Genomic DNA, 57671 nt, shown 5'->3' with positions numbered 1-57671 from the left:
GGGCGAGGTTGCCGCGCGAGCCGGCATGTCAACTGCCCACCTACGGCGCATCCGTGGCGGCGAGGCGAACCTCACCCCCCTCATGGAGGCCGGCCTAGAAGAGGCGCTCCAATGGGCACCTGGCAGCATCCGGCACATCCTGGCGGGACGGGATCCCGTCGAGACCGCAAATGTCTCCAGCACGGCAAGCCTTGCTCTGTCAGCTACAGCCACCGCGAGACCAGCCAAGCCGGAAGCGGTTGAGCGTCGCTACGAGGACGATGCAGAGCAGAAGATTTGGGAGATCACCGAGCTAGAGCCCGTGATCCGCAAGCAGTTGATCGCCCTGGTGCGGGTGACCCGTGAGGCGATGGCGGAAGAGGATCGACGTCCCGACGCGGATGTCCGGGAGTTTCGGCCTCGGGGCTGACCGTCGGGCAAGTTCTCTGGAGTAATTGAGCCCAGCCTTCGGAAGTTTTCAGGCACGAGCAAAACCTGCTCACATTCCCAGCATTCCTCTAGGAAAACACTGCTCAGCCGTCTGCCAGGGCATGCCCTGGTGTGCCCTGGATTCTCATGTCACGATACGATTACGGCCCCTTACCTAGGGTGGACTTCTGGGCGGTACCGGACGTGAAATGACCAATACAGCTTTTTGGGGCGGGGGACCACGCAACAACACTTCTGCGCGTAATGCGCGCCTGGGGGTGCAAAAACTTGATCGCCGACGCGAACCCGACTGATTCAGAGCGGGTCCTGATCGACCATGTCCTCACCATGATCAAGGAGCGCCTCGACCGGGCCACGGAGATCTCCGCAGCACAGCTTCGCGATGACAAGTTCACACGAGCCCGCTTCGCCGACATGGCGAACCAACTCGATCTTGCCTATGTCACGATCCAGAAGCTCAACGACAAGCTCAACGCTCTCGCTGCGGATCCACCGCCCGTCGAGGTTGCCCACGTTCTGAGCAGTACAGGCGGACCACAACCAGTGCGACTGGACCTCGGAGGCAAAGCGCACACGTTCCTTGTCCCAGCCCTGGGAATGGAGGACCCGATCGACCAAGCACGCTGGTGGCGGCGCATCAAGGAGCAGTACGGAGGTGCCTGATCGTGTTATGGCCCGAGATCCGCGAAGTGAAGGATCCGCCCCTCTCCGCCCATGCCTTCACCGAGAACGGCCGCACCGTCATCGAGGTGGACGAGAAGCTGAAAGGCAGGGAACGCTCCAAGGCCATCCTTGCCGCGTGGCGTGAGCATGAGCGTGGCTTGGCCGCGCTCGTCGCCATGCCGGTCCTGGCCTACCTCTGGGATCCGTTCAAGCGCTGGGCTGCGCAGCACCCTCTTGCTGCCATGGCCGTCGGGATCACCTATGGGGGTGCTCTGGTGTTGGCAGTCACAACGGTCATCGAGCAGGACAGACCGGTCGTCGCGCCACAACCGGCGACAGAATCGCCTTGGACCACTGTCATGTCCCCCAGCTACATATGGTCGCCGACGCGGACGCAGCACGTAAAGCCGACGCGGACTCCGCATGCTCCACCGATGGCAACGGAGCATCGTCCAGCACCCGCCCCGCGGCCCACGCGAGACAGGCAGCGCCCTGCCTCCACGCATCGACCACCGACGAAACGGCCAACGCCCAAGGGTGCCGCCTCCGCTCCTGAGCATCGACCATCCGAGGCGCCCGGCCCGTCTGTGACAACGAACGCTACGGATCGGCCCGCGCCTGAGCCGGCGGCTTCGCCTCGCCCTCCGGATGGCATCGCCTCGCCCCAGCCGACTACATCGCCGAGCAGGGACTGTGTGCTGGAAGTCGACGTGGATCCGCTGCTGCACGTGTGTGCGCTCTGATCGATCGCCCAGTGCCGTTCCAGGCCCGTGTGCTTCACTAGCCAGCGACCCCCATCCCTCATCTCCCACGGGGACCCTCATGGCCTACGCGGAAAAGCGCGGCAACTACTGGCGCGCTCGTTACAAGAGAGCCGACGGCACCTGGGCATCCGCCCCCTACGGCGACGACGGTAAGCGCTTCGAGAACGCGCGAGACGCCAAGGCGTACGGCGAGGAACAAGAGGCCGACATTCGCCGCAACCTGTGGCGCGACCCGCGAGCTGGCGACATGCTCCTCGCCGACTGGGTCAACAGATGGTTCCCCGCCCAGCACCTCGAAGAGACCACCCTTGAGGGATATCGCTGGCACATCGAGGTGCACATCCTGCCGTACTTCGGAGAGCACGCCCTCCGGACGCTCAACGCTCTGGACATCGCCGCGTGGGAGCTCGCCTTGTTCCGTCCTAACGCGGCGGGGAAACGGGTGTGCGGAGAGGCGTCAGCTGCGTCCGCACGGACCCTCCTGCATACGATCCTGTCCGACGCGGTCGGGGCTGGGCTCATCCCAGCCAATCCAGCAGTGAGGCAACGCAACCGCGGCCGGAAGAACGGGAGGAGTATCCGCGGCCCCGAGGAAGTTTGGGCGACGCCGCTGGAGGCACTCCTGGTAGCCGAGCGGGCGTCTCTCCTGTCCGGACGCCCCGATGAATTCGTGCACCTGGTGACGATCGCCTACACCGGAATGCGATGGGCGGAAACGATCGGTCTCGAACGCCAGTACCTGCGCCTGTCCAAGATCCGGATCGAGCAGCAGGTGTACGAGCACAAGGGCCGCTGGATCAAGAAGGCACCCAAGGACGACTCCTACAGGGACATCCACTTGCCGCCATTCCTCGCAGACTTGCTGTCTCAGCAAATTCAGCGGCACGGCAACGGCGCGTGTCCGTGCAAGGGACAGCGGGGGTGCGGTGGGGGGCGGTACGTTTTCCGTCCAGAGGACGGCGACCATGAGCGGCGCAGCAACTTCGGGCGTCGCCGCTTCCGCCCTGCGGTCGATGGCCGGCACGGCGACGCTAAGGACAGGCCAGGCTACCCAGTGCTGGCGGACGTCGCCGACGCGCCGTGGCCTGGCATGGTTCGCCGCTCGTGGCCCGCCGCTGTGCCTGATCAGGAGTTCACCCCTCCCAGCGCGCGCGGCTTCTGGAAATACGACCCTGAGCGGCATGCGGTGATGTCGTGGCTCCCGATCAAGCCAGGGTTGAAGGTGCACGGCCTGAGACACAGTCACAAGGTGTGGATGATCGAGGATGACATCCCGGAGGTAGCGTCAGAGGAACGAATGGGCCACGGCGTGCCCGGCGTCCGCGGCGTCTACAGCCACACATCCCCGGAGATGATGAAACGAATCGTCGCGGCGCTGCAGCGGCGGTGGGAGAACTCCCTTCGGGAGCGGGCCTCCCTGTACGGCGGGCGGTCGCCGGTGCCGCTTCTGGACGAGTTGCTGAGGCCCTTCCGGGAGAGCGCCAAGGGAGTTGATCTCCCAAATCTCTCCCACTCGCCTGTTTCGGATCTTCGTGCCAGACCTAAAAAGGTGGTCTGACCTGGGTGGGCGGTACTGGGTTCGAACCAGTGACCCCTCGCTTGTAAGGCGAGTGCTCTACCGCTGAGCTAACCGCCCCCTGATCGGCACTAACCTTACGACACCAGAGGGGCCGATCGCACATTCACCGTCCAGCCGGGGCCCAGTTCGGGGCGGCCGGCGGCGCGCCAGCCCAGCAGGGCGGCGCCCAGCATGCCGGCGTCGACGCCCAGCGCGGCCGGGACGAGCGGGGGCGCGTCGCGGAAGGCCAGGCGCTTGACCAGGCGGGTACGTACGGGATCGAAGAGGGCGGGGCCGGCCTCGGCCAGGCCGCCGCCGAGGACGATCACCGAGGGGTCCAGCAGCAGCGTGTACGTCGCCAGAGCGAGCGACAGGGTTTCCACGGCCTCGTCCCACACCTCGATGGCGATGGGGTCGTCGGAGGCGACCACCTGCTCGGCGCGCACGCCCTCCACGCCCGCGCGCTGGCTGTAGCGGCGGCCGACCGAGGCCGCCGAGGCGTACGTCTCCAGGCAGCCGAACTGGCCGCACGCGCACTGTTCACCGTCGGGGAAGACGGGGGTGTGGCCGATCTCGCCGGCCCAGCCGGAGGAGCCGCCGTACGGGTCGCCGTTGATGATCGAGGCTCCGGCGATACCGGTGCCGATCGGGAGGAAGAGGAAGTCGGAGACGCCTCTTCCGGCGCCGAGGATGCTCTCGGCCAGACCGCCCGTGCGGACGTCGTGGCCCAGCATGACGGGGATGTCCAGGGTGGTGAAGTTCGAGGCGGGGACGTCACGCCAGCCCAGGTTCGCCGCATAGAGAGCCGCGTTCTCGGACACCAGCCCGGGGACGGCCAGACCGACGCCTGCGGGTTCGCCGTCGCCGGAGGAGGCCAGGTGGCCGATGAAGTCTGAAATGGCGGACACGACCGCCTCAGGGCCCTCCGCGCGAGGAGTGTGGCGCCGCTCGCTCAGCAACACCTCACCGGACTCGCTGACCAGGCCGCCCTTCATGGACGTGCCACCGACGTCGAGCGCGACGACGAACGAACTCATAGCGGACACGAAAGGAGACGATAGCGCAGGTCAGCAAATGTCTGAAAAGGCGCTTGAGAATCTCTCAGGCGGAAGGGGGGCGCGGCGTCGCGGTCGAAGCCGGCGGCACCAGGGCCCTGAACTGGGAGACCGACCGCACGGCGCCAGAGCGTTGGGCCCAAGATCACCCGGGCGGTCAGGCCCTGCCCAGCACCCGGTTGAGCGCCGCCTCGACCTCCGCCGACAGCCCCGGCGGAGCCCCGGACCCCACGTACGCGCCCTGCTCCTCGAACCCCTTCGGCGCCCGGGCCTGCCGGACGGCGCCGCAGCCGCGGCACTCGATCTCCCCCAGCCGGCAGATGAGCGCGGTGGACCCGCAGGTGGCGCAGGAGTCGAGATCGAGGTCGTGCAGCCGTTGACAGTCCGGGCAGATCAGCACCTGGGACTCGTTGCGCACCCCGCGCTGCCACGGGCTGGCGCCACGGACCGGGTCGGTCTGCCGGGCCCCGCATCGGTAGCAGGGCATCGTTCCCTCCGAGGTCAGGAAATGTCGGCGAGTGCCTTGACGTAGTCGGCGACGTCACGTGCCGAGGAGATCGGACTGATCACCGACCACCGGATCACGCCCTCGCCGTCGATGACGAAGGTCCCCCGACGTGCGAGCCCCTTCGCCTCATCGAACACACCGTACGCCTGGGCGACCTGTCCATGTGGCCAGAAATCGGAGAGCAGGGCGAATTCGTAACCTTCTCGATCGGACCAGGCACGCAGGGCGAACACGGAGTCGACCGACACGGCGAGCACCCGCGCGTCGAGAGGCTGGTCGCGCAGCGCGGTGAGCTCGCCCTCGCAGATCCCGCTGAAGGCAAGCGGATAGAAGACCAGCACGACCTTCTCGCCCCGGAACATGGACAGTCGCACCGGGGCGCCGTGCTGGTCCTGCAGCTCGAAATCCGGAGCTGGTGCGCCGACCTCGGCAGGATGTGCGTTCACAGCCATCATCCTGCCGTATCGGCCGGCCTCGGAGTTTCCTAACGTCGGCCCTTCGGTGCGACGAGCCTGGTCCCGGACCAGTCGGGTGCGGCTGAGATGCTGCTGGTCTGCGAGAGACCCGCGGTAGCGGCATCCTCCCCGATGTCGCTCGGCTCCACGTGGCCATCGCGCCCGGCCTTGGGAGTCAGCAGCCAGATCTGGCCGGCTTCGGCGAGTGCTCGCATGGCGTCGCTGAGGGCGTCGAAGAGGTCCCCGTCGCCGTCGCGCCACCACAGCAGCACCACGTCGACGACGTCGTCACTCTCCTCGTCCAGCAGCTCGTTGCCGGTCAGGTCCTCGATGGAGTCGCGAAGCTCGTCGTCGACGTCCTCGTCCCAACCGATCTCCTGCACCACCTGACCCGGCTTGAGGCCGAGTCGTTCGGCCAGGCCGCGCTCGCCCTGCGCCTGACCCGCGGTCGCGCTCACGTTTATCCCTCCTGCTTGAGTGGCCCCGCTCTATGCGGTTTATCGCTTCGGCACAGTCCACACGCTGTGACCCTCAGTCGTCAACGGTCGCCACGGGTACGGCCGTAGTCGGCCAGAATCAATCTGACAAAAACGACAGGCGAACCTGGCGTTGCGTGTTGTCGACATTGAGGTCGACCAGCGCGACGGACTGCCATGTGCCCAACGCCATTCTCCCGCCCAGCACGGGGATCGTGGCGTACGGCGGGATCAGCGCGGGCATGACGTGTGACCTGCCGTGACCGCGCGAACCGTGGGCATGACGCCAGCGGTCGTCGGCCGGGAGCAGGTCACGCAGCGCGGCGAGCAGGTCGTCGTCGCTGCCGGAGCCGAGCTCCAGCAGCGCCACGCCCGCGGTCGCGTGCGGCACGAAAACGTGCAACAGGCCGTCTTCTCCCTGCGCGCGCACGAATTCAGCGCATTCAGCGGTGATGTCGTGCACGGTCTCGCGTGAACCCGTGGCCACGGAGATGATTTCTGATCTCACAGGGAAATCCTACTGAGGCACAACGACCGCATCAGGGCCGGGAAAGACCAGCCCGGTGTGGCCGTCGTCGAACCGCACGATGTACGGAGGCCCGCCGTCCGGGCCGTGGACCTCGGTGATGACGCCGCTTCGCTCCCTTTCGCCGACGGTGTTGCCGTGCATCAGGAGCCGGTCTCCTGCCGTCGCATTCATACCTTCCACATTGGTACGGCGGACGGCCCAGGAAAAGGGCGGAGGCCGATGACGGCGATTTTTTGCCCGGTCTTCATAGGGGCCGAAAATGATGACCGAAATGTTACGCGCCACGGGCGCCGCGTTTCGTGCGCCGCGGCCGGGCCATGGTCATCGGATCACCTGACCACTACGGCGTCAGGGCTGGTCAGAGGCAGGACGGCGGGGTCGCGTCCGGCTCTGTCGCCTGATGGTTCCGATATGGCCTCATTTCGGCAGCGGCCCGGCCGAGAGCCGCTTGCGGACGCCGGCGGAGGCAGCCGCTGGGGACGCACGACAGAGGGCCGGCCCGGCAAGAGACACAAGGAGAGAGACGCCCAGGCATCCGGACACAGGAACTTCGGGGGGCCGACAGGATGCGGGACCCGGCTTCGCGACGGCCCGCCGGCTCCCCGAGTTCCCTGAGGCCGCTGTGCGGACACCTCGGCGGCAGGCGCGGATGTGCGGCCTGTCCTGAATGCGGCCCGTCTCGGGTACGACCGGCCTCGGGTACGACCGGCCACGGGTACGCCCCGCCTCGGGTCCACGCCGTGAAGGTGCGGCGGCTCCGGAGCGCGTACAGAAACAAGGAGAAGAGGTGTGTGCCGCACCCCTCCCAAGCGGACGCGCCGCCCCGCCCGGCCCCGCCGCGAAGACGGTGGCTAGACTCGCGCGGCGCGGCGCGGCCGCCCCGTCCGGGTGAGGACCGCCCCGTTCGGGGGAGGGTTGAGGGCGGAGGCCGACCCACCGGGCCAGCCCCCTAGGATTGGGGGGAAATTTCGTCCGTTTTCTAGTCTTGTTAAATTGCTCCACCGATGTAACCTTTGGTGGCGATTCGTCCTACCATCGGTGGTCTAGGCCACCAACATGGCCCTGCCAGCAGGGACGCTCTGGTTACCCGTCAGTAGAGATGCGTTTTCTACGACTAGCGACCAGGATGGAAGGCGACCCAGACCAGACTTCAGTCATTCTCGGAAGGCGAGACCCAGTGGCTTCCGGACGCCAGCGATTCTCGATCATCAGCGACGGCCTACCCAGCCAGCTGCCTGATGTCGACCCCAGTGAGACCAACGAGTGGCTCGAGTCTCTCGACAATGTCGTCAAGACCGAAGGCCGCACCAGAGCCCGCTACCTCATGCTCCGCATGCTGGAACGGGCCCGCGAGCACCAGGTCGGCGTGCCGGGCCTGCGCAGCACCGACTACATCAACACGATCCCGCCGGAGCGCGAGCCCTGGTTCCCGGGCGACGAGCACGTCGAGCGGCGCATCCGCGCCTACATCCGGTGGAACGCCGCGGTCATGGTGTCGCGGGCCAACGCCCGTACGAACGTGGGCGGCCACATCGCCACCTACGCCTCGGCGGCCTCGCTCTACGAGGTGGGCTTCAACCACTTCTTCCGTGGCAAGGACCACGGCGAGTCGGGCGACCAGGTGTTCTTCCAGGGCCACGCCGCGCCGGGCATCTACGCCCGCGCCTTCCTGGAGGGCCGGCTCAACGAGGCCCAGCTCGACGCGTTCCGCCAGGAGCTGTCGCACGGCTTCCGCGGCCTGCCCTCCTACCCGCACCCGCGGCTCATGCCCGACTTCTGGGAGTTCCCGACGGTCTCCATGGGCCTCGGCCCGATCGGCGCGATCTACCAGGCGCGGTTCAACCGCTACCTGCTCAACCGCCAGCTCAAGGACACCTCGCGCAGCCACGTGTGGGCCTTCCTCGGCGACGGCGAGATGGACGAGCCCGAGTCGCTCGGCGCGATCGGCCTGGCCGCCCGCGAGGAGCTGGACAACCTCACGTTCGTCATCAACTGCAACCTGCAGCGGCTCGACGGCCCGGTACGCGGCAACGGCAAGATCATCCAGGAGCTGGAGTCGTACTTCCGCGGCGCCGGCTGGAACGTGATCAAGGTCGTGTGGGGCCGCGACTGGGACCCGCTGCTCGCGGCCGACGTCGACGGCGTGCTGGTCAACCAGATGAACACCACGCCCGACGGCCAGTTCCAGACCTACTCGGTGGAGACCGGCGGCTACATCCGCGACCACTTCTTCGGCGGCGACCCGCGCCTGCGCAAGATGGTCGAGCACCTGTCCGACGACGACATCCGCAAGCTGTCGCGCGGCGGCCACGACTACCGCAAGGTCTACGCGGCCTTCAAGGCGGCCCGCGAGCACGTCGGCCAGCCGACGGTGATCCTCGCCCAGACCATCAAGGGCTGGACGCTGGGCAAGGACTTCGAGGCGCGCAACGCCACCCACCAGATGAAGAAGCTCACCAAGGCCGAGCTGAAGGAGTTCCGCGACCGGCTCTACCTGCCGATCCCGGACTCGGCCCTGGAGGGCGAGCTGCCCCCGTACTTCCACCCGGGCGAGAACGACCCCGAGATCCAGTACATGAAGGAGCGCCGCGCGGCGCTCGGCGGTGTGCTGCCCAAGCGGGTCGTGCGCGCCAAGCCGGTCAAGCTGCCCGGTGACGACGTCTACAGCCAGTTCGGCAAGGGCTCGGGCAAGCAGCAGGTCGCCACGACCATGGCGTTCGTGCGCCTGCTGAAGGACCTCATGCGCGACAAGGAGATCGGCCACCGGTTCGTGCCGATCATCCCCGACGAGGCCCGCACGTTCGGTCTCGACGCCATGTTCCCGACGGCCAAGATCTACTCGCCCCACGGGCAGACGTACGAGGCGGTCGACAGGGAGCTGCTGCTGTCGTACAAGGAGGCCGTGCAGGGGCAGATCCTGCACGAGGGCATCAGCGAGTCGGGCTCGATGGCCTCGACCATCGCGGCCGGCACCTCCTACGCCACGCACGGCGAGCACATGATCCCGGTCTACATCTTCTACTCGATGTTCGGGTGGCAGCGCACCGGCGACCAGATGTGGCAGATGGGCGACCAGATGGGCCGCGGCTTCCTGCTCGGCGCCACCGCCGGCCGCACCACGCTCAACGGCGAGGGCCTGCAGCACGAAGACGGTCACACGCCGCTCATCGCCTCGACGAACCCGGCCGCGGTCTCCTACGACCCGTCCTGGGCCTTCGAGGTCGCCCACATCGTCAAGGACGGCCTGCGCCGCATGTACGGCGAGCAGCCGGAAGACGTCTTCTACTACCTGACCGTCTACAACGAGCCCTACCTGCAGCCCGCGCAGCCGGCCAACCTCGACGTCGAGGGCCTGCTCAAGGGCCTGTACAAGTTCGCCGAGGGCCCGCAGACGCAGGGGCCGAAGGCCAACATCCTGGCCTCCGGCGTGGCCGGTCCGTGGGCCATGGAGGCCCAGCGCCTGCTGGCCGAGGAGTGGGGCGTGTCCGCCGACGTGTGGTCGGCGACGTCGTGGTCCGAGCTGCGGCGCGACGCGCTGGCGTGCGAGGAGCACAACCTGCTCAACCCCGACGCCGAGCAGCGCGTCCCGTACGTGACGCAGGCGCTCTCGCAGGCCAGCGGCCCGTTCGTGGGCGTCAGCGACTACATGAAGGCGGTCCAGGACCAGATCGCGCAGTGGGTGCCGGGTGACTGGTCCTCGCTGGGCACCGACGGGTTCGGCCTGTCCGACACCCGCTCGGCGCTGCGTCGCCACTTCCACGTGGACGCCGCCTCGATCACGCTGGCCGTGCTCACCCGGCTGGTCAAGCGGGGCGAGCTCGACGGCGAGGTGCTGCGCGAGGCCATCGCCCGCTACCACCTGAAGAACGGCGTCACCGAAGCCGGCGGCGCGGAGAGCAACGACACCCAGTCGATGGGCGTCTGAGTCATCCGGAAGGCGCGCTCCCGCGAACTGTTTCTCGCGGGAGCGCCGTCATGTCCGGGCCTCCGCTCCGTTTGACGGATGAGGCGGCACGTCCAGGAGGGGTACGTGCCGCCTCACCCAGGTTCGACGCGAGGTCCCGTATCGTGGGCACTGCTTCCCCCGAAGACACGAAGGGGAATGTTCGTATGCGACGCGTCCTAGCCGCCGCCCTGCTCGTAACGGCCGCGGGCTGCGCGAGTGCACCCGCAGAGCCCGCCACCGACGGGCCCGCCGCCGACACCGACACGATCGCGTGGGGGCCGTGCACCGACATCAAGCGCCCGGACGGCGAGCCACCGGCACAGCAGGACGCCTCGGTGCGCTGCGGGAAGCTGGCGGTGCCCCTCGACTACTCCCGCCCCGACGGCGACAAGCTGGAGCTGGCGCTCATCAAGCTGTCAGCCACCGATCCGAAGAAGCGGCTCGGCTCGATGGTGTTCAACTTCGGCGGGCCGGGCGCCTCCGGCGTGGACACCCTCGACCAGGCCGCCAAGGCGCTCACCTCCCTGCGCGCCCACTACGACCTGGTCAGCTTCGACCCGCGCGGCGTCGAGCGCAGCGCGGGCGTACGCTGCGGCGACAGCGCGCAGATGGACCGGTTCGTCTCGCTGAACACGCTGCCCACCAACGCGCAGACCCGCCAGGAGAGCCTGGACGCCAACAAGGAGTTCGCCCAGCTCTGCCAGCAGCACTCCGGCAAGGTCCTGCCCTACGTCGGCACCGTCAACGCCGCCCGTGACATGGACCGCATCCGCGCCGCCGTCGGCGACCCCAAGCTCAACTACGTCGGCATGTCGTACGGCACCCAGCTCGGCGCCGTCTACGCCACCCAGTTCCCCAAGAACGTGGGCCGCATGCTGCTCGACGCGCCGCTCGACCCGACGGTCACCTTCGAGCAGCGCACGCTCACCCAGACCCGCGGCTTCCAGCAGGCGTACGAGAGCTTCCTGCGCAGCTGTGTCAAGGGCGGCTGCGAGGTCGGCAAGGACGTGACCGCCGCCAACGCCAACGTCGAGAACCTGATGAACCAGCTCGCCGCCAAGCCGCTGAAGGTGGACGGCCGGCAGCTCACCCAGGGCCTGGCCTCCACCGGCGTGGCCGCCGCCCTGTACTCCGAACTGACCTGGCCGTTCCTGGAGAAGGCGCTCGGCGAGGCGCTGAAGGGCCACGGCGAGGCGCTGCTGTACCTGGCCGACTCCTACACCGGACGCTCGGAGGACGGCACCTACTCCACGCAGATGACCAGCTTCCCGGCCATCACCTGCGTGGACACCGCCGAACGGCCCAGCGAGGCCGAGCTGCGGCGCACCGAGGCGGCGGCGCTGCGGATCTCGCCGCTGTTCGGCAGCGAGGGCTCGGGCGGGTTGTGCCGGGTGTGGCCGGCCAAGGGCAGCAACGAGGCGCGGCACGTCAACGCCACCGGGTCGGCGCCGATCCTGGTCGTGGGCGGCAAGGGCGACCCCGCCACGCCGTACCAGTGGGCGCCGCGGCTGACGGCCCAGCTCAGGACCGCGCGGCTGGTGACGTACGAGGGCGAGGGGCACGGGGCGTACCTGTCGGGCAGCAAGTGCGTGCAGGGGCTGGTGGACGCGTACCTGGTGGAGGGCAAGCTGCCCGCCAAGGGCGCGACCTGCCCGGCGGCCTAGTGTGTGACGGGTGACCGACAACGACACCTTCATCGCCCGGATCGAGGGCGAAGCCGCGCGGCTGGCGGCGCTGGCGACCGATCTGTCCGTCCCGGTGCCGACGTGCCCGGGATGGACGATCGGCGACCTCGTCACGCATGTCGGCCGGACCCATCGCTGGGCGGCGCACGTGCTGCGCAACCGGGTCCAGCAGCGCGTCTGGTCGCGCGACGTGCCCAGCGGCCTGCCCGAGGGCGCGCACGGCGACGCCGCCTGGCTCATGGAGGGCGCCGCCGCCCTCCTGGACGTGCTGCGCACCACCGACCCGGACCTCGCGGTGTGGACGTGGGGCCCCGACCTGCGGGCCGGATGGTGGGCGCCCAGGATGCTCTTCGAGCTGGTGATCCACCGGGTAGACGCCGAGCTCGCACTCGGCCTCGACCCGGAGATCCCGGCGGCGACCGCCGTGGACGGCATCGAGGAGTTCCTGCACAACCTGCCGTACGCGACCTGGGTGACCAGGTCGCTGGCCGGGCTCGGCGCGGAGGGGGCCACGATCCACCTCCACGCGACCGACCTCGACGGCGAGTGGACCATCACGCAGGGCGCCGACGGGGCGGTCAGCTGCGAACGCGGCCACACCAAGGGCGACGCCGCCGTACGCGGCCCGGCGAGCGAGCTGCTCCTGGTGCTCTACGGTCGGCGGCCCCCGCGGTCGTCGGCCGTCTTCGGCGACCACGACCTGCTGACCCGCTGGCTGGCGGCCGCCGCCTTCTGAACCGGGCCCCCTGACGGGGGGAAGGGGCCCTGGACGCGCCGCCGCTCGGCGATCGGCGGCGTGTCCAGGGCGGGTGAACCGCTCCAGGCGGGACGGCCCGCGTCGCGCGGCCCCGGTTCGGCGGGGAAGGTGCTTCCCCGGGGGCGCGATCGCGGCGAGGTCCCGCGAGCTCCGGCGGCAGTCCGCCGCCGGAGGGCTCACCTGCGGTGGAAGACTCCGAACAGGCTCCCCGAGGCGTCGCGCAGATAGGCGAAGTCGGTGCCGGCGCCGTCGTCGATCACCTTCATCTCGACCTTGCCGCCGAGCGACTCGCTCTTGGCGCACGCTGCCTCGACGTCGGCGACCTGCACGTGGAAGACCGCGTGGGCGGGGAAGTCGCCCTTGGTGTTGAACAGGCCGCCGCCGGGCCGCTCGCCACCCGGGTAGCCGATCATGCGGTAGTCGAGCGGGCCGTCGTCGTCGCGGGTGAACGACCAGCCGAACAGCTCGCCGTAGAAACGTTCGGCGCCTTCGGGGTCGTCGGTCGCGATCTCGAACCAGGTCACCGTGTTGTCCATCATCGTCTCCTCGTCTTTCGAACAAGACAACGATGTATCGCTATGGCGACAACCCTATGTCGGTGTTTTCGCATGATTAATCGAGCATGGTTCCGCGTACCACCATCTCCGGCACGTCGGGGGCGAACCCTTCGAGCGGCCGCTCGGGGCAGCGCTCGACGGTGACGACGGCCGCGGCGATGCGGTCGAGCCGGAAGACGCGGACGTCCTCCCGCAACCGGCACCACGCCACGAGGTACCAGAAACCGCCGCGCCCGCCCAGGAACACCCCCGGCTCGACGTCGCGCGAGGTGAGCGCGCCCTTGGCGTCGGCGTAGTCGAGCCTGAGCACGCGCCGCCGCAGCAGCGCCTCCTCGATGGCCCTGGAGATGCCCTCGGCGCCGAGCGGCCGGCGCGGAGTGCCCGGCTCGGGCGGCTCGCTGACGAGCTGCACCCGCCGCGCCAGCTCCCTGGCCAGCTCGCCCTCGGGCCCCGGCATGGCCGAGACCACCTTGCGTAACGCGCTGCGGGCCTGGCGGCCGAACGGCTGGTCGCCGGCCTGGCTGAGGGCCACGGCGATGGCCACCGCCTCGGCCGGGGTGAAGTTGAGCGGAGGCAGCGACATCTTCTTGTCGAGGGCGTAGCCGCCCCTGCGACCGGGCTCGGCGTAGATCGGCACCCCGGACCCCTGCAACGCGGTGATGTCGCGCTCGATGGTGCGCACGCTGACCTCGAACCTCTCGGCGAGCTCGCGGGCGGAGCGGCAGCGTGGCGCGATGGCGCGCAGGTCCTCGACGAGCGCATAGAGCCGGTCGGTACGGTTCACAGCCGGAACGCTACGCGCCGCCACCGACAATCACCGGCCCCGCGCGGCCCCCGCGACAACGACCTGACTCCGCCGCCACCCAAGGCTCACTCCGCCGTCCACTCCAGCAGCCGGTCCAGGGGCCAGGTGTTGACGATCCGTCCGGCCTCGATCCCGCACCGGGCCGCCCGCTCGCAGCCGAAGCGCTGCCAGTCGAGCTGCCCAGGCGCGTGCGCGTCGGAGTCGATCGAGAACAGGCACCCCGTCTCGTAGGCCAGCCGCATGAGCCGCTTGGGCGGGTCGAGCCGGTCGGGCCTGGAGTTGATCTCCACGGCGACCCCGAACCGCCGGCACGCCTCGAAGACCAGCTCGGCGTCGAAATCCGACTCCGGCCTCTTGACCCCGCGCTCGCCGCCCGCCCGCACGACCCGCCCGGTGCAGTGGCCGAGGACGTCGACCAGGGGGTTGGCGACGGCGGTGACCATGCGGCGGGTCATCTCCTCGCGGTCCATGCGCAGCTTGGAGTGGACGCTGGCCACGACCACGTCGAGCCGTTCGAGCAGCGCCGGGTCCTGGTCGAGGGAGCCGTCGAGGTGGACGTCGACCTCGATGCCGGTCAGGATCCGGAAGGGCGCCAGCCGCTCGTTGAGCCCGGCCACCACGTCGAGCTGCCGCTCCAGCCGCTCGGCCGACAGCCCCTTGGCCACGGTCAGGCGCGGCGAGTGGTCGGTCAGCGCCCAGTACTCGTGCCCGAGCCCCCGGGCGGCCTCGGCCATCTCCTCGATCGGCGAGCCGCCGTCGGACCAGTCGGAGTGGCTGTGCAGGTCGCCCTTCAGCGCCGCGCGCAGGGCCGCGGTCTCGGCGTCGAGCTCGACGCCCTCGGTGGCCCGCAACCTACGCAAATACGTCGGAACCTGACCGTCGAGCGCCTCGTTGATCACAAGGGCGGTGACCTTGCCGATGCCGGGGAGGTCGCCCAGCCCGCCGGCTCCGGCCAGCCGCGCGAGCTCCCCTTCCGGCAGGTCGTCCACGACCGCGGCCGCGCGGCGGAACGCGCGGACCCGATAGGTGGGCTCACCTGCGCGTTCGAGCAGGAAGGCGATCTCGCGCAGGGCCTGGACCGGTTCCATGAGTCATTCATACCCGAGCGGACGACCACCGGCATTGAACATGGGCGAAGCGCACCGATAGGCTGATTCGCCCAGGAAAGCAGGAAGTACATGGCACACCCGCCGCGCAAGCCGGCTCCCCCGCCCCCGCGCAAATCGTCCAAGGCCGTCCCACTGACCATTCTCGGGGTCCTGTCGGTGATGCTGGTGGGCTACTGCGCGGCGACCCAGGACGACGACGACGTCACCGCCGACTGCGTGGTGCAGCTGGAGGACGGCACGTACGAGGTCGTCGACGACGACTACTGCGACGACGACGGCGGCAGCGGCGGCGGCGGCGGCGGGTCCCACTACTACGCCGGTTCGCGCGGCGCGTACATGTGGTACTACGGCGGCCACCGGGTCGGCAACCGCATGCAGGGCGGCACCACGTACCGGCCGTCCGACGTGAACATCTCCAGCCGCAACGGCAAGTCGATCCAGCGCGGCGGCTTCGGCAACAGCTGGGGCGGCGGGAGCTGACGTGCGCCGCGAGCATGGCATCGCCCGTCCCGGCTGGGAGAAGACGATCGAGAGCCAGGGCCTGGCCTACCACCGGGCGGCCCACCCCGAGGGCCTGAGCAGGCCCTACTGGGACGAGTCAGTCCATTACGTCCTGTCCCTGGAGGAGGTGGAGTCGCTGGAGGAGCAGGTCGAGGAGCTGCACGGCATGTGCCTGCGGGCCGTCGAGCACGTCGTCTCGACCGGCCGTTACGCCGACTTCGCCGTCCCCGAGTGGGCCAGGGACGCCGTGGCCCGCTCCTGGGAGCGCCGCGACCCCCACCTGTACGGCCGCTTCGACCTGCGCTACGACGGCACCGGCCCGGCCCGGCTGCTGGAGTACAACGCCGACACGCCGACGTCGCTGGTGGAGTCGTCGGTGATCCAGTGGTTCTGGCTGCAGGACGCCCACCCCGGCGACGACCAGTGGAACTCCCTGCACGAGCGGCTCATCGAGCGCTGGCGCGAGCTGCCGCTGCCGCCCGGCCCCACGCACTTCGCCTTCACCAACGCCGACGAGACGGGCGAGGAGGCCATGACGGTCGCCTACCTGCAGGAGACCGCCGAGCAGGCGGGCCGCCGGACGGTCGCCGTCGCCATGGAGGACATCGGCTGGGACGAGCTCAACCGCCGTTTCGTCGACGCCGGGGACGAGATGATCCGCTCGGCGTTCAAGCTCTACCCCTGGGAGTGGATGCTCGCCGACGACTTCGGCCGGCACGCGGTGCGCCACTCCACCTGGATCGAGCCGCTGTGGAAGACGCTGCTGTCGAACAAGGCGCTGCTCGCCGTGTTGTGGGAGCTCTACCCGGGCCATCCCAACCTGCTGCCCGCCTACCTCGACGGGCCGCGCGAGCTGACCTCCTACATCGCCAAGCCGCTGCTGGGCAGGGAGGGCGCCTCGATGCGCATCGTCACCCCCGAGGGCACCCAGGAGACCCCCGGCCGTTACGGCCGGGAAGGGTACGTCTTCCAGGGGTTCGAGGCCCTGCCCGCGTTCGAGGGCCAGCGGCCGGTGCTCGGCGCCTGGGTGGTCGCCGACGAGGCCGCCGGGCTCGGCATCAGGGAGACCACCGGCCTGATCACCGACGACACCTCCTCCTTCGTCCCCCATCGCATCGCGAACTGAAGCACCCCCGTGATTGGAAATGACGTGACCCTTCTCGAAGTCCTGGCCCGCGGCGCCGGCGCGATCGCCGCGTACGCCGCCGTCGGCGTGATCCTGCTGATCGTCGGCTTCTACGTGATCGACTGGGCCACGCCCGGCAAGCTGAGCGAGATCATCCGCACCCAGCGCAACGCCAACGCCACGCTGCTCACCACGTCCGCGCTGGCGGCGATCGGGCTCATCGTGGCCGCGTCCATCTGGTCCTCCGGCGGCCGGCTGGCCGAAGGGCTCGCGGGCACGGCCGTGTTCGGCCTGGTCGGCATCGTGGTGCAGACGGTGGCGATGCTGGTGTTCGACAAGGTCGTCGGGATCTCCGTACGCGAGCTGGTGAAGGAGCCGGAGCTGCAGCCCGGCGCGCGCCTGCTGGCGGTCACCCACGTGGCGATCGGCCTGATCACGGCGGTTGCGGTCATCTGAAACACCACCGTTCCGGTCATCGGAACCGACCTGGCACTCTAGGAGGCGTGACAGACCGGACCCGGGAGGACACCACGCGAAGGCTCGAGCGCGCCATGGGCGCGCTCGGCACGGCGGCGATGGCCCGCATGGACGACCAGCTCCCCTGGTTCCGGGCGCTCAGCGCCGAGGACCGCTCGTGGGTGGGCCTGGTGGCCCAGGCCGGCATCGCCGCGTTCGTGGAGTGGTTCCAGCACGCCGGCGAGAACCGGCCGACGCCCAGCATCGAGTTCTTCGGCACGGCCCCGCGCGAGCTCAAGCGCTCGATCTCGCTCCAGCAGACGGTCGACATCGTCCGGGTCGTGGTCGAGGTGGTCGAGGCCCAGACCGACGAGCTGGCCGCGCCGGGCGGCGAGGACCAGCTCCAGCAGGCCATGCTCCGCTACACCCGCGACGTCGCCTTCGCCGCCGCGCACGTCTACGCCCGCGAGGCCGAGGCCCGCGGCTCCTGGGACGCCAGGCTGGAGGCGCTGATCGTCGACGCGCTGGTGCGCGGCGAGGTCGACGACGGCCTCCACTCCTGGGCCGCCGCACTCGGCTGGACCTCCTCCCCCGTCGTCGTGATCGCCGGGCACGCCCCCGACGACGACCCGCGCGCGGTCATCGACGCCCTGCGCGACAAGGGCCGCCGCATCGGCATGGACCTGCTGGCCGGCGTGCAGGCCGACCGGCTGATCGTGATCGTGGGCGGCGCCGACAGCGTCCACGACGCGGCCCGGCAGGTCGTGGCGCGCTTCGGCGTGGGCCCGATCGTCATCGGTCCCGAGGTGCCCGACCTGCACGCCGCCGCGCGGTCGGCGCGGGCCGCGCTGGCCGGGCTGAAGGCGTCCGCGGGCTGGCCGGACGCCCCCAGGCCGGTGCACGCCGAGGACCTGCTGGCCGAACGCGCCCTCGACGGCGACGCCGACGCCAGGGAGCAGCTCATCGAGAACGTCTACCTGCCGTTGGCCGGCACTCCCCTGCTCGATACGCTGGCCACCTACCTCGAACAGGGCACCTCCCTGGAGGCGACGGCACGGCTGCTGTTCGTGCACCCGAACACGGTCCGCTACCGTCTGAAGAAGATCACCGAGCTCACGGGCTACCAGCCCACCGAGGGCAGGTCGGCCTTCACGCTGCAGGTCGGTCTCATCCTGGGCCGGCTTTCCGAAGGCGCCGCGGCATGGCGAACGTAACATTCCCGAAATCTTCACTGTAGGGTTCCTACAAAACACCCGGGACAAAGTTCGTACGGATCTCCATCCGCGTGTCGAAGTTCTACAGGGCATGGTGGTTTTTGTGCTTGTACTCGTCGCTCCGGGCCAAGGCGCCCAAACCCCAGGCTTCCTGACCCCCTGGCTAGAGTTGCCCGGTCTGGCCGACAGACTCGGCGCCTGGTCGGAGGTCGCCGGGATCGACCTGGTCGCCTACGGCACCACCGCCGACGCCGACGAGATCCGCGACACCGCCGTGGCCCAGCCGCTGCTGGTGGCCGCCGCGCTGGCCGCCGCCGAGGCGCTGGGGGCCTCCCCCGACGTGCTGGCCGGCCACAGCGTGGGCGAGTTCGCCGCGGCCGCGCTGGCCGGGGTGCTCACCGCCGAGCAGGCCCTGGGCCTGGTCCGCGAGCGCGCCCAGGCGATGGCCAAGGCCGCCGCCGTCACCGAGACCGGCATGACCGCCGTGCTCGGCGGCGTGGAGGCCGACGTGCTGGCCGCGATCGAGCGCCACGGGCTGACCCCGGCCAACATCAACGGCGCGGGCCAGATCGTGGCGGGCGGCACGCTGGAGCAGCTCGCCGCCTTCAAGGACGACGCGCCCGCCCGTGCCAGGCTCATCCCGCTCAAGGTGGCCGGCGCGTTCCACACCGGTCACATGGCCCCCGCCGTCGACGCCCTGCGCGAGGCGGCCTGGAACGTCGTGCCCGGCGACCCGCAGGTCACGCTGCTGTCCAACGCCGACGGCCGGCCCGCCGCCACCGGCGCCGAGTTCGTCCAGCGGCTCATCTCGCAGATCAGCAGCCCGGTCCGCTGGGACCTGTGCATGGCGACGATGGCCGAGCTGGGCGTCACCAAGATGATCGAGCTGCTGCCCGGCGGCACGCTGACGGGGCTCGCCAAGCGCGGCCTGCGCGGCGTCGAGACCGTGGCGCTGAAGACACCCGACGACCTCGACGCGGCCAGGGAGCTGATCAAGTGAGGATCCCCGACATCGCCCCCGGCGCCCGGATTCTGGCCCTCGGCCATTACCAGCCGGACAACGTCGTCACCAACGACGATCTGGCCAAGACCATGGACACCAACGACGAGTGGATCCAGTCCCGCGTCGGGATCAAGGAGCGCCGGGTCGCCTCGGCCGCCGAGTCCGTCGAGGACATGGCGGTCCAGGCCGGCGGCAAGGCGCTGGCCGCCAGCGGCCTGACCCCCGACGAGATCGACCTGGTGATCGTGGCCACCTGCACGCTGGAGACCCAGATCCCCAACGCCGCGGCCGTCGTGGCCCACCGGCTGGGCATCCAGTCCCCGGGCGCCTTCGACGTCAACGCCGCCTGCGCGGGCTTCTGCTACGCGCTGGCCACCGCCAGCGCCGCCGTCCGCGGCGGCGCGGCCAGGAACGTGCTGGTCATCGGCTCGGAGAAGCTGTCGCAGTGGGTCGACTGGACCGACCGGTCCACGGCCGTGATCTTCGCCGACGGCGCCGGCGCCGCGGTGGTCGGCCCGACCGACACGCCCGGCATCGGCCCGGTCGTCTGGGGCAGCGCCGGCGACAAGTCCGAGGCCATCTCCATCGCCGACCGCACGAAGTTCCTCTCCCAGGAGGGCCAGACGGTCTTCCGCTGGGCCACCGCGCTGCACCCGGTGGCCCTGGAGGCGTGCGCCCGCGCCGGGGTCGAACCCTCGGAGCTGGCGGCGTTCGTCCCCCACCAGGCCAACCTGCGCATCATCGAGGCCATCGCGCGCAAGCTCGGTGCCGACAAGGCCGTCATCGGCCGCGACATCGTCACCGCGGGCAACACGTCGGCGGCCTCCATCCCGCTCGCGCTCTCGCGCATGCTGGAGCGCGGCGAGGTCCGCTCAGGCGACCTCGCGCTCATCCTCGGCTTCGGCGCCGGTCTGACCTATGCGGGCCAAGTGATCGAGATTCCGTAGGATCCGGTACGGCTCCCGCCGTGCCTCAGCTCGTACGGCGGACGCCGTACAGAAACCAGAAAATGAAGGAGAAGTAGCGACATGGCTGCCACCGAGCAGGAGATCCTCGCGGGCCTCGGCAAGATCATCAACGAGATCACCGGCATTCCGGCCGGCGAGGTGACCCCCGAGAAGAGCTTCGTCGACGACCTCGACATCGACTCCCTGTCCATGGTCGAGATCGCCGTGGCCGCTCAGGACGAGTTCGGCGTCGAGATCCCCGACGACCAGCTGAAGAACCTGAAGACGGTCAAGGACGTCCTCAACTTCATCCAGGCCTGACACCCAGCAGTTCTGACCAGTAAGGAGCGCGAAAACGTGAGTGCGAACCGGGTACGTGTCGTCGTCACCGGGCTCGGCGCGACGACGCCCGTCGGTGGAGACGTCACCTCGACCTGGACGGCGCTCCTCGCCGGTCAGTCGGGTGTGGAGACCCTCACCACGGAGTGGATCGACTCCGTCCCCGTGCGGTTCGCGGGGACGGCGGCGGTCGACCCCACCGAGGTGCTGCCCCGCCCCGAGTCCCGCCGTCTCGACCGCAGCGAGCAGTTCGCCCTGGTCGCCGCCAGGGAGGCCTGGCAGGACGCCGGCGCCCCCACGGTGGCCCCCGAGCGGCTGGGCGTCGTGGTCTCCAGCGGCATCGGCGGCATCAGCACCACCCTGAGCGCCTACGACACGTGGAAGGAGCGCGGCTGGAACCGGCTGTCGCCCTTCACCGTGCCGATGCTCATGCCCAACGGCCCGGCCGCCTGGATCGGCATCGACCTGGGCGCCCAGGCGGGCGTGCACGCCACCGTCTCCGCCTGCGCCTCCGGCGCCGAGGCGATCGGCTACGCCATGGACATGATCCGGCTCGGCCGCGCCGACGTGGTGGTCGCCGGCGGCACCGAGGCCGCCATCCACGGCCTCAACATCGCCGCCTTCGCCGCCGCGCGGGCGATGTCCACGCGCAACGACGACCCGCAGGGCGCCTCCCGGCCGTGGGACCGCGACCGTGACGGGTTCGTGCTCGGCGAGGGGGCCGGCATCGTGGTGCTGGAGTCCGAGGAGCACGCCAAGGCGCGCGGCGCGCGCATCTACGCCTACGCCGCCGGCGTCGGCTACTCGGCCGACGCCCACCACATCACCCAGCCCGAGCCCGAGGGCCGCGGCATCATCATGGCGATGACGCAGGCGCTGACCGACGCCGAGATCACCGGCCTCGACGTCAAGCACGTCAACGCGCACGCCACCTCCACCCCGGCGGGCGACGTCGGCGAGGTGCAGGCCGTGGCCAAGGCCATCGGCACCCACCCGCTGGTCACCTCGACCAAGTCCATGACCGGTCACCTGCTCGGCGGCGCCGGCGGCATCGAGTCCGTCTTCACGATCAAGGCGCTGCAGGAGCGGATCGTCCCGGCCACCATCAACCTCGACAACCTCGACGACGGCATCGAGGTCGACATCGTCCACGGCGCGAACCGCTCGCTGCCGCAGGGCGACATCGCCGCCGTCAACAACTCCTTCGGGTTCGGCGGGCACAACGTGACCGTCGTCTTCAAGGGGGCTTGATGACCGTACTGGACAGCCGGGTGGTGGGCGAGGGCTCCGGCCAGGAGCCCGCCGACCCCCGCGATCCAGTCGTCCGCCTGGCAGCGCTGCTCGACGAGGGCTCGCTGCGGCTCATCACCCCGCAGGACAACAGCGGCGTCCTGGCCGCCATGGGCAGGATCGAGGGCGTGCCCGTCGCCGCCTTCTGCAGCGACGCGCGCTTCCAGGGCGGCGCGATGGGCAGCGAGGGCTGCGAGCACATCGTGCACGCCTACGACGTGGCCGTGCGCGAGCGGGTGCCGGTCATCGGCGTCTGGCACTCCGGCGGCGCCCGGCTCGCCGAGGGCGTCGAGTCGCTGCACGCCGTCGGCCGGGTGTTCGCGGCCATGACCAAGGCGTCGGGCGTCGTGCCGCAGATCTCGGTGGTCGTCGGCCCGGCGGCCGGCGGCGCCGCCTACGGCCCCGCGCTCACCGACCTGGTGATCCTGGCCGACACCGGCCGCATCTTCGTGACCGGCCCCGACGTCGTGCGCAGCGTCACCGGCGAGAACGTCGACAGCGAGGCGCTGGGCGGCCCCGAGCCGCACAGCAGGCGCAGCGGCGTCGTGCACGTCGTCACGAAGACCGAGGCCGATGCCTACCTCCAGGCGCGCCGGCTCGCCACGCTGCTCGGCCACCAGGGCAGGGTGCGGCCGGGCGCGGTCGAGGAGGTCGACTTCTCCTCGCTGCTGCCCGAGTCCGCGCGCCGGGCCTACGACGTCAAGCCGCTGGTCAACGGCCTGCTCGACGAGGCCGGCGTCGAACTGCACGCCAAATGGGCGCCCAACGTCGTCACGTCGCTGGGCCGTCTCGGCGGCCGGACGGTCGGCGTCGTCGCCAACAACCCGCTGCGGCTGGGCGGCTGTCTCGACGCCACGTCCGCCGAGAAAGCCGCTCGCTTCGTACGTATGTGTGACGCCTTCGGAGTGCCATTGGTTGTCCTCGTGGACGTGCCCGGCTACCTGCCGGGCGTCGGCCAGGAGCACGACGGCGTCGTCCGGCGTGGCGCCAAGCTGCTGCACGCCTTCGCCGAGGCGTCGGTGCCCCGGGTCACCGTGGTCACGCGCAAGGCGTACGGCGGGGCGTACATCGCGATGAACTCGCGGGCGCTGGGCGCCACCAAGGTGTTCGCCTGGCCGACCACCCAGGTGGCGGTCATGGGAGCCGTGGCGGCGGTACGCGTGCTCAAGCGGCGCGAGCTCGCCGCCGCGCCCGAGGAGGAGCGTGCGGCGCTGGAGCAGCGGCTCGCCGAGGAGCACGAGAAGCTCGCCGGCGGCCTGGCCCGCGCCCAGGAGCTGGGCGTCATCGACGAGGTGATCAAGCCCGCCGAGACGCGCGGCGCCATCGCCAAGGTGCTCGCCCAGGCCACCCCGGCCAGGGGCGCCCACGGCAACATCCCGCTGTAGAGGCCCGTTCCACGCGGAAGGCCCCGCACCGAGAGGTGAAGTCAAGGGGTCGTCGCAACACTGATTGATCAACTGGCTGTTGCCAGGAGCTTGGTGAGACGCTCGGCTGGGGTTTCCCAGCCGAGCGTTTTGCGTGGCCGGCCGTTCAACCGGGCAGCGACGGCGGCGAGATGGTCGCTGCTGTGCACGGACAGGTCGGTCCCCTTGGGGAAGTATTGGCGGAGCAGGCCGTTGGTGTTCTCGTTACTGCCGCGCTGCCAGGGAGAGTGCGGGTCGCAGAAGTAGACCGGCAGGTCGGCGGCGATGGAGAACTGGTGGTGTAGGCCCATCTCGCTGCCTTGGTCCCATGTCAGCGAGCGCTTCAGTTCGTCTGGCAGGGTGGCCATCGTGGCGGCCAGGGCGTCCCGGACGGTCTCGGCGGTGCGGTCGTGCGGGAGGTGGACGAGCAGAACGTAGCGGGTGCTGCGCTCGACCAACGTCCCGATCTGGGACTTCTGGTCCTTGCCGATGATCAGATCGCCTTCCCAGTGGCCGGGCACGGCTCGATCCTCGGCCTCGGCGGGGCGGTCGCTGATCATCACCATCGGCGCGACGAACCGAGGGTGGCGCTGGTCGGGACGGCGCTGCGGTCTGCGGAGGGTGCGGCCGGTGCGCAGCGCCCGGGTGAGCTCGCGGCGCAGTTCCCCGCGTCCTTGAACGTAGAGCGCCTGATAGATCGTCTCGTGCGACACCTGCATCTCCGGCCGGTCGGGATACCGGACGCGCAGGGTGTGCGCGATCTGCTCGGGGCTCCATTCCAGCTCCAGCCAGGATTGGACGGCCTGGCGCAGTTCCGGGTTGGCTCCTATCTTTCCCGTTTTCGGTCGTGGACGCCGGGCCTCGGCGCGGGCCTGGGCCGCGTGAGGCCGGTAGTGCCATTGGCCTCGGGTTCCGTCGGTGCGGTTACGGGCGATCTCCCGGCTCACCGTGGAGGGGCTGCGGCCCAGTTCGGCGGCGATGGCTCGGATGGAGGCCTTCTCCCGCAGCCGGTCAGCGATATGGATGCGCTCGTCCTCACGCAGGTAGCGGGAAGCCGCCTGGGCGGGCCGGGCCACCCGCTCGGGTCGAGCGGGCAGCCGCAGCTGGCCGGGGCTGAAACGCCCGTTACGCCACTCACGGCCGGTCCGCTCATTGACACCGACCAGCCGTGAGGCTTCCTTGTTGCCGTAGCCCTGAGCCATGAGCCGAAAGTATTCCTGCCGCTCAGCCCGGAGCTTCTTCGCCCCCTGCGCCTTGCGCACCTTGCGGATCTCGAAGTCCATCGCATCCCCTGAAGTGGGGTGTTGCAACGAACCCTAGAACCCAAGAGACCCGGTGCGGGGCCTTTCCGTCGTCCGGGAAGCTGGCCGGCCCCAGGGCATGACGTGCGTGCCGCGGGGCGCCCCCGGCAGGCGCTGGGCGGGAGGTGGAGCGGGTCAGACGGCGGCGTGCAGCCAGCGGACGGGAGCACCGTCGCCGGCGTACCTGAAGGGCTCCAGCTCTTCGTCCCACGGCCGGCCGAGCAGCTTGTCGAGCTCGTCCTCCAGCACGCACCGGCCCTGGGCGGCCATCATCATGGCGGCACGCAGCCGGTCTTCGGGGATCATGATGTCCCCGGCCGCGCCGATGACCGCCGTGAAGGCGCCGAGCGTCGGCGTGTAGGCGTGTCTGGAGCCGTCGACGCCGGGCGAGGGATCCTCGGTGATCTCGAATCTCAGGCGCTGCCAGCCCATGAGGGAGGAGGCGATGGCCGCCGCGATGCCGGCGCGGCCCTCCCACTCCGCCTGCGCGCGCACGACGTTCGGCGCCGCTGGTTGGGGTGTCCACGTCAGATCAACGGGCACGCCGAGGACACCCGCGACTGCCCATTCGATGTGAGGGCACAGCGCGGGCTGAGCCGAGTGGACGTAAAGCACGCCACGAGCAGACACCGGACCTCCCGTTTCGGTACGAGGTGCGCCTTCCCCAACGGCCTCGCCCCGGGATGATCACAAGTGACTAGGGAGAGACTACCGTCGGTCGCCATCGGACACCAGAGGGGGGCCATACCAAGTTGGTGCGGGCGTGTCACGTGACAGTTGTGGCGGGCGGGGAAACAACCGCCTCATGGACATGCAATCTGTCGGCGAGGCGTTCATCCGGCCAGGTCAGGTGCTGGTCGACCGGGGCGCGGTGTCGGCCGCCGCCCGCTGGACGCAGGCGGTCTCCGAGGCCGACGGGGTCACCGTCCTGCACCTGTCGGCGGGGGTGGACCCGTGCGAGATCACCGCCGAGCTGCGCGACCGGGGCTTTCGGGCCTCGCCCAACCACGTGCTCACCGGCCAGCCGCTGTTCTTCGGCGGGCCGGCGTCCCGGCCGTTCCCCACGCCGCCCGTCGCCTTCAGGCCGGCCAGGTCGCGTTCGGAGGTGGTCGTGGCCCTGCTCGACACCGGCGTGGCCAAGCACCCGTGGTGGTCGGGCAGCGACTGGTACGCCCGGCTCGGCCCGGAGAGCGCCGACGCGGCCCAGGGGGCGCAGGCCGGGCACGGCACGTTCGTCGCCGGCCTGCTGGCCCGCCGGGCGCCGGGCGCCAGGCTGCGGGTCCGCCGGGTGCTCGACGGCGACGGCCTGGGCGACGAGGCGACCGTGGTGCGCACCCTCCACCGCATGCGCGAGGACCCGCCCCAGGTGCTCAACCTCTCCTTCGGCTGCCACTCCTTCGACGACCGGCCGCCGCCCCTGCTGGCCGACGCCATCGGCGCGCTGAAGGACACGGTGACGGTGGCCTGCGCCGGCAACACCGCCTCCGACCGGCCGTTCTGGCCCGCCGCCCTGCCGTGCGCGGTGGGCGTGGCGGCCCTCGACGCCGCCCAGGAGCGCCGCGCGCCCTTCTCCGGGTACGGCACCTGGGTCGACGCCTGCGCCCGAGGCGACTGGCTGACCAGCAGCTTCCTGGACGTCGGCGAGTTCGCCGGCTACGCGGCCTGGAGCGGCACGTCGTTCGCCACCGCGCTGGTGTCGGGGGCCGTGGCCGACGCCGCCCGGCGCGAACCGGCCAAGGAAGCGGTCGAACGACTGCTCGACCCCCGGCAGTCCCGGCAAATTCCCGATCTGGGAGTTCTCGTACCCACGAGTCTGTAGAGTTTACGCTCAGTCCTCGGCCAATCACGGTGAGGCAGGATGACCTCCCCGTGCGGGACGAAAGGAGGCCGCATGAGCGACTTGCGCGATCCGGCGGAGCTGCTCCGCGACGCGGCCGACGGCGACCGATCCGCCTGGGACGAGCTGGAGTCCCGGTTCGGCCCGCGCATGTGGGCGCTGGCCCGCTCGTGCGGGCTGGGCGAGGCCGACGCCGCCGACGCGGTCCAGGGCGCCTGGCTGCGGCTGCTCCAGCACATGCACGACATCCGCGACCCCTCGCGGGTGGGCGGCTGGCTGATGACCACCACCCGCCGTGAGGCGCTCCTGCTGCTCCGGAAGGAGCCGTCGGGCCTGCTGGTCGCCGATCCGGAGGGCAGGCCCACGTTCGGGGCCGTCGAGGAGCCCGACCCCGCCTCCGCCGTGCTGGAGGCCGACGGCAGGCGGCTGCTGTGGAAGTCGGTCTCCGCCCTGCAGGAACCCTGCCGCACGCTGCTGCAGCTGGTCGCGACCGATCTGGGGAACCAGCAGATGGCGATGCGGCTCGGGTTGCCGGTGGGCAGCGTGGGGCCGACCAGGGCCCGCTGCCTGGAGAAACTGCGCACTCTGCTCTCACTACAGGAGACAGCGCAATGATCAACGACGAGTACTTCCTGGCGGCGCTCCGGCTGGCCGCCGGCATGGACCCGATGCCCGGGCACGTGTCGGCCGCCGCGCGTGACATCTACGGGCTGCGCGTCCCCCAGGCGGTGACCGCCAACCCCGCCGACCACGGCGGCGGCCGGGCGGCGCGGTCCGGGGCGCCCGACCGCGACGACGGCTCGCACCTGGTGCGGTTCGTCACCGACGGTCTCACCTTCGACCTGGAGGTGACCGTGGGCGACGGGCTGATCGACGTCGCCGGGCAGATCTTTCCCGATCCCGGGGAGGGCGCCGCCATCGACGTGCGCACCCCCCACCTGACCCTCACCCGGCAGGTCGCCCAGGACGGCCGGTTCGCCGCCACCGGGCTGCCGCCCGGGTGGCTGAGCATCGTGTGCCACCGTCCCGGTCATGCCCCCGTCCAGACCAGGTGGGTGCGCATCCGGCCGTGACGCCGCCGTCTGCGCACTCCTCCGAGCCGTACGTCCCCACCCCTCCTCCCCGCCGGTCAGCCCGCCATGAGCGTCACTTCTCCCCCACCCGGATCAGCAGCCGACCACGGTCCGCTCGTCGAGGCGGCCGAGGCCGCCGTGCTGCGCGCGCACGTCGATCCCGAGCAGGCCCTCTACGCCGGCCGCACCGTCCTGGCCGCCGCCCGCCGGGCCGAGGCGCCCGAGGCCGAGGCGATCGCGCTGCGCGCCATGGCGCTGGCCGCCCGCGAGCTGGGCGATCTCCTCAGCGCCGAACACTGTCTGCGGCAGGCCATCGCCATCCCGGGCGTCCCGGCCGACCGCCGGGCCCAGGCGCGGCTGTCGCTGGTCACCGTGCGCACCGAGCGCGGGCATCCGCTCCAGGCCCTGCGCGTGGCCGCCCTGGCCTGGGCCTACCTGTCGCCCCTCGACCGCGCCAAGCTCGACACGCAGCGCGCGGTCGCCCTGGCCCACCTGGGCCGCCACCAGGAGGCCATCGCCGCCTGCGACCGGTCGCTGCGGGCCCTCGTGGCCGCGCCCGGCACGGTCGACGACCGGCGCTTCCTGGCCGGCGGCCTGCTCAACCGCGGCCTGATCCACGCCTACCGCGGCGACTGGAACGCCGCCATGCGCGACATCGCGGCCTGCCTGCAGATCGCCCAGTACGCCGGCCTGCGCCACCTGGCCCGGCTGTCGGCCGCCAACCTGCCGTTCCTCGCCGTGCGGCGGGGGGACATCGCGGGCGCGTTCGAGCACTACCGGGAGGCCGAGGACACCCTGTTCGGCTTCCCCGAGCGGCTGGCCACGATGCGGGCCGACTTCGCCGGCGCGCTGCTGGCGGCCCACCTGCCCGGCGAGGCCAGGGCGATGCTGAGCCTGGCCGTGCCCGACCTGGAGTCCTCCGGCGCGCAGGTGGCGCTGGCCGAGGCGCGGCTGAAGCTGGCCCAGGTCGAGCTGCTCACCGGCGACCCCCACCGGGCCCGGCAGGTGGCCGAGCAGGCGGCGCGCGAGCTGGCCGAGCAGGAGCGGCTGACGTGGTTGCCGCTGGCCGGCGAGGTCGTCCTGCGCGCCCGGCTGGCGCTCGGGCCGGTCACGTCCGAGCTGGTCAGCGAGCTCATCAAGTGCGCCGACGAGCTGGAGGACGTCTCCTCGCACGTGGCCGCCGCCGCGGCGCTGCGGCTGAGCGCGGCCGAGGCGGCGCTCGCCGTCGACGACCATCCGGTGGCCTCGGCCCAGCTGCGCAGGCTCACCCGGCACGCCGAGCGCGCCGAACGCTGGATGCCGGCCGGCACCCACCTGACCTCACTGGCCCCCGAGCCGCAGCCCACGCAGCTCGCGCAGATCCCGGTGACCGTACGCCAGCACGCCCTGGCGCTGGAGGCGGCGCTGCGGGAGGACGTCACGGGGGCCCTGCGGGCGGTCCGCGACGGGCTGGCCGAGGTGAGCGGGCAGGTGGAGACGTTCGAGGATCCGGCGCTGCGGGCGCACGCGGCCCGGTCCGGCGAGCGGCTGGCCGCCTTCGGGCTGGGCCTGGCGGTGCGCGACGGGTGCGCGGGCGAGGTGTTCGAGTGGGCCGAGCGGTGGCGCGCGGTCGCGGCGCCGGAACACGCGTGCGGCCTGGTGGAGATCGACCGGGTCCGGGCGGCGCTCGACGGCGCGGCGCTGGTGGAGTTCGTGGCCGACGAGGAGACGCTGCTGGCGGTGCTGATCACCGCCGACCGGCTGGTCCTGCGGCGGCTGGGCGGCGTGCGGCAGGCGCGTGAGGCGATCATGCGGCTGCGTCACACCCTGCGTCAGTGGGGTGCCGGGCTCGACGTCGCCGCCCCCGCTCAGGCGCTCACCGAGCTGACCGGCGCCGGCGCGGAGCTGGAGCGGCTGCTGCTGGGGCCGCTCGTGGCCGAGCTGGGAGACCGGCCGCTGGTGGTGGTGCCGGTGGGGCCGTTGCACACCCTGCCCTGGGGCGCGCTGCCGGGGCTGCGGGAGCGTCCCGTGAGCGTGGCGGCGAGCGCGGCGGCGTGGGTGGGCGCGCGGCGGCGGGCCCGCCTGCGGGAGGGAGCGCCGCTGGTGATGGCGGCGGCCGGTCCCGAGCTGGCCCACGCCGAGGAGGAGGTGGCCCGCGTGCTGGCCTGCCACCCGGGCGCGCGGGCGGTGCCCGGCCGCCGGGACGCCGTGCTGACGGCGCTCGGCGAGGCCGACGTCCTCCACCTGGCCGCGCACGGCGCCTTCCACGCCCGCAGCCCGCTGCTGTCCGGCATCACCCTCGGCGACGGGCAGCTCATGGCCTACGACCTGCTGGGCCTGCACCGCGCGCCGGAGCTGGTCGTGTTGTCGGCGTGCAACTCGGGCATGGCCCGCACGCCGGCGGAGGGGGCGCCGCTGGGGCTGCCGGGCACGTTCCTGGCGCGCGGGAGCTCGTGCGTGGTGGCGGGGATGGTGCCCATCGGTGACGAGGCCGCGATGGCCATGATGGGCGCCTTCCACGAGCTGCTGGCCGCCGGGCAGGCGCCGGACGCGGCTCTGGCCTGCGCGTCGGCCAAGACCGGCCTGCTGGGGTTCGTCTGTTTCGGGGCCGGCGACCGGCCGGTCCGTCCGGCCGGCTGACCGCGTCCGGGCGTCAGCCGGTGGCCACCGGGCGGGCGGGGTCGGCGACCCAGTTCGACCAGGAGCCGACGTAGAGGGCCGCGGGCACGCCGGCCAGCTCCAGGGCCAGCACCTCGTGGGCGGCGGTGACCCCCGACCCGCAGTAGGCGCCCACCGGGACGCCCTCGCGCACGCCCAGCCCGGCGAAGCGGTCGCGCAGGACGGCGGGGGCGAGGAACCTGCCGCCCGCGTCGAGGTTTCCGGTCGTGGGCGCGCTCACCGCGCCGGGCACGTGCCCGGCCACCGGATCGACGGGCTCGACCTCGCCCCGGTAACGCTCGGCGGCGCGGGCGTCGAGCAGCACGCCCTCGGCGGCCACCGCGGCGGCCTCGTCGGCGGTCAGCGTCGGCATGCCGCCGGGCCTGGCGGTGAAGTCGCCCGGCGCGACCTCGGGCTCGTCCTTCGTGACCGGCAGGCCGGCCTCGGCCCAGGCCGCCAGACCGCCGTCGAGCACGCGTACGGACTGGTGGCCGAAGTAGCGCAGGGCCCACCAGGCGCGGGCGGCGGTCGTGGAGCCGGTGTCGTCGTAGACCACGACCGGACGCCCGTCGGAGACGCCCAGCGCGCGCATGGCCCGCTGGAACTCCTCGGCGCCGGGCAGCGGGTGGCGGCCGGCGGGGCCGGGGGGCGCGGCGAGGTCGGCGTCGACGTCGCAGAAGACGGCGCCGGCGAGGTGCCCCTCGCGGTAGAGCTCCACGCCGGGCGGGCCGCCGAGCCGCCAGCGCACGTCGAGCACGGACACGTCGGGCAGCGCGGCGAGCTCGGCGGGCGTGATCAGCGCACTCATCGGGTGGATACCTCCAGCAGCGGGACGTTGAGCTCGGCGGCGGTCAGCGAGCCGTGGTAGCCGGTGAACAGCGCCTCGATCGGATGACGGGTGGGGGCGGTGACGGCCAGGCCGGCACGGGGCACGGCCACGACATCGCCGATGCGGCCCAGCCACGCCTCGCGCACCCGGGGCCCGAACCAGCCGGACTCGACCGCCTCCTGCCTGGACACTACCCAGGCGCGGTCGCCGAGCGTCGCCCGCCACGCCTCCAGGACGTGCCCGGCGGCTCCGGGCTCGGCGTAGACGTGCCTGGCCCGGGCCTCGCCGCCGAGCAGCGCCACGCCCTCGGTCAGCCCGGGCACACGCTCGGCGTCGAGCTTCTCGGTGGCGTTGACCATGCCGTGGTCGGCGGTGACGTAGAGGGCCGAACCGGGCGGCAGCGACTCGGCCAGCCGCCGGGCCAGGCCGTCGACGACGGCCAGCTCGGCCAGCCACTCCTCGCCACCCCATCCGGACATGTGGCCGACGGCGTCGAGCTTGCCGTAGTAGGCGGTGACGTGGGCGCGGGGCGCGGCGCGCAGCACCTCGCCGACGCGGGCGACGATGTCGTCGACGCCGTCGGCCGGCACGTAGCGCACGCCGCGGTAGACGGCCCTGGTCAGGCCGGAGTTCTCGAACTCGGCGGGGGCGACGTAGACGGCGTCGACGCCCTGGGCCGCGGCTCGCTGGTAGACGGTGGGGGCGGGCTGCCACTCCTCGGGGTCGATCGTGCGGCCGCCGGGGAGGGTCCAGCGCAGGCAGTTGAACAGGTGGCCGGTGCCGGGGACGGCCAGCGTCAGGCCGACCATGCCGTGCTCGCCCGGGGTCAGGCCGGTGCCGAGCGAGCACAGGCTGGTGACGGTGGTGGCGGGGAAACCGGCGGTGAGGGTGCGGGCGGGCAGGGCGGACAGGAAGGGGGCGGTCTCGGGGTGGGCGCGGAGCAGCTCGGCCCCCAGGCCGTCGACCAGGAGCAGGCAGACGCGCGCCGCGGGGTCGAGGGCCAGCGGGTTGGGCTCGGTCAGGCCGAGGGCGGCCAGCAGCGAACCGGGGAGGTCCGCCAGCGACCTGGCGCCGTAGTCCGGCAGCATCCCCACATCCTAGTGGCCGGGGGTGGTCGGGCGACGGCCCCGACGGTGGCTCTGGCGGTGGCTCTGGCGGTGGCCCTGGCGGCGGCCCGGTGGGGCCGGGCGAGGAGCCGGACGGCGGGCCGTGGTGGTCAGGCGGCGGCTCGGGCGGTGGCCTCGGACAGGGCCTTGGCGAAGGCCAGCACGTGGGTGACCGCCTCGGGGCCGTCGGCCGCCTCGCTGACCCGCAGCGACAGGTCGTCGGCGGTGATCGCGCCGGTGTAGCCGTGGTCGGCGTCGCAGTTCTCGTCGCCGCAGGTGGCGGGTTCCAGGTCGACGTGGGAGATCGCGCCCCAGCCGATGGTGAGGGTGACCTCCGTGGGCGGGACGCCTGGCACGTAGGAGGCCGGGTCGGGCACCACGCGGGTGACGGCCACCGACTGCACGCGGCTCAGCCGGACCGCCTCGGTGGTCGTGGACGCGTGGGAGGCCGAGACGCCCTCGACCGCCGGGTGCTCGTCGGTGTGGCAGACCAGCAGCCTCGTCGTCGACAGCACCAGGACGGTGACGTGCCTGCGGACCTCCATCGCGGGATCGAAGGTGGCCTCGTGGTGGACCACGAACGCGGTCACGGCCTCCTTGCCCAGCGCGGATTCGACCGCATCGGTGACGAGGTCGGGGTAGTAGCCGCTGCGCTCGATCGCTTCACGCAGGCCCGCGGCTGAGACTCGGGTTTCCCTCATGCCTCCATCCTGCCAGGGCCGCGCAGTGCACTCACCCGCCAGACATAACGCTCTATGAACGTCTTTGTCTAGACATGAACGACATTGGGTGCGCGGTCAGGAGAGCCGTCTCGGGCCGCCGTCCAGGCGTGGTCCGGCCGGGGTGCGCAGGGTGGCGCGGGCGCCCAGGATCAGCACCTCCGACTCGCCCACCAGCACCTGGTCGAGGTCGAGCCGGGCCACCTGCGGCAGGTCGTTGGCCAGGCGGCCCACCCGGACGAGCAGCTCCTCCAGGGCGGGGACGGCGACGGGCGGGTAGCCGTACTGGCCGAACAGCAGCGGGGCGGCGCGCACGGAACGCACCAGGGCGGCGGCGTCCTCGCCGGTCAGCGGGGCCAGCCGGAAGCCCTGGTCGAGCAGCAGGCGGGCGGTCACCTCACCGAGCCCGAACGAGACCACCGGCCCGAACGCGCGGTCCTCGACGACCCCAACGACGGTGGGCACGGCCGGCTGCGGCGCCATGCGCTGCACGGCCAGCTCGACCTCCTCGCCGAGCTGGTCGGCGAACTCGGCGTAGGCGTGCCGGACCATCTCGGGACCGGTGAGCCCCAGGCGTACGGTGCCCGCGCGACGCGAGGCCCCCGGATCGGCCACCTTGAGCACCACCGGCCAGCCGAGCCGTTCGGCGGCGGCCACGGCCTCCTCCGGCGAGCGGACGACCTCGGCGGGCCAGACGGTCAGCCCGTAGGACGACAGCAGCTCGGTGGCGTCGATCTCGACCGGCGGGCCCGGCTCGGCGAACCCGCCCGGCTCCTCCCCCGCCGGGGCCGGCGCGCCGGCCAGCGCGGCCAGCACCAGCTCGCGGGCGCGGGCGGTGTCGAGGCCGTCGAGCTCGGGCGGCGGCACGGCCGGATGCGCCCGCCAGGTGGCGTACCGCACCACGTGGGCCAGGGCCCTGACCGCCTCCTCCGGCGCCGCGTACGACGGGATGGAGCCCCGCGCGGGCGTGCCGCCGGAGCCGCTGGGCACGCGCAGCGACGGGTGCATGCCGAGATGCCCGCGGAAGGTGGCCAGCACCGGCTTGGCGGACCCCTGCGAGACGCGCAGCAGCTCGGCCGCCACCTCGTCCGACTCGCCGGGGATCGGCGGCATGTAGATCACGACGGCCGCGTCGACCTCGTCGGCGGCCAGCTCGCCGGCCAGCGCCGCGCCGAACTCGGCCGGCCCGGCCGCGGCGCCCAGGTTGACCGGCGGGCGCGGTTCGAGGCCGGCCGCCAGGCAGGAGTCGGCGGCCAGCAGGCCGAGGGCGTCGGAGTTGGTCACGAGCGCGACCCTGGGCCCGGCGGGCAGCGGCTGGTAGGCCAGGAGCTGGCCCACGTCGAAGAGCTGGATGAGGTCGTCGACCCTGATCAGGCCGGCCTGGGCGAACAGGGAGCTGATCGCGGAGTCGGGCAGCCCGAGCTCCTCGGCCGAGTGGCCGGCCGGGGTGCCGCCGCTCTTGACCACCACGATCGGCTTGTTGCGCGCGATGCGCCTGGCCAGCCGGGTGAACTTGCGCGGGTTTCCCAGCGACTCCAGATAGAGCAGGATGACCTCGGTCGCGGAGTCCTCCTCCCAGTACTGCAGGAGGTCGTTGCCCGAGACGTCGGCGCGGTTGCCGGCCGAGACGAACGACGAGATGCCCATGCCGCGCTGGGCCACGCGCTGGAGCAGCGCGGTGCCGAGCGCGCCCGACTGGCTGAAGAAGCCCACCCGGCCCCGCCCCGGGACGGTGGCGGCCAGCGTGGCGTTGAGCTTGACGGCCGGGTCGGTGTTGGCGATGCCCAGGCAGTTGGGGCCGACCACGCGCAGGCCGTAGGAGCGGGCGATGCGGGCCAGCTCGTCCTGCCGGGCGCGGCCGGACGCGCCGGTCTCGCCGAACCCGGAGGAGACCACGACCAGCCCGTGCACGCCCTTCTCCGCGCACTCCTTGACCACGTCGAGGACGCCCTCGGCGGGCACGGCCACGACCGCCAGGTCGACCTCGCCGTCGATCTCGGTCACGCTGGGGTAGGCCCGCACGCCCGCGACGGCCCGCACCTGGCGGTGGACGGGGTAGACCGGGCCGGTGAAGTCGGCCGCCAGCAGGTTGCGCAGGACGGTCTGGCCGACGCCGCCGGGCTCGCGCGAGGCGCCGATGACCGCGACCGACCCCGGGGACAGCAGGCGCGCGATCGACCGCGACTCGGCCCGGTGCTCGCGCGAGGTCGTGACCTCCGCCGAGGTCTCGGTGGGGGTCAGGTCGAGGGTCATCCGGACGACGCCGTCGGCGAACTGGCTCTGCGCGGTGTAGCCGGCCTGCCGCAGGACGCCCATCATCTTCATGTTGGCGGGCAGCACGTCGGCGACGAACCGCTCGATGCCGCGCTCGCGGGCCGTGGCCGCCAGGTGCTCCAGCAGCACGGAGGCCACGCCCCTGCCCTGGTGGGCGTCCTCGACCAGGAAGGCGACCTCGGCCTCGCCCGGCTCGGTGCGGTCGTAGCGGATCACCGCGACCATCTCGGCGCCGATGGTGGCGATGAGGGCCACGCGGTTGACGTAGTCGACGTTGGTGAAGCGCTCGACGTCGCGGTCGGACAGCCGGGGCCGGGGGCCGAAGAACCGGAAATAGATCGACTCGGCCGACAGACGGGAGTAGAAAGCACGGAGACGGTCGGCGTCGGCGGGCCTGATGGGGCGCACGTGAGCGGTGCCCCCGTCGGCCAGGACGACGTCGGCCTCCCAGTGAGCCGGATATTGTGCCTCCACGCCACGAGCGTAAACCCGCATCCCACATGCCAAGACCGGTGGGCCTCTTGGGCAACGCTTGTGCATCGACTGCTGCCCGGTGTCCGGGGTCAGCCCCACGAACAGCCCGGAAGCTGTTAGTTTTGCCGTGGCCAGGGTCGTTCTGAAGGCAGCAAGGTGGTGGCATCATGACGCGGGTCGTCGTGGTGGGCGATCTCATGACCGACGCGGTCGCGCGCGCCCGTTACGCGCTCGCCAGGGCGAGTGACACGCCCGCGATCGTGACGATGCACGGCGGCGGCTCCGGCGCCAACATCGCCTCGTGGCTCGCCGTCGAGGGCGCGGAGGTGGCCTTCATCGGCCGCCGGGGCGCCGACATCACCGGCCGCAACCGCGACATGGAGCTGATGGGCTACGGCGTCGACGCCCGGCTCGTGATGGATCCCGAGCGGCCCACCGGCACCTGCGTGGTGCTCGTCACGCACAAGGGCGAGCGCACGATGCTCTCCGACCCGGGCGCCAACGCCGCCCTGTCCCCAGAAGACCTGCCGCGCGACCTGTTCGCCTCGGGCGCCCACCTGCACCTGTCGGGCTACACGCTGGTCAACGAGGGCTCGCGCGACGCCGGTCTCGCGGCGCTCGACATGGCGCGCCGCACGGGCATGTCGATCTCGGTCGACTGCGCCTCCTCGGCGCCGCTGGAGCGCACGGGCGCCGAGCCGTTCCTCGAATGGACCAACGGCGCGAAGCTGCTGTTCGCCAACATCGACCAGGCCAAGGTGCTGACCGGCCGCGACGACGCCGAGGCCGCCGCCAAGGTGCTCACCGCGTGGTTCCCGCAGGTCGTCATCAAGATGAACGCCGAGGGCGCGCTGTGGTTCAGCAACGGCCGCCCCGACCCGGTCCGGGTGGCCGCCGAGCCGGTCGACAAGATCGTCGACGGCACGGGCGCGGGTGACGCGTTCTCGGCCGGGTTCCTGCCGCCGTGGCTGGCCGGCAAGCCGCCGGCCGAGTCGCTGGCCGCCGGGTGCCGGCTCGCCGCCAAGGCCATCATGCACCTGGGCGCGCGCCCGCCGTTCTGACCCGCTCCCCGGCCGGGCCTTCCCTGCCCCGGCCGGGTTTCCTTCCGCCGGTCAGGACGTGGTGGCCAGCGCGAGCGGCAGCACGGCCGGCGCGCCCGCGTGCCGGATCAGGGCCGCCGCCAGGGTCATCGTCCAGCCCGTGTCCACGCGGTCGTCGATCAGCAGCATCGGGCCGCCGCACTGGGCGATCGCGGCGCCGAGGTCTTTCGGCATCGCCAGCGTGCCCCTGATCGCCTGGACGCGCTTGGCGCTGTTGAACTGCCGGCCCGGTGACCCCGCCCGGTAGCCCAGCTCGCCCAGGTAGGTCAGCCGGCCCACCTGCGCCAGCCGTTCGGCGAAGCCGCGCACCAGCAGTGGACGCGTCGCCGACGGCACGTTGACCACGGCCACCGGCCGCTCCTGCCAGTCCCACGCCGACAACACCTGGACGACGGCCTTGAACATGTCGTCGGCCATCGGCCCGTCGGCTCCGGCGAGCAGCTCGCGCAGCCGGTTGCCCCAGCCGATGTCGGTCAGCCGGCCGAGCGCGCGGCCCGGCTCGGCGCCGAGCTCGGGCTTGATCCTGCCGGACAGGTCGGCCAGGCCGGTGGGCCACTGCCTGCGCGCCTCGATCTCGACGCCGGGCCTGCTCAGGCGTTCGCGGGCGCTCTCGACGGCCTGGGCGGCGATCTCCGGCGAGCGGTGGCGGCCGGTGCAGTTGTCGCAGCGGCCGCAGGGCGTGGCGGTGTCGTCGTCGAGGTGCCTGCGCAGGTACTGCTCGCGGCACTCGTCGGTGGTCAGGTAGCGCAGCATGGCGTCCTGCTCGGCCTTGCGCTCGGCGGCGATGCGGGCATAGCGCTCGGTGTCGTAGGCCCAGGGCTCGCCGGTGGACTCCCAGCCGCCCTTGACCCGGCGCACGGCGCCGTCGACGTCGAGGACCTTGAGCATCATGTCCAGGCGGCTGCGGCTCAGGTCGACCGCGGTCTCCAGGGCCTGGGTGGACATCACGCCGCCCTGTTCGAGCGCCTGGAGCGTGGCGCGCACGACGGGCTCGGGCGGGAAGGCCAGGGAGGTGAAGTAGGCCCAGATCTCGCGGTCTTCCGTGCCGGGCAGCAGGATGACCTCGGCCCGCTCGACGCCGCGCCCGGCCCGGCCGACCTGCTGGTAGTAGGCGACGGGCGACTGCGGCGCGCCGACGTGCACGACGAAGCCCAGGTCTGGCTTGTCGAACCCCATGCCGAGCGCACTCGTGGCCACCAGCGCCTTGATCTTGTTGTTGAGCAGCGCCTCCTCCGCGGCCAGCCGCTCGGCCGGGTCGGTCTGGCCGGAGTAGGCGGCCACCTCGTGGCCCTGCTCGCGCAGGTAGCCGGCGATCTCGTGGGCGGCGGCGACGGTGAGCGTGTAGACGATGCCGGAGCCGGGCAGCTCGCGCAGGGTCTGGGCCAGCCAGGCCAGGCGCTGCTCGGCCGAGGGCAGCTTGACGACGCTCAGGTGGAGGCTCTCGCGCTCCAGCGGGCCGCGCAGCACGAACGTGCCCTCGCCCATCTGCTCGGCGACGTCGCGGGTGACGCGGGCGTTGGCCGTGGCGGTGGTGGCCAGCACCGGGATGCCGGGCGGCAGCTCGTCGAACAGCGTGGCGAGCCGGCGGTAGTCGGGCCGGAAGTCGTGGCCCCAGTCGGAGATGCAGTGGGCCTCGTCGACGACCACGAGCCCGGCGCTCTCGGCCAGCTCGGGCAGCACGTTGTCGCGGAAGTCGGGGTTGTTGAGCCGCTCGGGGCTGACCAGCAGCACGTCGACCATGCCCTCGGCGACCTGGCCGTAGATCTCCTCCCACGCCTCGGGGTTGGCGGAGTTGATGGTGACGGCCCTGATGCCGGCACGCTCGGCGGCGGCGATCTGGTTGCGCATGAGGGCCAGCAGCGGCGAGACGATGACCGTGGGGCCCTCGCCGAGCTCGCGCAGCAGGGCGGTGGCCACGAAGTAGACGGCGGACTTGCCCCAGCCGGTGCGCTGCACGACGAGCACCCTGCGCCGGTCGAGCACGAGCGCCTCGATGGCGGACCACTGGTCGTCTCGCAGCCGGGCGTGGTCGCCGGCCAGGGCCCGCAGCCGCTCCTCGGCCTCTTCGCGCAGCATCGCCGCGTCGGGGGCTTCAATCATGCCCCCCTTATTACCAGCTTCCACCGACGGAACCGGCCCACCGGCGCGTCCCGGCCCGGACGAAGGGGCGGGGCCGCCGCCCGGAATTCGCCCCGTCGGGCTGGGTCTCGCTCAAGCTGTGAGGCGCTCCTTGTCCGCGTGCTCGGGGAAGGCGTTGATCGTGACGCGGTGCATGCGGCGGCGTTCGGTGTAGTCGGCGACCGCGTAGTGCTGGGTGGGGCGGTTGTCCCAGAAGGCCAGCGTGCCGGGACGCCAGTTCAGCCTGCACTGGTACTCGGGCGAGCGGATGTGGTCGATGAGCAGCGGCAGCAGGGCCTCGTTCTCCCGGTCGCTCAGCCCCACCAGGCGGGTGGTGGAGGCGCGGTTGACGAACAAGGCCTTGCGCCCGGTCTCGGCGTGCACGCGGACCACCGGGCGCTCTATCGGCGGCCATTTGGCCTGGATCTCGGCCAGGTCGAACGGGTGCCCCTTGGAGATCGCCTTCTTCATCGACATCGTGATGTCGTGCACGGCGGTCAGCTCGTCGCACAACCGCTGGATCGACGGCGACAACGTCTCGTAGGCCAGGTAGGTGTTGGCCCAGCAGGTGTCGCCGCCCACGCTCGGCAGTTGCACGCAGCGCAGCAGCGAGCCCATCGGCGGCGTGGGCTCGAAGGTGTTGTCGCTGTGCCATTCGTCCCCGCCCTCGCCCTTCGGGGAGGTCTGGTCGAGGATGTGGATCGGGCTGCCGGAGTCCTTCTTGAACGCTGGATGGTTGAGCGTGCCGAAGTTGAGGGCGAACTGCAGGTGCTGCTCGTCGTCGATGTGCTGGTCGCGGAAGAACAGCACCAGGTGCCGCAGCCACCCCTCGCGCAGGGTCGCGACGTCTTCCGGGGAGAGGGGTTTGCGCAGATCGACCCCGGTGACCTCGGCGCCGATGTGCTTGGTCACGGGATGGAACTCGATCATGGCGAAGCCTCCGGGGGCGGGGGGACGGGGTCCTCGCCTCCGACGGTAAGACCCAAGCAATTGCTTGGTCAAGGCCGGGGCGGCGCGCCGACGAGTCGCGGGCACCCGAGTCTCTTCGGCACAATGTTCGACATGGCCCGACGTACGACTGCACCCCCGCCTGAGGACTTCGAGGAGCGGATCGTCGACATCGACGTCTCCTCCGAGATGCGCAAGAGCTATCTCGAGTACGCGTACTCGGTGATCTACCAGCGGGCCCTGCCCGACGCTCGCGACGGCCTCAAACCGGTGCAGCGGCGCATCCTCTACTCCATGAGCGAGATGGGCCTGCGTCCAGAGCGCGGCCACGTCAAGTCCTCGCGCGTCGTGGGCGACGTCATGGGCAAGCTCCACCCCCACGGCGACAGCGCCATCTACGACGCCCTCGTGCGCCTGGCGCAGCCGTTCTCGATGCGCCTGCCGCTGGTCGACGGCCACGGCAACTTCGGCTCCCCCGACGACCTGCCGGCCGCCATGCGGTACACCGAGGCCAGGCTGGCCCCGGCGGCGATGCTCATGGTGGAGTCGCTCGACGAGGACACCGTCAACTTCAAGCCCAACTACGACGGCCAGGAGACCGAGCCCACGGTCATGCCGTCGGCGTTCCCCAACCTGCTGGTCAACGGCACCACCGGCATCGCGGTCGGCATGGCGACCAACATGGCGCCGCACAACCTCGCCGAGGTCGTGGCCGCCGCCCGCCACCTGATCAAGAAGCCCGACGCCACGCTCGACGAGCTGATGAAGTTCGTGCCCGGCCCCGACCTGCCGACCGGCGGCTCGATCATCGGGCTCCAGGGCGTGCGCGACGCCTACGAGACCGGGCGCGGCACGTTCCGCATGCGGGCCAGGTGCGCGGTCGAGCAGATCACGCCGCGGCGCAAGGGCATCATCGTCACCGAGCTGCCCTACAACGTCGGCCCCGAGCGGGTGGTCACCAAGATCAAGGAGCTGGTGACCAGCAAGAAGCTCCAGGGCATCGCCGACCTGAAGGACCTCACCGACCGGCACAAGGGCCTGCGCCTGGTCATCGAGATCAAGAACGGCTTCATCCCCGAGGCCGTCCTGGAGGAGCTCTACCGGCTGACGCCGATGGAGGAGACCTTCGGCATCAACAACGTCGCCCTGGTCGACGGCGAGCCGCGCACGCTCGGCCTGCGCGAGCTGCTGCAGGTCTACGTCGACCACCGGCTGGAGGTCGTGCGGCGCAGGTCCGAGTTCCGCCGGCGCAAGCGCGAGGAGCGCCTGCACCTGGTCGACGGCCTGATCATCGCGCTGCTCAACATCGACGAGGTCATCCAGGTCATCCGTTCCTCCGACGACTCGGCGCAGGCCCGCGCCCGGTTGATGGAGGTCTTCGACCTGACCGAGATCCAGGCCGCCTACATCCTCGACACGCCGCTGCGCCGGCTCACCAGGTTCGACAAGCTGGAGCTCGACCAGGAGAAGGAGACGCTGAGCGAGGAGATCGCGGCGCTCACCGAGATCCTGTCCTCGGAGGCGAAGCTGCGGCAGGTGGTCTCGGGCGAGCTGGCCGAGGTGGCCAAGAAGTACGCCACGCCGCGCCGTACCGTGCTGCTGGAGGCGCCGGGCGTGGCCCGCACGCCGGTGGTGTCGCTCCAGGTGGCCGACGACCCGTGCTGGGCGCTGCTGTCCTCCACGGGGCTGCTGGCCCGCACCTCCGACGCGGCTCCGCTGGCGGGCGACGGCGATCGCTCGGCGCACGACGTGCTGGTGTCGGTGGCGCGCACGTCCGTACGCGGCGAGGTGGGCGTGGTGACGTCGCTGGGGCGGTTGATCCGGGTCCAGGTCGTCGACCTGCCGACGCTGCCGCCCTCGGCCAACCCGCCGACGTTGTCGGGCGGCCATCCGGTCTCCGAGTTCGTCGCGCTGCAGCCCGACGAGAAGGTCGTGGGCCTCGGCTCGCTCGACCCCGACAGCCCCGGGCTGGCGCTCGGCACCGCCCAGGGCGTGGTCAAGCGGGTGGTGCCCGACTACCCGGCCAACCGCGACGACTTCGAAGTGATCACCCTCAAGGACGGCGACACCGTGGTGGGCGCCGCCGAGCTCGACTCCGAGGACCACGACCTGGTCTTCATCTCCTCCGACGCCCAGCTCCTGCGCTACCCGGCCTCGCTGGTGCGCCCCCAGGGGCGGCCGGCCGGCGGCATGGCCGGCATCCGGCTCGACGACGGCGCCCGGGTGATCTGGTTCGGCGTGGTCGACCCCTCGCGTCCGGCGCAGGTGGTCACCGTGGCCGGGTCCTCGACGGCGCTGCCGGGCACGCAGGTCGGGGGCGGCAAGGTCTCCGACTACGCCGAGTTCCCGGCCAAGGGCCGGGCCACCGGCGGCGTGCGGGCCCAGCGGTTCCTGAAGGGCGAGGACGAGCTGCTGCTCGCCTGGGCCGGCCCCGCGCCCGCCAAGGCCGTGTCGGCGGTGGGCAAGCCGGTGCCGCTGCCGGAGGAGATCGGCCGCCGCGACGGCTCAGGCGTGCGGCTGACGCACACCATCGGCGCCGTCGGCGGCGCCCTGGCCGCCGGGCCGCAGGCCGACGCGCCGCCGCCGGTGCCCGAGGAGGAGTGATCCCCGGCTGACCGGCGTCACGAAGGCCCGCCCCGCCTGCGCGGGGCGGGCGTCCGGTCAGTCGCGGCAGAGGCAGAACGTGTGGCCGGCGGGGTCGAGGAAGACCCGGAAGCTGTCGTCCTCGCTCGGCTGCCGCTCGTGCTTGGTCGCGCCGATCTCCAGCACCTGCCGCTCAGCCTTGTCCATGTCGGTGACGGTGACGTCGATGTGGAGCTGCTGCGGCCGATCGCCCTCCGGCCAGGTCGGCGGCCGGTGGCCGGGCACGCGCTGGAAGGCCAGGCGCTTGGGCGAGCCGCCGTCCTCGACGACCACCCAGCTGTCGTCCTCGTACGTGACGGGCCAGCCGAGCAGGCGCGCGTAGAACTCGGCGAGCGCCCGCGGCTCCGGGCAGTCGAGGACCGTCGTGCGGAACTCCGCGATGCCGGCCATCATTCACCTCCTGGACTTGTTTCGCCGGCGTCCCGGCCGACGAGAATGAACGTCATGGCTGCCAATTCGTTCATGGTTCCCCTGGGCACGCCCGCGCCCGCCTTCGACCTCACCGCCATCGACGGCGGCAGCGTCTCGCTCGCGGACCTCAAGGGCTCCCCCGCCACGCTCGTGGTCTTCCTGTCCAACCACTGCCCCTACGTACGGCACATCGAGACGGGCCTCGGCACACTGGCCGCGGGCTACGGCTCCAGGCTGTCGGTGGTGGGCATCTGCAGCAACGACAGCGTGAACTACCCCGACGATGATCCCACACACCTGGCCGAACAGGCCCGGCGCGCGGGGTTCCCGTTCCCGTACCTGCTGGACGACACCCAGGACGTCGCCAAGGCCTACCGCGCGGCCTGCACGCCCGACTTCTTCCTCTACGACGGCGATCTGCGGCTCGTCTACCGGGGGGAGTTCGACGGGTCGCGCCCGGGCAACTCCGTCCCGGTGACCGGCTCCTCGCTGCGGGCGGCGATCGACGCGCTGCTCGCGGGCGATCCCGTCCCGGCCGAGCAGCGCGCCTCGATCGGCTGCGGCATCAAGTGGCGGCCGGGGAACGAGCCCACGGCCTGACCACAGGCTGAGCGCCGTCAGGCGGAGGCGGCTGCCTCGATGGCGGCGGGCAGGGCGAGCAGGAGCTCGTGGGGCTCGCCGCCGGTCCACGACCGGATCAGCCGGGCCCCGGCCTCGCCCGGGTCGAACTCCTCGCAGCCGAGCGGACCGAAGCAGCCCGCCTGGTCGAGCATGAGGATGATCGGGTCGTCCTCGGGCAGGCCGGCGGCGTACGCGGCGGTGTCGAGCAGGGCCAGCGCGCATCTGGCGTTGCGCCCGTCGTCGTTGGACTCCACACGGTCGAGGCGGCGCCGGGCCTGAGCGCGGAGATACGCGGCGAGCGATTCGGACCTACTCACGACTGACCTTCTTCGACGACGTACAGATGGTGACGACATCATCACCCAAGGTGAGTGAATTTCGTGGGACCTTCGGGAACTCGCGCCAGTCGCCACCCCGGAAAGCATCAGCTTTGGGACGTGCGGGAAGATCTGAGGCATGACTGCGTTCGACGACCTGTATGCCGCCAACGCGAAGTACGCCAAGGACTTCGGCGACTCCGGGCTCACCGGCCGGGCAGCCCGCGGGCTTGCCGTGGTGACCTGCATGGACTCCCGCATCGACCCGCTGGGCCTGCTGGGCCTGCAGCCCGGCGACGCCAAGATCCTGCGCAACGCCGGCGCGCGGGTCACCGACGACGTGCTGCGCACGCTGGTGCTCGCCGTGTACCTGCTCGGCGTCGAACGCGTCCTGGTCATGCCGCACACCGACTGCGGGATGACCAAGGTGACGGACGCCGACGTGCACGACCTGACCAGCGCCCGCGGGGTGGACACGCGCAGCCTGGAGTTCCACACCGTCCCCGACCAGGGCGAGGCGCTGCGCCACGACCTCACCCGCATCCGCACGACCCCGTTCCTGCCCGCCGGCATGCCGGTGACGGGCGCGATCTACGACGTGCGCACGGGCCTGCTCACGCCGGTCGGCGACTGATCTCGCCGCGTTCGCGCTGGAAGGTGGCGTACAGCCACCACAGCGACGGCACCAGCAGGACCGCGCCGACGGCCAGCGAGCCCAGGCTGGCCCCCAGCACCGCGTCGGTGGCCGCGGCCTGGTCGAGGGTGAGGCCGGGGAGCAGCACGGGGTACTGCCCCACGCCCCAGCCCCACAGCAGACCGGTCACGGCCAGCGCGGCGCTGAGGCGTACCGCCAGATAGGCCCGCCGCCACAGCAGCACCAGCGAGGCCAGCCCGGCCAGCACCGACAGCGCCAGCAGCGGCAGGGCGCGGCCGGTGGTCAGCTCGGCGAACAGGGCGGGCGCGTCGGCGCGCAGCACGAGCAGGCTCACCGCCGCCAGCACGCCGACCACCGCCCCGCAGCCCAGCGCCCGCCGCCGGAACTCCTCGGCCAGGTCCTCCTGGCCGCCGCGCTGGGCGTCGCGGGTCAGATAGACGGCGGCCAGGTACGCGGCCGTGCCGACGCCCAGCGCGCCGACCGCCATCGACGTGGGGTTGACCCAGCTCCCGACCAGGTCGCCCTTGGCGACGCCGGGCGGCACCCGGCCGGAGGCGATGCCGCCCGCCGCGGCGCCGAGGAAGAACGGGGTCACCACCGAGGAGAAGGCGAAGGTCGCGCCGAACAGCCGCCGCTGCCAGAGCCGCGAGGAGACCTTGCGGAACGCGAACGCCGCGCCGCGCCCGATCACGCCCAGCGCCACCAGCGTGAGCGGGATGTAGAGGGTGGAGGCGACCGAGGCGAACACCGACGGCACTCCGGTCCAGGCCAGCACGATCACGAAGATCAACCAGACGTGGTTGGCCTCCCAGACCGGCCCGATGGAGTGCTCCACCAGGTCCCGCCGCCGCCGGCCGCGCTCGGCGCCGCCCGCCAGCAGGTCCCAGACGCCGCCGCCGAAGTCGGCGCCCCCGAACAGGACGTACGCCGTCAGCCCGACCCACAGGACGGCCAGCATGATCTGCGGCAGCGGCATCGTCACACGACCTTGTAGCCGGCGACGTCGCGCTCCTGCGGCGCCAGCGGCACGGGCACGTCGCGGGCCAGGCGGCGCAGCACGTACACGGTGGCCACGGTCAGGACCACGTAGACCGCCGTGACCAGCGCGAACCCGTACACCAGGCCCGGCGCGGGGTTGACCGCCTCGGCCGTGCGCATCACCCGGAACACGATCCACGGCTGACGTCCGACCTCCGTGACCACCCAGCCGCTCTCCAGCGCCAGCACGGCTGCCACGCCCGACAGCGCGGCGGCACGCAGGAACCACGGGGACTCCGGCAGGTCCCGCCGCCGTTTCCAGGACAGCGCGAGGCAGGCTCCGAGCAGCAGCAGCCCGAAGCCCACCAGCACCATGATCTGGAACGCCCAGTGCACCAGGTTGACCGGCGGCCAGTCGGCGGCCGGCACCTGCTCCAGGCCGGCGATCTCCGCGTGCGGGTTCCAGTGGGCCAGCAGGGACAGGCCGTAGGGGATCTCCAGGGCGTACCTCAGCTCGCCGTCCACCGCGATCCCGCCCAGGTGCAGCGGCACGTCCCGGCCCGTACGGAACACGCCCTCCATGGCGGCCAGCTTGACCGGCTGGTACTCGGCCACGAAGTGCGCGGCCCAGTCGCCGACGCCGATCTGCACGGGCGTGACGGCCGCCGCGACCGTGAGCGGCAGCAGCAGGCCGAGCCGGTGGTAGCGGTCGCGGCGGCCGCGCAGCATGGCGACCGCGTACACGCCGGCCATCAGGAAACCGGCGACCATGAACGCCGCCAGGATCATGTGCACCGTCTGGGGCGGCGTGGCCCGGTTGAACATCGCCGCCCATGGATCGACGGCCACGATCCGGCCGTCCGCGACCTCGTACCCGGTGGGCTGCTGCATCCAGGCGTTGGCGGCGACCACGAAGAACGCGCTGGCCACCCCCGCCAGCACGATCGGGATCCCGGTCAGCAGGTGCGCGACGGGGCGCAGGCGGTCCCAGGCATACAGGTAGATGCCGAGGAAGATGGCCTCGACGAAGAACGCGATGCCCTCCAGCGAGAACGGCAGACCGATGACCTCGCCGTACACGCCCATCATGCCCGGCCACAGGAGGCCCATCTCGAACGACAGGATCGTCCCGGAGACCGCGCCGACCGCGAACAGCACCCCGAGCGCCCTGGCCCAGCGCCGCGCCAGCAACCGGTAGTTGTTGTCCCCGGTGCGATGCCCCCGCCACTCGGCCAGCAGGGTGATGGCGGGCATGCCGACGCCGAGACAGGCGATGATGATGTGCCAGCCGAGCGACAACGCCATCTGCATGCGCGCCGCCCCCAGATCCACCGCCGCCGCCCCCGCGACCGCCCCCATCGCCGCCCCACTCCCTGCCCATCGGGCCGTCCGTTTCGTGGGGGATCTGGCATGACTCGTTCCCGGAGGTGATCCGCGAAACGGCTGCGTCCCGCCCGTACCCCACCGACCCGTGGATGACACTACGTAACTGTCGCTTACCTTCCGTATAGGCACGGCGCTCGCAGCACGACCGTAACCACCCCGCACCGCCGCAGCCGGAGCCCTGACGACAGCGGCGGCGGGCCAAACCCGACCGCCCTCGCAAGGACTGAGCCCGAGACCGCAGAACCACCAGCCCCAGGACCAGCCATCCGCCACCCGCAAGGGCTCATGCGCCAAGAGCACTCAAACCCAACAGGAATTCCCACTGCCGCCCTCAGCACCCCTACCGCGCTCCCCCGTCTCCCCCAACCCCACCAGCCCCTTCCAGCTCGAACCCTCGCCTTAACAGCCCGGCCTCCTCTCACCGCCTCTCAAACGCCCCTCACACCGGATGCTCCCGCCACCGCCCTGGCCCCCTGGCGTCGCCACCCATGCCACAAGCGTGGCGGTGCGGGCAGAGGAAGGGCGCTTGCCCCCCGCGCGACAACCCCGCCCCCGTGCCCCAGCACCCCAGCACGCCAGCACCCCGGCTCCCCGGCCCCCCGGCCCCCCGGCTCCCCGGCTCCCCGGCTCCCCGGCATGCTGGCTCCTCGGCTCTCCGGCCTGGTCCCCGAGCTCCCCGCCTCAACCGCTCCAAATGGCGCCCCGGCGACGGCCGACCGCGCTTGGCCGCCCCTACATCCCGGCGCCCAATGACGGCTCGGTTTCTCTCGCGGCCCCTCTGGCCGACATGAGGCCACCCCCATGGCCCAGCGTGCCCGGTGCCGGAGACACAGCCTGACCCCTCGCGCCTCCTCGGGTCCCTCACCCCTCCCTCTTGGGCCCACTCCGCCCTAGCAGTTCGTCCTGGGGGCTGGGCTGAGCGGTCTCAGCCGAGCACGTGCCCGCCCTCGCCCACCTCGATGCGCGCCCGGCCAGGCCGTCATCCCTCGCCCCCCCAGTCGCACCGCAACACCAAGAAGCCCGCCCGCCCGCCACATCAAGCCGCGCCAGGAGGCCCCAGAAGCCTCCACAACGCCCTTGTAACGCCCTGGCCCCAGCCGTGTGACCTCAGAACCCGCCTGAGGCTCTGGGGGGCCCAGCCGCAGCGCTGGTCCGGTGCAGGGCCGCCCAACGAAGCTCGTGCAATGGCCCTCGACGCCGCAAGCGCCACATCGCTCCTCACCAGCATCCACCGTGACGACCGGTTTCACGGCCACTACGAGCACACCCGAGCGGCGCTGGTTGCGAGTAACGGCCCAACCTGACACGCCGACAGCCCCGGTCGATGCCCCGGCGTGGACCTGGACCATGAACAGGCCCCAACGGCCCGTCGCTTCCGCGGCCAGAGAGCCCGCCCTGGTAGCACATCAGGCTGAGGACGTTGGGGGCTTGCGGTGACGCGCCCTCTGTCGCGCGTGGTCTTTCTCAGGCAGCTCGATCTCGCATGCCACCGACGATTTAGCCCGCCGGGAGGGGCTTCGACCCCCGTGCCATCGGACTGCGCCCTGGGCCGGGCTTCAGGGGACCACCGAAAATCACGTCACCGTGCCTCACCTTGGCCCATGGGCACAAGGTGATGTCGGCGTCAGAGGGCCAGGCCGCCGCCGAGCTCAGGAGGACACCGGATCCGGACCGGCATCGGGCTCAGTGCGGCATGTCTGGCTCGGGGGACATGTCTGGCTCGGGGGGCTATGTCTAGGGCCTCGGAACGGCCCCCCGCCATCAGGGCGTCTTGGCGAACCCAAGGAGGTGTGGCAGTGGCAGCGGATGGCGCGCTGGCTGGCATGAGGAAGCCCTCGTGGGCGGGGTGGCGCACCTTCCGGCGGATGCGCGAGCGCTACACGTTCGGTACGGCAAGGGCTGTTTGACGACCCTGGCGGCCCTGGCTCAAGGGCCCCTTTCCTCAGCCGGAAATGGCCCGTCGCCCCTGCCGATGACGTTGAAGCCCGCTAGCGCCGCAGGCATGGCGCCAGACCTCCGGGATCCGAGACGTTCCGTGCGCCGGCATCGTCGAAACCCGGGGCCAGGCATGTGACCCCGGGTGGGCGCTTCAGGGCTCAGGCGTCGATGTGGTCGCGGTCGACCTCGGCCGCGCTGCTGACGATGAACTCCCGTCGCGGCGCCACGTCGCTCCCCATCAGCAGGCTGAAGATGGCCTCGGCCCCCTCGGCGTCCTCGATGCGCACCCGGCGCAGCACGCGGTGCCGCGGGTCCATCGTGGTCTCGGCGAGCTGGTCGGCGTCCATCTCCCCCAGGCCCTTGTACCGCTGCACCGGGTCCTTCCAGCGCTTGCCCCGCCGCTCCAGGTCGCGCAGGACCTTCTGCAGCTCGGCGTCGGAGTAGCAGTAGATGTACTTCTCCTTGCCGCGCCCGGGGTTGGTGAGCTCGATGCGGTGCAGCGGCGGCACGGCCGCGAACACCCGGCCGGCCTCCACCATCGGCCGCATGTAGCGGTGGAACAGGGTGAGCAGCAGGCAGCGGATGTGCGCGCCGTCGACGTCGGCGTCGGCCATGAGGATGACCTTGCCGTAGCGGGCCGCCTCGATGTCGAACGAACGCCCCGACCCGGCCCCCACCACCTGGATGATCGCGGCGCACTCGGCGTTCTTGAGCATGTCGCTCACGGACGCCTTCTGCACGTTGAGGATCTTGCCGCGGATCGGCAGCAGCGCCTGGAACTCGGAGTCGCGGGCCAGCTTGGCCGTGCCGAGCGCGGAGTCGCCCTCGACGATGAACAGCTCGCTGCGGTCGACGGCGTCGCTGCGGCAGTCGACCAGCTTGGCGGGCAGCGCGGAGTTCTCCAGGGCGCTCTTGCGCCGCTGGTTGTCACGGTGCTCGCGGGCCGCGATGCGGGCCTTGGCGGCGGCGACGATCTTCTCCAGCACGGCCCGCAGCGGCTGCTTGAACCCGCGCGGCGGGTTGGCGAACAGCTCCTTGAGCTCGCGCGAGACCACGTGGGAGACGATGCGGGTGGCCGCGGAGGTGCCGAGCACCTCCTTGGTCTGCCCCTCGAACTGCGGCTCGGGCACCCGGACGGTGACCACGCCGGTCAGCCCCTCGGAGATGTCCTCCTTGTTGACCGGGTCGTCGCCGCTCTTCAGCAGCCGGGTCTCGCGCAGCAGCTCGTTGATCGTGCGGACCAGGCCGCGCTCGAAACCGGTCAGGTGGGTGCCGCCCTTGGGCGTGGCGATCACGTTGACGAACGAGCGCACGGTCGACTCGTAACCCTTGCCCCACCGGACCGCCACGTCGACGGTGAGCTCGCGCTGCACCTCGGTGGGCGTCATGTGGCCCTGGTCGTCGAGGACCGGCACGGTCTCGTGGAAGTGGCCCACGCCCTGCAGCCGCAGCACCTCGCAGACGGGCTCGTCGCGGGCCAGGAACTCGGTGAACTCGGAGATGCCGCCGTCGAAGCGGAACTCCTCGCCGGTGCGCTCCTCGCCCCTGCTGTCGAAGACCGCGAGGGTCAGGCCGGGCACCAGGAACGCGGTCTGCCGCAGGCGCACGTGGATCTCGTCGAGCGAGACCTCGGCGTCGGGCAGGAAGATCTGCTTGTCGGCCCAGAAGCGCACCCGGGTGCCCGTGACGTTCTTGGGCAGGTTGCCGCCGATCCGCAGCCCGGACTTCTTCTTGAACTTGGCCGTGGGCCCGTCGCCGTCGAAGACGCCGGGCACGCCGCGCCTGAAGCTGATCTCGTGGACCCGGCCGTCGAGGTCGACCTCGACGTCGAGCCGCGAGGACAGGGCGTTGACCACGGAGGCGCCCACGCCGTGGAGGCCGCCGGAGGCGCCGTAGGAGCCGCTGCCGAACTTGCCGCCGGCATGAAGCTTGGTGTAGACGAGCTCGACGCCGGCCAGGCCGGTCTTGGGGTGGATGTCAACGGGGATGCCGCGGCCGTTGTCCCGCACCTCGATGGAGCCGTCGGCGTAGAGCTCGACCTCGATGCGGTCGCAGTGGCCGGCCAGGGCCTCGTCGACCCCGTTGTCCACGATCTCCCAGAGGCAGTGCATGAGCCCGCGGCTGTCGGTGGACCCGATGTACATGCCCGGCCGCTTGCGTACGGCCTCGAGGCCCTCAAGCACCGACAGGTGACGAGCTGTGTAACCCGCCTCCACTACCGTCACTCTTGCTCCCCTGGTCTAAGCATCGAACACGTGTGCGTAGCCTACCGTTCTTCCCTCAGGCGCGCGTACAAGCTTGCCATGGCGACACGTTTGCCGTTACCAACCGGCTGATCACCATTACTTTCGGACACATTCTGCTCTGGGCGTAGCGAGGCGGAGGTTGGGAACGTCCACGTCCGGTTAGATGTTGTCTCAAGTGACTGACGCCAGATCCTCGCTTCGGCGGGGGTGACCCGAAAGGCGATACGTGACTGGAGCTCTCGCCCCCGTTAAGCCGCTGACGGCCCTCGACCGCTGCGACCGCTGCGGCGCCCAGGCCTACATTCGCGCGACCCTGCCTGTTGGTGGGGAGCTGCTGTTCTGCGCCCACCATGGGCGTCAGCACGTCGCAGCGCTGCGCGAAAAGGGCGCCGACATCCTGGACGAGTCGGCTCGCCTCAGCGAAACCCCGTCAATGAACCCCAACGACGACCGCTGACGCGTTCGTTGTGATCACATAACCACATATTGCACGACCAGTTCGGCGATCCCGGCGCACCACGCCGGGGTCGCCGTTCTGCGTTCAGCCCCGTCCTGGGGGGCCCGCCCAGCCCGCCCCCCAGCCGGTGGCCCAGGCGCCCGCCAGCGGCGACTCAGGTCGTACGCACGTAGTCGTCCAGGCCGCGCAGGCGGTGGTTGGAGTCACCCCTGCAGTGGCCCACAGGGCACGCAGGCAGTTGCTCAGGCCGCACGCGTGTAGTGCCCCAGGGCGCACGCAGGCGGTGACTCGGGCGACGCGCAGATGGTGTCCAGGGCACACTCAGGGGGTGTTCAGGCCGCACGCATTGGTCCCGGCCCTGTGCAGGCAGTGGCCCCGGATCGTGCGCAGGTGGTGGTTCGGGCCGGGGCCGCCGTACACCAGGCCCGCCGCATGGTGGTCAGGGCTGCGTGCAGGCCGAGCCCCCTCCCCGGTTCTGGCCGCGAACGTCCTGGTCCAGGGCCTTTGTGCGCCCTGGGTCAGAGTGTCCGCACGCGGTAGTGGTAGCGGCCGACGGTCTGGAAACCCTCACCGCGGTACAGAGCCTGAGCCCCGTGGTTGGGCTCGGTGGTGACGAGGTACGCGCTCTTCGCCCCGGTATGCCTGGTCAGGGCGCGCAACACCGTACGGGCCAGCCCGCGCCGCCGGGCCTGCGGCAACGTCGCCATGCAGAAGATCCCCGCCATGTCCCCCTGCGGCACGACCCGGCCGACCGCGACCGGCACGCCGTCCTCCTCGACGGCCCCGTACCAGGCGGGCACGCCGGTGCAGATGCGGGCGGCCTCCTCCAGGCCGGCGCCGTACCGGCCGTCCACGGACCACCAGGTCTCCAGCCATTCCGGCCACGGATGGTCCTCGATCCGCACGGGGCCGCCCGGCTCGGCCGACGGCGATCCGGCCATGATGACCGTCGGATCGACCAGCTCGTACCCTCTGCGGGCCAGCTCGGCGTCCAGACCGGCCCAGGTGCCGGGGCCGACGGAGAAGGCGCAGCTGTGTCCCCGCTCGCCGTAGAACGCCTCGGCGGCGCCGATCGCGGCGTCCAGGTCGGCGGGGGCGTTCAGGGCGAGCACCGAGTTCGCCCGTTTGGTCACGCCGCCGGCGGAACGCAGCACCCAGCCGTCGTGGACACGCTGCTCGTAGGCCGGCCACGCCTGGTGCACCAGCAGGTCGACGTTCATCCGCGCAGCCTAGCCGACCAGCGCGAACGCCCTCTGACCGGCCCGTTAGGGTGTGGGGTTGTGCTGATTCTGCTGCCGCCGTCCGAAGGAAAGGCCGCCGAGGGGAGCGGTCCGCCGCTCGGCGAGCTGTCCTTCCCCAAGCTCGACCGTGCCCGCAAGCGGGTCGTGACCGCGCTCATCCGGGCCTCCAAGCGCCGCGACGCCGCGCAGGTGCTCGGGCTGACGCCCGGTCTGGCGGGCGAGGCGGTCAAGAACACGGTGGTGAGGACCGCCCCCACCCTTCCCGCCGCCGACCTCTACACCGGTGTCCTGTACGACAACCTCGGCCTGAACACCCTGGACGACGCCGCCAGGGCCAGGGCGGAGGAGTCCGTGCTGATCTTCTCCGGCCTGTGGGGCGTGTTGCGCGTCTCCGACCGGGTGCCCCCGTACCGCCTGTCGATGGGCGTCAGCCTGCCGCCGCTGGGCGGCCTGGCCGCCTACTGGCGCACGCACCTGGCCAAGGAGCTGGACCGGATGCCGGGGCTGGTGGTGGACCTGCGCTCGGCCACGTACGCGGGGGCGTGGCAGCCCGGCGACCGGTCGGTGTCGGTACGCGTCTTCCGCGACGGCAAGGTCGTCAGCCACATGGCCAAGGCCACCCGGGGCGAGATCGCCCGCGTCCTGCTCCAGCAGGAGGAGGCCCCCGGCACGCCGGGCGAGCTGGCCAAGATCCTCGGCAACCTGGGCTGGACGGTCGACCTCGCCGAGCCCGCGCGGACGAACCGCCCCTGGCTCCTCGACGTGCACGTCAACGACCCGGCCTGAGGCCCCCGGAAAACGTCGATCGCCCCGCCCGGAGGGTTCCGGACGGGGCGATCGACGAGGTGGCTCCTAGTCCAGGTAGTCGCGCAGAACCTGGGACCGGGACGGGTGACGCAGCTTGGACATGGTCTTCGACTCGATCTGGCGGATGCGCTCACGGGTGACCCCGTAAACCTTGCCGATCTCGTCGAGCGTCTTCGGCTGCCCGTCGGTGAGGCCGAACCGCATCGACACGACGCCCGCCTCGCGCTCCGACAACGTGTCGAGAACGGAGTGCAGCTGCTCCTGCAGCAGCGTGAAGCTGACGGCGTCGGCCGGCACGATGGCCTCGGAGTCCTCGATGAGGTCACCGAACTCGCTGTCGCCCTCCTCACCCAGCGGGGTGTGGAGGGAGATGGGCTCGCGGCCGTACTTCTGGACCTCGACGACCTTCTCGGGCGTCATGTCCAGCTCGCGGGCCAGCTCTTCCGGCGTGGGCTCGCGGCCGAGATCCTGCAGCATCTGCCGCTGGACGCGGGCCAGCTTGTTGATCACTTCGACCATGTGGACCGGGATGCGGATGGTCCGCGCCTGGTCGGCCATGGCACGCGTGATCGCCTGCCGGATCCACCACGTGGCGTAGGTGGAGAACTTGTAGCCCTTGGTGTAGTCGAACTTCTCCACGGCCCTGATCAGGCCGAGGTTGCCCTCCTGGATCAGGTCGAGGAACAGCATGCCGCGCCCGGTGTAGCGCTTGGCCAGCGAGACCACGAGCCGGAGGTTGGCCTCCAGCAGGTGGTTCTTGGCCCGGCGGCCGTCTTCGGCGATCCATTCGAGCTCGGCCCGGACGTCGACCGGCAGGCTCTCGGTCTCGCCGCCGCCGAGCTGCTCCTCGGCGAACAGACCGGCCTCGATGCGCTTGGCCAGCTCGACCTCCTGCTCGGCGTTGAGCAGGGGGACCTTGCCGATCTGCTTGAGGTAGTCCTTCACCGGGTCGGCGGTGGCGCCGGCGGCGGCCACCTGGGCGACCGGGGCGTCGTCGTCGTCGTCGGACAGGATGAGGACCTCGTCCTCGGTCTTGTCCGCGGTGGCGGCGACGACGTCGGCGGCCTTGGGCTCGTCGTCGGAGTCGTCGTCGGAGTCGGAGTCACCCTCGGAGTCGGCGTCGTCCTCGGCCACGATGTCGTCGACCTCGATGTCCTCGAGGTCCTCCAGCTCCACGTCGCCGTCGAGCTCGAGATCGTCGTCGTCGTCCGCGTCGGTCGCCTTGAGGCCCTCGGGCGCCTTCGGCTTGGTCTCGGCAGGCCCAGCGCTGACTTCTGGCTTGGCCTTCTTGGCGGCGGCCGGAGCCGCCTTCTTCGGAGCGGGAGCGGCCTTCTTGGCCGGAGCCGGCTTCTTGGCGGCCGGCTCGGCCTCAGCGGCGCCCACGACCGCGGTCACGGTCTCGGGCTGCTGCTCTTTGGCGGCCGCTGCCGTCTTGGTCTTGACGGGGGCAGCGGTGCGGCGCTTTGCTGGACCACGAGACTTCTTCGGCGCAGCCGAATCCGCGGCGGTCACCACCACGGTCACGCCCTCTTTGCTGAGGTTCCGCAAGAACGCGGCGGCGTGCGACATGGGGATGTCCGCCTCCTCGAAGGCCTGACGGACATCCTCAGACTCGAGGAAACCCTGCGAGCGCCCACGCTCGAGCAGTCGCTGAATGACGGGCTCGTTCAGCTCTTGTGGCTTCGAGCGAGTCGAACTTGCAGGCGACACGAACACCTCTCGAACGAACGCGTGGCGACAATGGACCCAGATGCCCGCTGGGGGCTGTTGCCTCTCTCGGAGATCGGTGAGGCCGTGCGAAGCGCGACGGACCTGACACAGCATTGTGGCACGACCCCGCACTCCATACGGCCACCTCCCGGCGGTTGTCCTCCACCCTAGGCCGACCAAGACAGTAGTGCGTACGTAAGCGGGGCACTGATACCCGAAAGCAACCGTTATGACTGTTTCATTCAGTCACTCTTCGTGGCCGGTGGGACGTGAATTGCGAGCGCGGTAACGTCATCATCCTGTTCATATCCAGACAACATCCGGTCAACCAGGAAGTCCAGCAACATGTGCGGACTGCTGACCACCTCAGGCGGCGCTTCGGTCACAACACTGCAAATCTCTGCGAGACCGGCGTCAAGCCCTCGCTTCCTGTTCTCCACGAGACCGTCTGAGTAGAGCACCGCGGTGTGTCCCGGCGGCACCACGAACCGGAACTGGCGGCGGCTGGTCGGCCAGCCGAGCGGCGTGCCGGGCTCGGCGTCGCACAGGATCGCCGTGCCCTGGGGCGAGACGAGGACGGGCGGCGGGTGGCCGGCCATGGCCAGCGTGCCCTCGCCGGTGACCGGCTCGACGACCATGTAGGCCAGCGTGGTGACCTGCTCCTCCTCTTCCGTGGCCTCGAAGACCCGGTCGAGGCCCGTGAGCACGGCCGCGGGCGGCGGGTTGGTGAGCGCGAGCGCCCGCATCGCGTTGCGGATGCGGCCCATGCCCGCCGCGGCCTTGACGCCCTTGCCCATGACGTCGCCGACGACCGCCGCGACACGCCCGTCCTGCAGGACGAACGCGTCGTACCAGTCGCCGCCGACCTGGACGTGGCGGCTGCCCGAACGGAAACGCTGGGCCAGCACCAGGCCCTTGACCACGGGCAGGCGGTCGGGCAGCAGGCTGCGCTGCAGCGTCTCGGCCGTGCGGTGCTCGCGCTCGAAGAGCGTGGCCCGCTCGACGGCCAGGGCGCACTGCCCGGCCAGCGCCTCCAGGAAGACGCCGTCCTCCTGGGAGATCTTCTGCGGGCGCGTGAACGAGAAGCGCAGCGCGCCGAGCGCCCGGCCGGCGGCCAGCAGCGGCAGGCCGACCCAGGCGCGCTCGTCGCCCTGGCTGATGAACCCGGCGAGGGCCTCCTCGTCGTCGCCGGCCTCCAGCAGCTGGGCCTTCAGCGACTCGGGCGACTCGGCGAAGACCGGACGGCGGCTGTTGACGGCCATCGTCATCACGTTGGAGTGGGACAGCGGGATCTCGTCGCCCGAGCCCTGGACCTCGGGGATGCCCTCGCCGTTGACCAGCTTGAGCGCGGCGCGGTCGGTGTCGAGCAGCGCCACGGCCGAGCGGTCGGCGGCCAGGGCGGTGCGGCCGACGTCGATGATGACCTGGACGACCTGCTCGACCGTCAGGGCCTCGGCGAGCTGGGCGGTCGCGCCCTGGAGCCGGGCGGTGCGCAGGGCGGCGGCGCCGAGCTGGTCGGTCAGCCTCCCGCGCATCTCCTCGGCCTCGCGCTGCGGGGTGACGTCGGTGTTGGCGCCGACCCACTCCACGACCCTGCCGTGCCTGATGATCGGCACCGCACGCACCTCGAAGTGGCGGTAGCCGCTGGCCCGGGTGCGGACCCGGTAGTTCCACTCGAACATCGTGCGGCCGCGCAGCGCCTCGCGCCAGGCCTCCTCGGTCTGCTGGCGCTCCTCGGGGTGGACGACCTCCAGCCAGCCGTTGGCGAGGTACTCCTCCAGCCCCTGGCCGGTGATGGCGCGCCACTGGGGAGCGTCCTCGACGACGGCGCCCGTGGGCGAGGTGATCCAGACGAGCTGGGACTGCGCCTCGACCAGCGAGCGGTAACGCTCCTCGCTGCGGCGCAGCGCCTCCTCGGTCTGCCGGCTCTCGGTCACGTCGAGGCCCACCAGCGCGATGGCGCGCAGCTCGCCGGCCTCGTCGTGGACCGGCGAGAACGACAGCGACCAGTGGCGGGTGTCGCCCTCGGCGGACCGCACGCGCACGCGGCCCTCGGTGACCGGCGCGTCGCTCTCGATGACGGCCTGCACCGCGTGGGTGATGATCTGGCTCAGGTCGGCCGCCAGCACCTCGACCGGCAGGCGGCCCACCAGGCGCTCGGCGGGCACGCTGACGACGTCGTTGACCCGCTGGACGCGGCCATCGCCGTCGAAGAACGCGAAGGCGAACTCGGCCTCCGACAGCATGCCCTTGAACAGGGCGGAGTCTGA

The 57671-nt window shown here is 71.5% G+C and carries 50 protein-coding genes and 1 tRNA gene (1 of these 51 running past the window's edge); 25 read left to right on the top strand and 26 right to left on the bottom strand.

Annotation, left to right across the window (positions count from 1 at the left end):
* The 3 genes from AB0J76_RS16350 to AB0J76_RS16340 form a co-directional block, all read left to right on the top strand.
* On the top strand, positions 1-409 hold the 3' portion of the coding sequence (locus AB0J76_RS16350) for a hypothetical protein (RefSeq protein ID WP_352321060.1). 77 nt of this gene lie to the left of the window's left edge; the window shows 409 of its 486 coding nt (coding positions 78-486); the start codon falls outside the window, past its left edge; the stop codon is at positions 407-409.
* A gap of 287 nt (positions 410-696) precedes the next feature.
* Positions 697-1092, top strand: a complete 396-nt coding sequence (locus AB0J76_RS16345; RefSeq protein WP_352321058.1) for a hypothetical protein — start codon at positions 697-699, stop codon at positions 1090-1092.
* 822 nt (positions 1093-1914) lie between these two features.
* Entirely contained in the window at positions 1915-3414 is a 1500-nt protein-coding gene (locus AB0J76_RS16340; protein WP_352321057.1) for a hypothetical protein, read from the top strand.
* 6 nt (positions 3415-3420) lie between these two features.
* Here AB0J76_RS16340 and AB0J76_RS16335 read toward each other — a convergent pair.
* The 7 genes from AB0J76_RS16335 to AB0J76_RS16305 form a co-directional block, all read right to left on the bottom strand.
* A tRNA-Val gene (locus AB0J76_RS16335) sits at positions 3421-3492 on the bottom strand.
* 17 nt (positions 3493-3509) lie between these two features.
* Positions 3510-4451: an ROK family protein gene (locus AB0J76_RS16330; protein WP_352321055.1), complete on the bottom strand. Its 942-nt coding sequence runs from the start codon at positions 4449-4451 to the stop codon at positions 3510-3512.
* Positions 4452-4626: 175 nt separating this feature from the next.
* Positions 4627-4956: a hypothetical protein gene (locus AB0J76_RS16325; protein ID WP_352321053.1), complete on the bottom strand. Its 330-nt coding sequence runs from the start codon at positions 4954-4956 to the stop codon at positions 4627-4629.
* Between the two features lie 14 nt (positions 4957-4970).
* Entirely contained in the window at positions 4971-5429 is a 459-nt protein-coding gene (locus tag AB0J76_RS16320; protein WP_352321208.1) for a peroxiredoxin, read from the bottom strand.
* A 32-nt stretch (positions 5430-5461) separates the two neighbouring features.
* On the bottom strand, positions 5462-5890 hold the full coding sequence (locus AB0J76_RS16315) for a DUF3052 domain-containing protein (RefSeq protein WP_352321051.1): 429 nt from the start codon (positions 5888-5890) through the stop codon (positions 5462-5464).
* Positions 5891-6008: 118 nt separating this feature from the next.
* Entirely contained in the window at positions 6009-6416 is a 408-nt protein-coding gene (locus tag AB0J76_RS16310; RefSeq protein WP_352321050.1) for a secondary thiamine-phosphate synthase enzyme YjbQ, read from the bottom strand.
* Between the two features lie 9 nt (positions 6417-6425).
* Positions 6426-6722 carry a DUF1918 domain-containing protein gene (locus tag AB0J76_RS16305; RefSeq protein WP_352321048.1) on the bottom strand — a complete coding sequence of 99 codons (297 nt, stop codon included), beginning with the start codon at positions 6720-6722 and terminating at the stop codon, positions 6426-6428.
* A gap of 841 nt (positions 6723-7563) precedes the next feature.
* On the opposite strand from AB0J76_RS16305, the gene aceE reads away from it, so the two are divergent.
* The 3 genes from aceE to AB0J76_RS16290 all read left to right on the top strand — a co-directional run bounded on the left by aceE (position 7564) and on the right by AB0J76_RS16290 (position 12804).
* Positions 7564-10362, top strand: a complete 2799-nt coding sequence (gene aceE / locus AB0J76_RS16300; protein WP_352321046.1) for a pyruvate dehydrogenase (acetyl-transferring), homodimeric type — start codon at positions 7564-7566, stop codon at positions 10360-10362.
* 185 nt (positions 10363-10547) lie between these two features.
* Positions 10548-12047, top strand: coding sequence for an alpha/beta hydrolase (locus tag AB0J76_RS16295; protein ID WP_352331086.1), 1500 nt, complete (start codon positions 10548-10550; stop codon positions 12045-12047).
* A 10-nt stretch (positions 12048-12057) separates the two neighbouring features.
* Positions 12058-12804 carry a maleylpyruvate isomerase family mycothiol-dependent enzyme gene (locus AB0J76_RS16290; RefSeq protein WP_352331087.1) on the top strand — a complete coding sequence of 249 codons (747 nt, stop codon included), beginning with the start codon at positions 12058-12060 and terminating at the stop codon, positions 12802-12804.
* A gap of 197 nt (positions 12805-13001) precedes the next feature.
* Here AB0J76_RS16290 and AB0J76_RS16285 read toward each other — a convergent pair whose 3' ends face one another.
* The 3 genes from AB0J76_RS16285 to AB0J76_RS16275 form a co-directional block, all read right to left on the bottom strand.
* Positions 13002-13364 (bottom strand): VOC family protein, encoded by a 363-nt coding sequence (locus AB0J76_RS16285; RefSeq protein WP_352323652.1) that lies wholly within the window; start codon positions 13362-13364, stop codon positions 13002-13004.
* A 73-nt stretch (positions 13365-13437) separates the two neighbouring features.
* Positions 13438-14166, bottom strand: coding sequence for a YafY family protein (locus AB0J76_RS16280; RefSeq protein ID WP_352323651.1), 729 nt, complete (start codon positions 14164-14166; stop codon positions 13438-13440).
* A gap of 86 nt (positions 14167-14252) precedes the next feature.
* On the bottom strand, positions 14253-15275 hold the full coding sequence (locus AB0J76_RS16275; protein ID WP_352323650.1) for a PHP domain-containing protein: 1023 nt from the start codon (positions 15273-15275) through the stop codon (positions 14253-14255).
* A gap of 90 nt (positions 15276-15365) precedes the next feature.
* On the opposite strand from AB0J76_RS16275, the gene AB0J76_RS16270 reads away from it, so the two are divergent.
* The 9 genes from AB0J76_RS16270 (at position 15366) to AB0J76_RS16230 (ending at position 23557) form a co-directional block, all read left to right on the top strand.
* The gene (locus tag AB0J76_RS16270; protein WP_352323649.1) at positions 15366-15776 is read left to right on the top strand and encodes a hypothetical protein; all 411 of its coding nucleotides are present in this window, start codon (positions 15366-15368) and stop codon (positions 15774-15776) included.
* Between the two features lies 1 nt (position 15777).
* Positions 15778-16923, top strand: a complete 1146-nt coding sequence (locus AB0J76_RS16265; RefSeq protein ID WP_352323648.1) for a glutathionylspermidine synthase family protein — start codon at positions 15778-15780, stop codon at positions 16921-16923.
* 24 nt (positions 16924-16947) lie between these two features.
* Positions 16948-17379, top strand: coding sequence for a DUF350 domain-containing protein (locus AB0J76_RS16260; RefSeq protein ID WP_352323647.1), 432 nt, complete (start codon positions 16948-16950; stop codon positions 17377-17379).
* A gap of 95 nt (positions 17380-17474) precedes the next feature.
* Entirely contained in the window at positions 17475-18593 is a 1119-nt protein-coding gene (locus AB0J76_RS16255) for a helix-turn-helix domain-containing protein (RefSeq protein WP_352323654.1), read from the top strand.
* Positions 18594-18696: 103 nt separating this feature from the next.
* Entirely contained in the window at positions 18697-19593 is an 897-nt protein-coding gene (locus AB0J76_RS16250) for an ACP S-malonyltransferase (protein ID WP_352323646.1), read from the top strand.
* Positions 19590-20543, top strand: a complete 954-nt coding sequence (locus AB0J76_RS16245) for a beta-ketoacyl-ACP synthase III (RefSeq protein WP_352323645.1) — start codon at positions 19590-19592, stop codon at positions 20541-20543. Before AB0J76_RS16250 ends, AB0J76_RS16245 begins: the two co-directional genes overlap by 4 nt.
* Positions 20544-20624: 81 nt before the next feature.
* Entirely contained in the window at positions 20625-20864 is a 240-nt protein-coding gene (locus AB0J76_RS16240; RefSeq protein WP_125639869.1) for an acyl carrier protein, read from the top strand.
* Between the two features lie 36 nt (positions 20865-20900).
* The gene (fabF, locus tag AB0J76_RS16235) at positions 20901-22133 is read left to right on the top strand and encodes a beta-ketoacyl-ACP synthase II (RefSeq protein WP_352323644.1); all 1233 of its coding nucleotides are present in this window, start codon (positions 20901-20903) and stop codon (positions 22131-22133) included.
* Complete coding sequence (locus AB0J76_RS16230; RefSeq protein ID WP_352323643.1) at positions 22133-23557, top strand: carboxyl transferase domain-containing protein; 1425 nt, start codon at positions 22133-22135, stop codon at positions 23555-23557. The genes fabF and AB0J76_RS16230 overlap by 1 nt, the downstream gene beginning before the upstream one ends.
* Before the next feature lie 68 nt (positions 23558-23625).
* On the opposite strand, the gene AB0J76_RS16225 is transcribed toward AB0J76_RS16230, so the two are convergent.
* Positions 23626-24777: an IS30 family transposase gene (locus AB0J76_RS16225; protein ID WP_352323653.1), complete on the bottom strand. Its 1152-nt coding sequence runs from the start codon at positions 24775-24777 to the stop codon at positions 23626-23628.
* Positions 24778-25011: 234 nt separating this feature from the next.
* Positions 25012-25506, bottom strand: a complete 495-nt coding sequence (locus AB0J76_RS16220) for a DUF3145 domain-containing protein (RefSeq protein ID WP_352323642.1) — start codon at positions 25504-25506, stop codon at positions 25012-25014.
* A gap of 175 nt (positions 25507-25681) precedes the next feature.
* Here AB0J76_RS16220 and AB0J76_RS16215 point away from each other — a divergent pair, with 175 nt between their 5' ends.
* The 4 genes from AB0J76_RS16215 (at position 25682) to AB0J76_RS16200 (ending at position 30405) form a co-directional block, all read left to right on the top strand.
* The gene (locus AB0J76_RS16215) at positions 25682-26695 is read left to right on the top strand and encodes a S8/S53 family peptidase (RefSeq protein WP_352323640.1); all 1014 of its coding nucleotides are present in this window, start codon (positions 25682-25684) and stop codon (positions 26693-26695) included.
* Between the two features lie 72 nt (positions 26696-26767).
* Entirely contained in the window at positions 26768-27328 is a 561-nt protein-coding gene (locus AB0J76_RS16210) for a sigma-70 family RNA polymerase sigma factor (RefSeq protein ID WP_352323639.1), read from the top strand.
* On the top strand, positions 27325-27786 hold the full coding sequence (locus tag AB0J76_RS16205; RefSeq protein WP_352323638.1) for a hypothetical protein: 462 nt from the start codon (positions 27325-27327) through the stop codon (positions 27784-27786). The genes AB0J76_RS16210 and AB0J76_RS16205 overlap by 4 nt, the downstream gene beginning before the upstream one ends.
* 66 nt (positions 27787-27852) lie before the next feature.
* A complete protein-coding gene (locus AB0J76_RS16200) occupies positions 27853-30405 on the top strand; it encodes a CHAT domain-containing protein (protein WP_352323637.1) in 2553 nt (850 codons plus the stop codon).
* A gap of 13 nt (positions 30406-30418) precedes the next feature.
* Here AB0J76_RS16200 and AB0J76_RS16195 read toward each other — a convergent pair whose 3' ends face one another.
* From AB0J76_RS16195 to AB0J76_RS16180, 4 genes are all read right to left on the bottom strand, one after another.
* Entirely contained in the window at positions 30419-31231 is an 813-nt protein-coding gene (locus tag AB0J76_RS16195) for a sulfurtransferase (RefSeq protein WP_352323636.1), read from the bottom strand.
* The gene (locus AB0J76_RS16190) at positions 31228-32340 is read right to left on the bottom strand and encodes a nucleotide pyrophosphatase/phosphodiesterase family protein (protein WP_352323635.1); all 1113 of its coding nucleotides are present in this window, start codon (positions 32338-32340) and stop codon (positions 31228-31230) included. The genes AB0J76_RS16195 and AB0J76_RS16190 overlap by 4 nt, the downstream gene beginning before the upstream one ends.
* 128 nt (positions 32341-32468) lie before the next feature.
* Positions 32469-33059 (bottom strand): DUF5998 family protein, encoded by a 591-nt coding sequence (locus AB0J76_RS16185; protein ID WP_352323634.1) that lies wholly within the window; start codon positions 33057-33059, stop codon positions 32469-32471.
* A 96-nt stretch (positions 33060-33155) separates the two neighbouring features.
* The gene (locus AB0J76_RS16180; protein WP_352323633.1) at positions 33156-35825 is read right to left on the bottom strand and encodes a GNAT family N-acetyltransferase; all 2670 of its coding nucleotides are present in this window, start codon (positions 35823-35825) and stop codon (positions 33156-33158) included.
* 167 nt (positions 35826-35992) lie between these two features.
* On the opposite strand from AB0J76_RS16180, the gene AB0J76_RS16175 reads away from it, so the two are divergent.
* Positions 35993-36886: a sugar kinase gene (locus tag AB0J76_RS16175; protein ID WP_352323632.1), complete on the top strand. Its 894-nt coding sequence runs from the start codon at positions 35993-35995 to the stop codon at positions 36884-36886.
* Between the two features lie 51 nt (positions 36887-36937).
* On the opposite strand, the gene AB0J76_RS16170 is transcribed toward AB0J76_RS16175, so the two are convergent.
* Both AB0J76_RS16170 and AB0J76_RS16165 read right to left on the bottom strand, forming a co-directional pair.
* Positions 36938-39025 carry a RecQ family ATP-dependent DNA helicase gene (locus AB0J76_RS16170; RefSeq protein WP_352323631.1) on the bottom strand — a complete coding sequence of 696 codons (2088 nt, stop codon included), beginning with the start codon at positions 39023-39025 and terminating at the stop codon, positions 36938-36940.
* A gap of 111 nt (positions 39026-39136) precedes the next feature.
* On the bottom strand, positions 39137-39973 hold the full coding sequence (locus AB0J76_RS16165) for a TauD/TfdA family dioxygenase (protein ID WP_352323630.1): 837 nt from the start codon (positions 39971-39973) through the stop codon (positions 39137-39139).
* Positions 39974-40096: 123 nt separating this feature from the next.
* Here AB0J76_RS16165 and AB0J76_RS16160 point away from each other — a divergent pair, with 123 nt between their 5' ends.
* Positions 40097-42595, top strand: a complete 2499-nt coding sequence (locus AB0J76_RS16160) for a DNA topoisomerase IV subunit A (protein WP_352323629.1) — start codon at positions 40097-40099, stop codon at positions 42593-42595.
* Positions 42596-42652: 57 nt separating this feature from the next.
* Here AB0J76_RS16160 and AB0J76_RS16155 read toward each other — a convergent pair whose 3' ends face one another.
* The gene (locus tag AB0J76_RS16155; RefSeq protein ID WP_352327654.1) at positions 42653-43027 is read right to left on the bottom strand and encodes a VOC family protein; all 375 of its coding nucleotides are present in this window, start codon (positions 43025-43027) and stop codon (positions 42653-42655) included.
* Between the two features lie 51 nt (positions 43028-43078).
* Between AB0J76_RS16155 and AB0J76_RS16150 the strand changes: the two genes are divergently transcribed.
* Complete coding sequence (locus AB0J76_RS16150; RefSeq protein WP_352327653.1) at positions 43079-43645, top strand: thioredoxin family protein; 567 nt, start codon at positions 43079-43081, stop codon at positions 43643-43645.
* 17 nt (positions 43646-43662) lie between these two features.
* Here the strand turns inward: AB0J76_RS16150 and AB0J76_RS16145 are convergent, their stop codons facing one another.
* Positions 43663-43983, bottom strand: coding sequence for a hypothetical protein (locus AB0J76_RS16145; RefSeq protein ID WP_352327652.1), 321 nt, complete (start codon positions 43981-43983; stop codon positions 43663-43665).
* A 139-nt stretch (positions 43984-44122) separates the two neighbouring features.
* Here AB0J76_RS16145 and AB0J76_RS16140 point away from each other — a divergent pair, with 139 nt between their 5' ends.
* A complete protein-coding gene (locus tag AB0J76_RS16140) occupies positions 44123-44617 on the top strand; it encodes a carbonic anhydrase (protein ID WP_352327651.1) in 495 nt (164 codons plus the stop codon).
* On the opposite strand, the gene AB0J76_RS16135 is transcribed toward AB0J76_RS16140, so the two are convergent.
* The 3 genes from AB0J76_RS16135 to AB0J76_RS16125 all read right to left on the bottom strand — a co-directional run bounded on the left by AB0J76_RS16135 (position 44598) and on the right by AB0J76_RS16125 (position 51165).
* Positions 44598-45614, bottom strand: a complete 1017-nt coding sequence (locus AB0J76_RS16135; RefSeq protein WP_352327650.1) for a cytochrome d ubiquinol oxidase subunit II — start codon at positions 45612-45614, stop codon at positions 44598-44600. The two genes, AB0J76_RS16140 and AB0J76_RS16135, sit on opposite strands and share 20 nt — an antisense overlap.
* Before the next feature lie 2 nt (positions 45615-45616).
* On the bottom strand, positions 45617-46975 hold the full coding sequence (locus AB0J76_RS16130) for a cytochrome ubiquinol oxidase subunit I (protein WP_352327649.1): 1359 nt from the start codon (positions 46973-46975) through the stop codon (positions 45617-45619).
* A 2123-nt stretch (positions 46976-49098) separates the two neighbouring features.
* Positions 49099-51165, bottom strand: coding sequence for a DNA topoisomerase IV subunit B (locus AB0J76_RS16125; RefSeq protein WP_352327648.1), 2067 nt, complete (start codon positions 51163-51165; stop codon positions 49099-49101).
* A gap of 247 nt (positions 51166-51412) precedes the next feature.
* On the opposite strand from AB0J76_RS16125, the gene AB0J76_RS16120 reads away from it, so the two are divergent.
* A complete protein-coding gene (locus tag AB0J76_RS16120; protein WP_125639804.1) occupies positions 51413-51643 on the top strand; it encodes a hypothetical protein in 231 nt (76 codons plus the stop codon).
* A 518-nt stretch (positions 51644-52161) separates the two neighbouring features.
* Here AB0J76_RS16120 and AB0J76_RS16115 read toward each other — a convergent pair.
* Positions 52162-52863, bottom strand: coding sequence for a GNAT family N-acetyltransferase (locus tag AB0J76_RS16115; RefSeq protein ID WP_352327647.1), 702 nt, complete (start codon positions 52861-52863; stop codon positions 52162-52164).
* Positions 52864-52923: 60 nt separating this feature from the next.
* On the opposite strand from AB0J76_RS16115, the gene AB0J76_RS16110 reads away from it, so the two are divergent.
* Complete coding sequence (locus tag AB0J76_RS16110) at positions 52924-53670, top strand: peroxide stress protein YaaA (protein WP_364389816.1); 747 nt, start codon at positions 52924-52926, stop codon at positions 53668-53670.
* Positions 53671-53736: 66 nt separating this feature from the next.
* Here AB0J76_RS16110 and AB0J76_RS16105 read toward each other — a convergent pair whose 3' ends face one another.
* The gene (locus AB0J76_RS16105) at positions 53737-55401 is read right to left on the bottom strand and encodes an RNA polymerase sigma factor (RefSeq protein ID WP_352329757.1); all 1665 of its coding nucleotides are present in this window, start codon (positions 55399-55401) and stop codon (positions 53737-53739) included.
* 242 nt (positions 55402-55643) lie between these two features.
* The coding region (locus AB0J76_RS16100; RefSeq protein WP_364389814.1) for a SpoIIE family protein phosphatase at positions 55644-57671 on the bottom strand (2028 nt) is incomplete at its 5' end.

Source organism: Nonomuraea sp. NPDC049624 (assembly GCF_040675255.1).
Lineage (GTDB): Bacteria > Actinomycetota > Actinomycetes > Streptosporangiales > Streptosporangiaceae > Nonomuraea.
The sequence above is the reverse complement of the archived record's forward strand: the minus strand, read 5'-3'. Positions and strand labels throughout refer to the sequence as shown.

Excerpts from the sequence above, each read along its gene's own strand:
- AB0J76_RS16340 (WP_352321057.1), top strand. The coding sequence starts at position 1,915 with ATGGCCTACGCGGAAAAGCGCGGCAACTACTGGCGCGCTCGTTACAAG.
- AB0J76_RS16330 (WP_352321055.1), bottom strand. The coding sequence starts at position 4,451 with ATGAGTTCGTTCGTCGTCGCGCTCGACGTCGGTGGCACGTCCATGAAG.
- AB0J76_RS16325 (WP_352321053.1), bottom strand. The coding sequence starts at position 4,956 with ATGCCCTGCTACCGATGCGGGGCCCGGCAGACCGACCCGGTCCGTGGC.
- AB0J76_RS16320 (WP_352321208.1), bottom strand. The coding sequence starts at position 5,429 with ATGGCTGTGAACGCACATCCTGCCGAGGTCGGCGCACCAGCTCCGGAT.
- aceE (WP_352321046.1), top strand. The coding sequence starts at position 7,564 with ATGGAAGGCGACCCAGACCAGACTTCAGTCATTCTCGGAAGGCGAGAC.
- AB0J76_RS16295 (WP_352331086.1), top strand. The coding sequence starts at position 10,548 with ATGCGACGCGTCCTAGCCGCCGCCCTGCTCGTAACGGCCGCGGGCTGC.
- AB0J76_RS16285 (WP_352323652.1), bottom strand. The coding sequence starts at position 13,364 with ATGATGGACAACACGGTGACCTGGTTCGAGATCGCGACCGACGACCCC.
- AB0J76_RS16275 (WP_352323650.1), bottom strand. The coding sequence starts at position 15,275 with ATGGAACCGGTCCAGGCCCTGCGCGAGATCGCCTTCCTGCTCGAACGC.
- AB0J76_RS16270 (WP_352323649.1), top strand. The coding sequence starts at position 15,366 with ATGGCACACCCGCCGCGCAAGCCGGCTCCCCCGCCCCCGCGCAAATCG.
- AB0J76_RS16255 (WP_352323654.1), top strand. The coding sequence starts at position 17,475 with ATGGGCGCGCTCGGCACGGCGGCGATGGCCCGCATGGACGACCAGCTC.
- AB0J76_RS16240 (WP_125639869.1), top strand. The coding sequence starts at position 20,625 with ATGGCTGCCACCGAGCAGGAGATCCTCGCGGGCCTCGGCAAGATCATC.
- AB0J76_RS16230 (WP_352323643.1), top strand. The coding sequence starts at position 22,133 with ATGACCGTACTGGACAGCCGGGTGGTGGGCGAGGGCTCCGGCCAGGAG.
- AB0J76_RS16225 (WP_352323653.1), bottom strand. The coding sequence starts at position 24,777 with ATGGCTCAGGGCTACGGCAACAAGGAAGCCTCACGGCTGGTCGGTGTC.
- AB0J76_RS16215 (WP_352323640.1), top strand. The coding sequence starts at position 25,682 with ATGGACATGCAATCTGTCGGCGAGGCGTTCATCCGGCCAGGTCAGGTG.
- AB0J76_RS16210 (WP_352323639.1), top strand. The coding sequence starts at position 26,768 with ATGAGCGACTTGCGCGATCCGGCGGAGCTGCTCCGCGACGCGGCCGAC.
- AB0J76_RS16205 (WP_352323638.1), top strand. The coding sequence starts at position 27,325 with ATGATCAACGACGAGTACTTCCTGGCGGCGCTCCGGCTGGCCGCCGGC.
- AB0J76_RS16200 (WP_352323637.1), top strand. The coding sequence starts at position 27,853 with ATGAGCGTCACTTCTCCCCCACCCGGATCAGCAGCCGACCACGGTCCG.
- AB0J76_RS16195 (WP_352323636.1), bottom strand. The coding sequence starts at position 31,231 with ATGAGTGCGCTGATCACGCCCGCCGAGCTCGCCGCGCTGCCCGACGTG.
- AB0J76_RS16190 (WP_352323635.1), bottom strand. The coding sequence starts at position 32,340 with ATGCTGCCGGACTACGGCGCCAGGTCGCTGGCGGACCTCCCCGGTTCG.
- AB0J76_RS16185 (WP_352323634.1), bottom strand. The coding sequence starts at position 33,059 with ATGAGGGAAACCCGAGTCTCAGCCGCGGGCCTGCGTGAAGCGATCGAG.
- AB0J76_RS16175 (WP_352323632.1), top strand. The coding sequence starts at position 35,993 with ATGACGCGGGTCGTCGTGGTGGGCGATCTCATGACCGACGCGGTCGCG.
- AB0J76_RS16170 (WP_352323631.1), bottom strand. The coding sequence starts at position 39,025 with ATGATTGAAGCCCCCGACGCGGCGATGCTGCGCGAAGAGGCCGAGGAG.
- AB0J76_RS16165 (WP_352323630.1), bottom strand. The coding sequence starts at position 39,973 with ATGATCGAGTTCCATCCCGTGACCAAGCACATCGGCGCCGAGGTCACC.
- AB0J76_RS16160 (WP_352323629.1), top strand. The coding sequence starts at position 40,097 with ATGTTCGACATGGCCCGACGTACGACTGCACCCCCGCCTGAGGACTTC.
- AB0J76_RS16155 (WP_352327654.1), bottom strand. The coding sequence starts at position 43,027 with ATGATGGCCGGCATCGCGGAGTTCCGCACGACGGTCCTCGACTGCCCG.
- AB0J76_RS16150 (WP_352327653.1), top strand. The coding sequence starts at position 43,079 with ATGGCTGCCAATTCGTTCATGGTTCCCCTGGGCACGCCCGCGCCCGCC.
- AB0J76_RS16140 (WP_352327651.1), top strand. The coding sequence starts at position 44,123 with ATGACTGCGTTCGACGACCTGTATGCCGCCAACGCGAAGTACGCCAAG.
- AB0J76_RS16135 (WP_352327650.1), bottom strand. The coding sequence starts at position 45,614 with ATGCCGCTGCCGCAGATCATGCTGGCCGTCCTGTGGGTCGGGCTGACG.
- AB0J76_RS16130 (WP_352327649.1), bottom strand. The coding sequence starts at position 46,975 with ATGGGGGCGGTCGCGGGGGCGGCGGCGGTGGATCTGGGGGCGGCGCGC.
- AB0J76_RS16115 (WP_352327647.1), bottom strand. The coding sequence starts at position 52,863 with ATGAACGTCGACCTGCTGGTGCACCAGGCGTGGCCGGCCTACGAGCAG.